Source organism: Micromonospora sp. CPM1, from assembly GCF_023896895.1.
In the GTDB taxonomy this organism is placed as follows: Bacteria; Actinomycetota; Actinomycetes; order Mycobacteriales; family Micromonosporaceae; genus Micromonospora; species Micromonospora tulbaghiae.
Window position 1 is genome coordinate 56344 of record NZ_JAMHIU010000021.1, and the last position, 57053, is coordinate 113396.

Below are 57053 nucleotides of genomic sequence, written 5' to 3' on the forward strand. Positions count from 1 at the left end.
GGCCGGCGACGGCGGCGCTGGTGCCCTGTTCGTCGCGGAGCAGGGGGACGACCGGGCCGAACCCGTAGAGGAAGAAGCCCCAGAGACCGAGCTGGGCGTAGGTCAGCCAGGTGATCCGGTCACGGGTGAGGCGGGGCACCGGCCCACGCTACGCGCGTGACACCGGTGCCCCCTGCCTGCTGAGAGGTACGTCTCCCCTGCTCAGCGGACGCTGCGGGCGAACTGGCGGGCGGCCCAGAAGACACCCGCGGCGGCGAGCACCGCGATGATGCCGAGGCCCTGCCAGACGCGGTCGTTGCCGAGGTCGCCGTTGAACAGCGCGCGGGTGCCCTCGACCGCCCAGGAGAACGGGTTCCACTTGGCCACGCCCTGGAGCCAGCCGGGGGCGAAGGTGAGCGGCAGCAGGATGCCGGAGAGCAGCAGCACCGGCTGCGCGACGGTGTTCATCAGCGGGGCGAGCGCGTCCTCGCTCTTGACCTTGAGCGCGATGCCGTAGGAGACGGCCGAGGTCATCAGCGCGATGAGGGCGAGCATCAGGTACGCCAGGAGCAGGTTGCCGATGAACACGCGCAGGTCGAACGCGAGCGCCAGCAGCGTGATGATGATCGCCTGCGCGATCAGGGAGACCACGTCGCGCAGCGAGCGGCCGAGCAGCAGGGCGAGCCGGCTGACCGGGGTGACCCGGGAGCGTTCGATCACGCCGGCGCGCAGCTCGGCGATCAGGCCGAAGCCCTGGAAGAGGCCGCCGAAGATGGCCAGCAGCACGAGCAGGCCGGGCACGAAGATCTTGTACGCGGCGGCCTGGGTGGGCGCGTTCAGCGCCGGCTTGAGCAGCGGGGCGAACAGGAGCAGGTACATCACCGGCTGGAAGACGCCGACGAAGATCCACACCGGGTTGCGCAGCAGCAGTTGCGTCTGGCGCTGGAAGATCAGCCAGGTGTCGCGGGCGAGTTTCATGACAGCTTCTCCGGGGGTCAGGACTCGCGCAGCGAGCGGCCGGTCTTGGTGAGGAAGACGTCGTCGAGGCTGGGGCGGTGCAGCTCGATCGAGCGCAGGTCCAGCCCGGCGTGGTCGAGGCGGCGCAGCACCTGCGGGATGGCGGTGGCGCCCTCGTCGACGTAGAGGCGCAGGCCGCCCTCGTCGACGGTCTCCAGTTTGCTCACGTACGCCTCGGTGTCGAGCAGCTCGGCGGCGCGCGGGGTGCTCGGCGCGTCCAGGCCGACGATCACCACCTCACCGGAGATCTCCCGCTTCAGCTCGGCCGGTGTCCCCTCGGCGACCACCTCGCCGTGATCCATGATCGCGATGCGGTCGCAGAGCGCGTCCGCCTCGTCCAGGTAGTGCGTGGTGATGAAGACGGTCATCCCCTCGGTACGCAGCCGGCGGATCTCGTCCCACATGTGCGCACGGCTCTGCGGGTCGAGGCCGGTGGTCGGCTCGTCCAGGAAGACGATCTTCGGCTCGTGGATGATGCCGAGCGCGATCTCGACGCGCCGGCGCTGGCCGCCGGAGTAGGTCTTGCACTTGCGGTCGGCGTACTCGACGAGCTGGAACGCTTCGAGCGCGCGCTCGGCACGGCGGTGCGCGTCGGCCTTGCCGATGCCGTAGAGGCGGGCCTGGAGCACCAGCTCCTCGCGGGCGCTCGACTCGTCCCAGGTGCTGCCGCCCTGGGCCACGTACCCGATCCGGCGGCGCACCTCGGCCGGGTCCTTGCGCAGGTCGGCGTCGGCCACCGTGGCCTCGCCGCCGTCCGGCTCGATGAGCGTGGCGAGCATCCGCAGCGTGGTGGTCTTGCCGGCGCCGTTGGGCCCGAGGAAGCCGAAGATCTCCCCCGCTGCGACGTCGAGGTCGACGCCGCGGACCGCGTCCACTGTCTTCGTCTCGCGACCCGCGCGGGAGCGGTACGACTTCCGCAACCCCCTGGTCTCGATCATTTCTGCTCCTGGTCGTCCGGGCGGACCTGAGCGGCCGCCGATCGTCCGCGAGGACGCACGAATCCCCCGCGATTCACGCCGAGGCTAACGCGATATAGCTCTTTTGGTCAACGTTGATTATGTCGTGTCACCGCGATCCGTCGGACCAGCCCGACCAGCCCTCGGCCCGCTCCATCCCATCGGGCAGGTACGACACTCCCGACTCGATCCGCTCGGCGATCCGCTCGCACCAGGCCGACTCCGCCTCGGCGCGGGCCAGCCACAGCTCGAACATCCACCCGACGTGCACCGGCTTGCGGGTGCGCACCCAGTCCGAGTCCAACGAGGCGCGCGTCGACTCGACCCCGGCCCGGAGCAGGTTCGCCCGGTTGCGCAGCGCCGCGGCGGCCTCCTCGCGCGGCATCGCCGGCAGGAAGGAGAACGCCGCCACGAAGGGGTCCGGCGGCTCGTGGAGCTGCCACCACTGCGCCCGCAGCAACGTCTCGAACTCGTCCTCCCCCTTCGCTGTCACCTCGTACGTGGTGCGGGCCGGGCGGGCGCCCACCTGCTCGACCGAGACGGTCCGGAGCAGGCCCTCGTCGGTGAGTTTGCGCAGCGCGTGGTAGATCGAACCGGGCTGCACGTTGGCCCACTTGTCCGCACTCCAGCTCAGCAGTTCGCGGCGCACGTCGTAGCCGTGCACCGGCTGCATCCACCTGACCAGACCCAGAATCATCATCCGCGTTGCCGACACGGGACAAGCGTAATAACCAAGTTTGACTACAGTGCGGCATCCCACACTGAGCGATCGTTAGGCTCCGCAGCTCGGCCGCTAAACTCCCGGCAACGACCTCCCGGGAGGAGCCACAAGGTGCGCAAGGTTCTCATCGCCAACCGCGGCGAGATCGCCGTCCGCGTCATCCGCGCCTGCCGCGACGCCGGGCTGGCCAGCGTCGCCGTGTACGCGGACTCCGACCGGGACGCCCTGCACGCCACGCTCGCCGACGAGGCGTACGCCCTCGGCGGCGACACCGCCGCCGACAGCTACCTGCGCATCGACAAGCTGATCGACGTGGCGGCCCGCTCCGGCGCGGACGCGGTGCACCCCGGCTACGGCTTCCTCTCCGAGAACGCCGACTTCGCCCAGGCCGTCATCGACGCCGGGCTGACCTGGATCGGTCCCACCCCGCAGGCGATCCGCGACCTCGGCGACAAGGTGACCGCCCGGCACATCGCGCAGCGCGCCGGCGCGCCGCTGGTGCCCGGCACCCCGGACCCGGTCGGCAACGCGGACGAGGTGATGGCGTTCGCCGTCGACCACGGCCTGCCGGTCGCCATCAAGGCCGCGTTCGGCGGTGGCGGGCGCGGCCTCAAGGTCGCCCGCACCATGGAGGAGATCCCGCACCTGTTCGAGTCGGCCACCCGCGAGGCGGTCGCCGCGTTCGGGCGGGGCGAGTGCTTCGTCGAGCGCTACCTGGACAAGCCGCGCCACGTCGAGGCGCAGGTGCTGGCCGACCAGCACGGCAACGTGATCGTGGTGGGCACCCGGGACTGCTCGTTGCAGCGCCGCCACCAGAAACTGGTCGAGGAGGCGCCCGCGCCGTTCCTCACCGACGCCCAGCGGGCCCAGATCCACGACAGCGCCAAGGCCATCTGCCGGGAGGCCGGCTACCACGGCGCCGGCACCGTGGAATACCTGGTCGGCGCGGACGGCACGATCTCGTTCCTGGAGGTCAACACGCGACTGCAGGTCGAGCACCCGGTCACCGAGGAGACCGCCGGCATCGACCTGGTGCGCGAGCAGTTCCGCATCGCCGACGGGGAGAAGCTGCGCTTCATCGAGGACCCGACGCCGCGCGGGCACGCCATCGAGTTCCGGATCAACGGTGAGGACCCGGGCCGCAACTTCCTGCCCGCCCCGGGCACCGTCACCGCGCTGCGCCTGCCCTCCGGGCCGGGCGTGCGGGTCGACACCGGCATCTCGGCCGGCGACGTGATCGGCGGCAACTTCGACTCGCTGCTGGCCAAGGTGATCATCGTCGGCGAGACGCGTACCGAGGCGCTGGAGCGGGCCCGCCGCGCGCTCGACGAGATGGTGGTCGACGGCATGGCCACCGCGCTGCCCTTCCACCGCCTGGTGATCCGCGACGAGGCGTTCACCGCCGAGCCGTTCACAGTGCACACCCGGTGGATCGAGACCGAGTGGGACAACACCGTCCCGGCCTTCACCGCCGGCGCGGGCGCCGCCGACGAGCCGGCCGGGCGCGAGACCGTCGTGGTCGAGGTGGGCGGCAAGCGGCTGGAGGTCGTCCTCCCCGCCGGTCTGGGCGCGGGTACGGCGGCAGCCGCGCCCGCCGCGAAGAAGCCGGCCCGCCGGGGTGGCGGCGGCAAGGCGGGTGCCGCGGTCAGCGGTGACACGCTCACCTCCCCCATGCAGGGCACGATCGTGAAGATCGCCGTCGCGGACGGCGACGAGGTGGCCGAGGGCGACCTGGTCGTGGTGCTGGAGGCGATGAAGATGGAGCAGCCGCTGCACGCGCACAAGGCCGGCACGGTGAGCGGGCTCGCCGCCGAGGTCGGCGCGGTGATCACCGCCGGTGCGGCGATCTGCACCATCGCCTGACGACGCGAGCCGGGGGTGGTCTGAGCCACCACCGGCGGCGGGACCGCGCCCGGGCGGGAATGATGGCCGGGTGCGGTTCCTTCACGGCGCGGTCCCCGCGCACGACCTGACCTACAACGACGTCTTCATGGCGCCCAACCGTTCCGAGGTGGGCTCCCGGCTCGACGTCGACCTGGCCACCACCGACGGGACCGGCACCACGATCCCGCTGGTGGTGGCGAACATGACAGCCGTCGCGGGCCGGCGGATGGCCGAGACCGTGGCCCGGCGCGGCGCGGTGGCGGTGATCCCGCAGGACATCCCGATCGAGGTCGTCGCCAACGTGGTCGGCTGGGTCAAGCAGCGGCACCTGGTGCACGACACGGCGATCACGCTCGGCCCGACCGACACCGTCGGCGACGCCATCCACCTGCTGCCGAAGCGCTCGCACGGCGCGGTGGTCGTGGTCGACGCGGACGGGCGGCCGATGGGCGTGGTGACCGAGGCGGACACCGTCGGGGTGGACCGCTTCGCCCAGCTCCGGCACGTGATGTCGACCGAGCTGCACACCGTTCCGGCGGACGCGGACCCGCGTACCGGATTCGACCGGCTGTCGGCGGGCCGGCGGCGGCTCGCGCCGGTGGTGGACGGCGACGGCCGCCTGGTCGGGGTGCTGACCCGGCAGGGCGCGCTGCGCGCCACGCTCTACAAGCCCGCGGTGGACGACCGGGGACGGCTGCGGATCGCCGCCGCCGTGGGCATCAACGGCGACGTCACCGGCAAGGCCGCCGCGCTGCTGGAGGCCGGGGTGGACACGCTCGTCGTGGACACCGCGCACGGGCACCAGGAGCGGATGCTCCAGGCGCTGCGGGCGGTCCGCCGCCTCGACCCGCCGGTGCCGGTGGCGGCCGGGAACGTGGTGACCGCCGACGGCGTACGCGACCTGGTCGACGCGGGCGCGGACATCGTGAAGGTGGGCGTCGGTCCGGGCGCGATGTGCACCACCCGGATGATGACCGGCGTGGGCCGCCCGCAGTTCTCCGCGGTGCTCGACTGCGCCGCGGCGGCCCGTTCGCTGGGGCGGCACGTCTGGGCCGACGGCGGCGTACGGCACCCGCGGGACGTGGCGCTGGCGCTGGCCGCGGGCGCCTCGAACGTGATGATCGGCTCCTGGTTCGCCGGCACCTACGAGTCCCCCGGCGACCTCTACACCGACGCCGACGGGCGGCGCTACAAGGAGAGCTTCGGGATGGCGTCGTCCCGTGCGGTGAGCGCCCGGACGGCCGAGGACAGCGCGTTCGACAGGGCCCGGAAGGCGATCTTCGAGGAGGGCATCTCCTCGGCCCGGATGTATCTGGACCCGAACCGGCCCGGCGTCGAGGACCTGATCGACGAGATCATCTCGGGGGTACGCAGCGCGTTCACGTACGCGGGCGCGCGCAGCCTGGAGGAGTTCCACGAGCGGGCGCTCGTCGGCGTGCAGAGCGCCGCCGGGTACACCGAGGGGATGCCGCTGCCGACGAGCTGGTGACGCCCCGGCCGGCCCGCCGGCTCAGTCGAACAACCGCCTGATCACGGTACGGGCGGCGGCCTCCGGGGCGTCGCCCACCCGGGGCGGCAGCGCGCCGGAGAGCCAGAGCGTGGCGAAGCCGTGCACGATCGACCAGGCGGCCAGCGCGTCCGTGTCCGGCTCCCGCCCGGTGTGCCGGGCCACGCCGCCGCGCAGCAGTGCCCCCGACCGCGCGCGGGCGGCGACCAGTTCCGGGTCGTCGGCCCGGTACAGCTCGGGCCGGAACATGACGTCGAAGTGCGCCCGGTGCCGCACCGCGAACCCGACGTAGGCCACGCCGGTGTCGAGCAGGTCGTCCCCGGCCTGCCGCAGCGCGTCGGCGAGCAGGTCGAAGCCCTGCGTGGCGAGCGCGGTGAGCAGCCCGGCCTTGTCGCCGAAGTGGTGTGCGGGCGCGGCGTGCGAGACGCCGGCGCGGCGGGCCAGCTCACGCAGGCTCAGCGCGGCCGGCCCGGACTCGGCGATCGCCTCGGCCGCGGTGCTCAGCAGGACGCGGCGGAGGTCGCCGTGGTGATACGAGGCCATGCCGTCACCCTAACTTGTCATTGACAAGATGACACCTGTCGCGCAATCTTGTCATCGACAAGATGCTCGTCGGAGGGATCGACAAATGGCACCCCTGATCGCACTCCTCGCCGGCACCGCGCTGGCCCGGATCGCCGGCCTGCTCGGCGTGGACGCCCTGGACGGGTGGCACCCCGCGCTGCGGGTCGGGCTGGCGCTGATGTTCGTGCTGACCGGCGTGGCCCACTTCGCGTCCCGCCGGGCAGACCTGATCGCGATGGTCCCGCCGTCGCTGCCCCGGCCCGACCTGCTGGTCACCGTGACCGGCGTGCTGGAACTGGCCGGCGCGCTCGCGCTGCTGTTCCCGGCCACGGCGCGCCCGGCGGCGGCCGGGCTGGTGCTGCTGATGCTCGCCATGTTCCCCGCGAACGTGTCCGCCGCGCGGCGTCGCCTCACGCTCGCCGGCCGTCCGGTGACCCCGCTCGGCGTCCGTACCGTGCTCCAGGTCGTCTTCGTGGCCGCCGCGCTGGCGGTGGCCGTCGGCGGATGACCCGCCGCCCACCCGGGCCGCCCGGGCCGACCCGGTGGCCCGCCGGGACGAGGGCCGGCGGGGCGCCGGCTCAGGCCCGGGCCGGCTCCGTCTCGGCCGGTGGGGAGTCCCCGGTCTCGTCGGCGCGGACCGTCGGCAGGCGCAGGCAGGCGATCAGGCCGATCAGCAGGAACCCGGCTCCGGCGAAGGCCGCGTACCGGGTGGCGTCGGAGAAAGCCGCCTTCGCCTCCGCGGCGATCGGGGCGGTACGCGGGTCCGCCTCCAGACCGCCGATCGCCGCACCGGCGCTCTCCTTCACCGCGCTCACCACCTGGTCCCGCTGAGCGGGGGTGAGTCCGGGCTGGTCGGCGAGGCGGTCGCCGAGCAGCCCGCCGAGACCGGCGAAGAGCACGGTGCCGAGCACCGCGATGCCGAGCGCGGAGCCGACCTGCCGAGCGGTGCTCTGCAGGCCCGAACCCTGGCCGCTGCGACGTACCGGCACCTGCGACAGGGAGACGCCGGTGAGCTGGGCGGTGGCCAGGCCGACGCCGACGCCGTACACGAACAGGAAGCCCAGCGGCGCCCACCAGCTGGTGTCCGGCGCGACCACGAACCCGAGCCCGGCGACGCCGACCAGCTCGGCGGCGACGCCGAGCTGGACCACCCGGGCCGCGCCCCAGCGCTGGGTCAGCGGCGCGCCGATGCCGCTGGCCAGGAAGCTGCCGACGGCGAGCGGCAGCAGCGCCAGACCGGTGCGGAAGGCGCTGTAGCCGAGCACGTTCTGGAACCAAAGTGGCAGCGCGAACAGCAGGCCGAACTCGCCGAGGCTGACGATCGCGGCGGCCAGGATGCCGTTGCGGAACGAGCCGATGCCGAACAGCGACAGGTCGAGCAGTGCCGGACGGCCGGCCCGGTTGCGGCGTACCTGCTGGGCCAGGAAGATCCCGAGTGCGACGAGGCCGACCAGCGCGGCCACCGGCACCGGCGAGATCGACGCGGTCCAGTCGAGCCCGAACAGGCGCAACGGCCGCTCCCGCTCCCACCAGCCGTAGGTGCGGCCCTCGATCAGCGCGAAGACCACGCCGGTCATGCCGATCACCGAGAGCAGCGCGCCGAGCAGGTCCAGGCCGCGCTCGGCCCGCTCGTCGCGGGACTCGGCCACCAGCACGAGCGTCGCCACGATCACGGCCAGGCTGACCGGGACGTTGATGCCGAAGGCCCACCGCCAGGAGTACGTGGTGGTGAGCCAGCCGCCGAGCAGCGGTCCGAGCGCCGCCGCGCCACCGATCGTGGAGCCCCAGACGGCGAACGCGATGCCCTTCTCCCGGCCGGTGAAGTTGGCGTTGAGCAGGGAGAGCGAGGTGGGGAGCATCATCGCCCCGCCGACGCCCTGGAGCACCCGGGAGGCGATCAGTGTCTCGCCGGAGCCGGCGAGCGCCGCGAGCACGCTCGCGACCACGAACACGGTGACGCCGACGAGGAACATCCGCCGCCGCCCGGACCGGTCGGCGAAGCGGCCGGCGACCAGCAGCAACGCGGCGAAGACCAGGGTGTACGCCTCCTGCACCCACTGCGCGTCGGTGGAGGTGATGTCGAGGTCCCGGATGATCTGCGGCACCGCGACGTTCACGATCGTGGCGTCCACGATGATCATCGCTACGCCGAGGCTGATGGCCAGCAGCCCGAACCAGCGTCCGCGCCCGTCGCCGCGCATTGCGCCCTCCCTTTAGCTAGATTTTCTAGCTACCTGAGATGCTAGCTTTATCCCATGGAGGGGGTGCCGTCAACCGGAGAGCCCGCGCCGGGTCCGCCGCCGAGCAGCGAGGCCTCCCGCGCGCTGCGCGACGTGCTGCGGATCGCCGGGGACACCCGGGCCGCGCTGGCCCGCCGCCTGGGCATCAACGCGACCGACGCCGCGGCGATCGACCACCTGGTCTCCAGCCCGGAGCCGCTGGGCCCGGTCGAGCTGGGCAACCGGCTCGGCATCCGGTCCGCCTCCGCGACCACGCTCGTCGACCGGCTCGTGCAGGCCGGCCACGTCGCCCGGACCCCGCACCCGCACGACCGGCGGCGGCTCAGCCTCCAGGTGACCGAGAGCGCCGTGGGTGAGGTGCTGGAGGCGCTGCGCCCGATGCTCGTCGGGGTCGACCGGGCGGTCGCCCGGCTCACCCCCGAGCAGGCCGAGGCCACCTCGGCGTTCCTGCGCGAGGTCGCGGACGTCATGCGGGAGTACGTCGCCACCGCCCCGGACGAGCCGCCGCGCGCCCGCGCGGACCGCGGCTGAGGAGATTCTCAGAAATAGTTTGGGCCCTGATGGTTCGGGAGCTAATCTGACGCTCGTGAACATGGGCCCGCTCGTCCGCTTCCCCGACGCGTTGCACCACGCGCCACTCGGCCGGCTGATCTCGATCGCCGGTCACGTCGTCGAGCAGCACTGGGGGCGTTACCTGGCCGAACACCACGGGCTCACGTCCGCCGGCATGCGGGTCCTGATGATCCTCCTCCGCTCCGGCGACGTTAGCCACCGAGAAATGGCCGAGCTGTGCTTCGTCCGGCCCGCCACGCTCACCGGCATCGTGGACACCCTTGAACGCGACGGCTTCGTCAACCGCCGTCGCGCTCCGGAGGACCGCCGCACGGTCCGGCTCGCCCTGACCGACAAGGGCGGCGAGCACGCCCGCGCCATCATCGACATGATCCACAGCGACCGGCCGTTGACGTCGGTCGACGCCGACCCGGCGAACCGGGCGGTGATCCGCCAGTTCCTGATCGAAATCATCACCGGCATGTCCGACGGGGACCTCCGTCGGTTGAACCGGGACAGCGAGTCCGACACCGAGCCGCCAACGGGGAGCCATCCGTGTTGATCCGCCTGCTCCGCACACATCTGCGCCCGTACCGACGATGGCTGGCCGCCGTGGTGGCGTTCCAGTTCGTCGGCACCATCGCCTCGCTCTACCTGCCGAGCCTGAACGCCGACATCATCGACCGGGGCGTCGCGGTCGGCGACACCGACCAGATCATGCGTACGGGCGGGTGGATGCTGCTGGTCAGCCTGCTCCAGATCGCCTGCTCGATCGCCGCCGTCTACTTCGGCGCCAAGACCGCGATGGCCTTCGGCCGCGACGTACGCGGCTCGATCTTCCGGCGCGTCAACAGCTTCTCCGCCCGCGAGGTCGCCCGGTTCGGGGCGCCGTCCCTGATCACCCGTAACACCAACGACGTCCAGCAGGTGCAGATGCTGGTGCTGCTGAGCTGCACCATGCTGGTGGCCGCACCGATCATGAGCGTCGGTGGCGTGGTGATGGCGCTGCGCGAGGACGTCGGGCTCTCCTGGCTGATGCTGGTCTGCGTACCGGTGCTCGCGGTCGCGCTGGGCCTGATCATCCGCCGGATGGTGCCGGGCTTCCGGCTCATGCAGACCCGGATCGACACCGTCAACCGGGTGCTGCGCGAGCAGATCACCGGCATCCGGGTGGTCCGGGCGTTCGTCCGCGAGCCGTACGAGACCGACCGGTTCCGGGTCGCGAACACCGACCTGACCACCACCGCGCTGCGGATCGGGCGGCTCCAGGCGCTGATCTTCCCGATCGTGATGCTGGTGCTGAACGTCTCCAGCGTCGCGGTGCTCTGGTTCGGCGCGGCACGGGTCGACTCCGGTCAGATCCAGGTCGGCGCGCTCACCGCGTTCCTGCAGTACCTGATGCAGATCCTGATGGCGGTCATGATGGCCACCTTCATGCTGATGATGGTGCCCCGGGCGGCGGTCTGCGCCGAGCGCATCGAGGAGGTGCTGGACACCGACTCGTCGGTGGTGCCGGCGGCCGACCCGGTCACCGAGGTCACCGGCCGGGGCGAGCTGGAGTTGCGCGGCGCCGGATTCCAGTACCCGGGCGCGAGCGCCCCGGTGCTGCACGACATCTCGTTCCGCGCCGAACCGGGCCGGACCACAGCGATCATCGGCTCCACCGGCGCCGGCAAGACCACGCTGCTGACGCTCATCCCCCGGCTCGTCGACCCGACCGCCGGCGCGGTCCTGGTGGACGGCGTGGACGTACGGGACCTGGCCCCGGACGAACTGTGGCGGCGGATCGGGCTGGTGCCCCAGCGGCCGTACCTGTTCACCGGCACGGTCGCCAGCAACCTGCGCTACGGCAACCCGGACGCCACCGACGCCGACCTGTGGGCCGCGCTGGAGATCGCCCAGGCGCGCGACTTCGTCGCCGAGATGCCGGGCGGGCTGGAGGCGCCGATCGCGCAGGGCGGCACGAACGTCTCCGGCGGCCAGCGGCAACGCCTGGCCATCGCCCGCGCGCTCGTCCGCAAACCGGAGATCTATCTCTTCGACGACTCCTTCTCCGCGCTCGACCTCGGCACGGACGCCCGGCTGCGGGCCGCCCTCAAGCCGGTCACCGCGGACGCGGCGGTGGTGATCGTGGCCCAGCGGGTCTCCACGATCGTCGACGCCGACCAGATCATCGTGCTCGAGGACGGGGGTGTCGTCGGGATGGGACGACATGAGGAACTGCTGGAGAGCTGCCCCACGTACGCCGAGATCGTCGCGTCGCAGCAGACGGCGGAGGTGGCCGCGTGAGTGGGGGGAACGGCGGCACGCCGCCGGTACCGCAGCAGAAGAACGAGCCGACGCGGCTGCCTCCGGCCGGGCGGCGTCCCGGCGGCGGCCCGCCGCACATGAGCATGGGCATGCCGGCCGAGAAGGCGATGAACTTCGGGCCGTCGGCACGCCGGCTGCTGGGGCGGCTGCGGCCGTACCGGCTCCAGCTCACCGGCGTGCTCGCGCTGGCCCTGGCCAGCGTCGGGCTCAGCGTCATCGGGCCGAAGGTGCTCGGCCACGCCACCGACATCATCTTCAGCGGGGTGATCGGGCGGCAGCTTCCGCCCGGCACCACCACCGAGGCGGCGGCGGAGGCGGCCCGCGCCGAGGGCAACGGCAACTTCGCCGACATGCTGGCCCGGATGGACGTGATCCCCGGCGCCGGCATCGACTTCGACGCGCTGGGCCGGGTGCTGGCGTTCGCCGTCGTGCTCTACGTCGGCGCGAGCATGCTCCAGTGGGCGCAGGGCTGGGTGCTCAACGGCGTGGTGCAGCGCACCGTGCTGACGCTGCGCGCCGACGTGGAGGACAAGCTCAACCGGCTGCCGCTGCCCTACTTCGACAAGCAGCCCCGCGGTGAGCTGCTCAGCCGGGTCACCAACGACATCGACAACGTGTCGCAGACGCTCCAGCAGACGCTGAGCCAGTTACTCACGTCGCTGCTCACCGTGGTCGGCGTACTCGCGATGATGTTCTGGATCTCGCCGTTGCTGGCTGTCGTCGCGCTCGTCGCGGTGCCGCTGTCGGTGGTGGTCACCGGCCAGATCGCCAAGCGGTCCCAGGGCAAGTTCATCGCCCAGTGGAAGCACACCGGCGAGCTGAACGGCCAGATCGAGGAGGCGTACACCGGGCACGAGCTGGTCAAGGTCTTCGGCCGGCAGAAGGAGGTCGAGGCCGCCTTCCACGCCAAGAACGAGGAGCTGTTCCGGGCCGGCTTCGGCGCGCAGTTCGTCTCCGGGCTGATCATGCCGGCGATGTTCTTCATCGGGAACCTCAGCTACGTCGCGATCGCCGTGGTCGGCGGTTTGCGGGTGGCGTCGGGCTCGATGAGCCTCGGTGACGTGCAGGCGTTCATCCAGTACTCGCGGCAGTTCACCCAGCCGCTCACCCAGGTCGCGTCGATGGCCAACCTGCTGCAGTCCGGCGTGGCCTCGGCCGAGCGCGTCTTCGCGGTGCTCGACGCCGGCGAGCAGAGCCCGGACCCGGCCGAGCCGGCCCGGGTCGCCGACCCGCACGGGCGGGTCGAGTTCGAGCACGTCTCCTTCCGGTACGACCCGGAGAAGCCGCTCATCGACGACCTGTCGCTGGTCGCCGAGCCGGGTCACACGGTTGCCATCGTCGGCCCCACCGGCGCCGGCAAGACCACGCTGGTCAACCTGGTCATGCGGTTCTACGAACTGGACGCCGGGCGGATCACGCTGGACGGGGTGGACATCTCCACGATGCGCCGCGACGACCTGCGCGGCCGGATCGGCATGGTGCTCCAGGACACCTGGCTGTTCGGCGGGACCATCCGGGACAACATCGCCTACGGCCGGCCGGACGCCACCGAGGACGAGATCCTCGCCGCTGCCCGGGCGACGTTCGTGGACCGGTTCGTCCGCAGCCTGCCGGACGGCTACGACACGGTGATCGACGAGGAGGGCAGCAACGTCAGCGCCGGGGAGAAGCAGCTCATCACCATCGCCCGGGCGTTCCTGGCCGAGCCGTCGCTGCTGATCCTGGACGAGGCGACCAGCTCGGTGGACACCCGGACCGAGGTGCTGCTCCAGCGCGCCATGGCGGCGCTGCGCTCGGACCGGACGAGCTTCGTCATCGCGCACCGGCTGTCCACCATCCGCGACGCCGACCTGATCCTGATGATGGAGCAGGGCCGGATCGTCGAGCAGGGCACCCACGACCAGCTCGTCGCCGCCGGTGGCGCGTACGCCCGGCTCTACCGGGCGCAGTTCAGTGGTGCGGTGATCGAAGACGAGGTGCCGGCGCCCGCCCCGGCCGGCCCGCCGGGAATGCGTGCCGGCGCCGGCACGCCGGTCGGGAACTGACATGGACCCGGCCACAGGTCCGGCACCGGCCGCCGTCCGGGTGCCTTCGCGGCACCGGGACGGGCCGGGGTCAGGCCGGCGGGAGCAGCCCCGCCGACCGGCTCGCGACCACCGCGCCGACCAGGCCCAGCGCCTGCGCGGCGGGCATCGGGTCGAGCACCCGGCCGTCGCGCAGGCGCAGCGAGACCGACCCGTCGGCCGCCTCCCGGGGGCCGACCACCCCGGTGTACGGGACGCGGCGGCGGGACGCGTCCCGGATCCGGGCACCGAGCGAACCGGCGTGGTCCACCTCGACCCGCAGCCCGGCCGCCTCGGCCCGGCGGGCCAGCCCGACGGCCGCGTCGGCCTGCGCCGCGTCCACCGGGAGCAGCAGCAACTGCACCGGGGCGTACCAGGCGGGGAAGGCGCCCTCGTGCACCTCGATCAGGTACGCGAACAGCCGCTCCATGCTGCCGACCAGGCTGCGGTGCACCATCACCGGCCGTTTCCGGCGGCCGTCCGAGTCGGTGTACGACAGGTCGAACCGCTCCGGCTTGTCGAAGTCGAGCTGGACGGTGGAGATGGTCGACTCCCGGCCGGCCGCGTCCACGATCTGAATGTCGATCTTCGGGCCGTAGAACGCGGCCTCGCCCGGCGCCTCGACGACGTCCACCCCGTCGAGCGCGGCGCGGAGCAGTTCCTCGGCCCGCGCCCAGCCGGCGTCGTCGCCCACGTACCGCCGGCCCGGCCCGCGCAGCGACATCCGAAACCCGGCGGGACGGACGCCGAGCGCGGCGTGCGCCTCGCCGATCAGCCGCAGGATCTCGCGGACCTCGTCGCCGACCTGCTCCAGCGCGCAGAAGTTGTGCGCGTCGTTGAGCGAGATGGCGCGCACCCGGGACAGCCCGCCGAGCACCCCGGAACGCTCCGCCCGGTACATCCCGCCCAGCTCGGCGACCCGCAGCGGCAGTTCCCGGTAGGAGCGGCCGCGGGCGCGGAACACCAGCGCGTGGTGCGGGCAGAGCGCCGGGCGCAGCACGAACTCGTCGTCGGCGCTCAGCCGCATCGGCGGGAACATGTCGTCGGCGAAGTAGCCCAGGTGCCCGGACAGCTCGAACAGCTCCCGCTTGCCCAGCGGTGGGGAGTAGACGTGCCGGTAGCCGGCCCGGCGCTCCAGCTCCCGGACGTACTCCTCGACGGCGTGCCGGGCGGCGGCGCCGGCCGGCAGCCAGATCGGCAGCCCGGCGCCCGCGAGTGGGTCGGAGACGAACAGCTCCAGGTCCCGGCCGAGCCTGCGATGGTCGATCATGTCGCTCTCCTTGATCGGGTACGACCCGGAGGCGAGCAGGCCCGGAACGCCGCGAGGCCCCGGAGCGGATCGCCCCGGGGCCTCGTCGACGGAAACGTCAGTGCGGCGCGCCGGGAACACCCGGCGTCGTGGTCACTACCGCGCTGCGCATGCCCGAACGATAGGCACGCGGACATCGACGGCGCACCTGAGTTTCGGAGAGTGGGTGCGGGTCGCCGGCACGGGACCTGCCGGCGACCCGCGGCGGCCCGGTCGTCAGGAACGGGGGACCCGACGACTCCGGTGCCGCGTCCGACCAACGGTACGCCGGGAATCGACGATGCGCCGCCCCGCCCCGGCGCGTATGCCCGGGTGACCCGTCACTCGCGGGCAGGTCGCCTCGTTTCCCATCTACGGCCTGCCGGTGTCGGCTGTCACCGTGCGGTGGGGCCGGTGGTGGTGACGCCGGACACGGCGTCAGGCTCGATCCGGTCGAACGGAGAACCCCGGCGAGGTGGCGGTCGTGGCCGAACTCATCTCTGACGTCGCGTCGCCCATGTGGGCGTACGCGCTGCTGCTGATCCTGCTGATCGCCGACGCCTTCGTCCCGGTGGTGCCGACCCAGCTCGTGATGATCACCAGCGGGGCGCTGACCGTGTACGGCGGGCTCAGCCTGCCGCTGACCATCGCGGTCGGCGCGGCCGGTGTGTTCATCGGTGACCTGGCCTGCTACCTGATCGGCCGCAGCACGCCGACCCGCCGCGCGGCACGCGCCACGCCACCCGGACGGGCACGCCGGGCGGTCACCCGGGTCACCCGTGGGCTGCGCGAACCGGGGCCGCTGGTGATCCTGCTCTGCCGATTCGTGCCCGGTGGCCGGATGGCGGCGTGCTTCTCGGCCGGACGCAGCCGCTACCCGTACCGCCTGTTCCTGCCCTACGAGGCGGCGGCGGCGCTCGCCTGGTCCAGTTACGGCACGCTCGTCGGCCACCTGGGTGGTACGGCGCTGACCCACTCGGCGTGGCGGCTGCTGTTGATCGGCGGCGTGGCCGCGGCCGGGTTCGCGCTGGCCGGGTGGGCGATGACCTGGATCAGCAGCACCCGGCAGACCCGCCCCAAGGCCACCGCCGACTCCACCGGCACCTGACCCGGTTCTCCGGGGTCGGCTAGGGGACGACCCGGGGACCGAAGTGGGTGGTGGTCCCGGATCCGTCTGGGGCGGTTGCGGCGACAGGCTGACCGTATGCCTGGAACGCGGAGCAGCGGCCTGTTGGCCCTCGGCGGGATCGTCCTGGCGGCGGTGCTCGCGATGGTCGGTCATCTAGAGGTGAGCGACGACCTGGATCCCTGGTCGCTGACCGTCAGCGACTTCGCCGTCTCCGATCGGGGCGGCGTCATCGACACCGCGATGGCGGTGCTCGCGGCGGCCAGTGTCGTGCTGCTGCCGGCGCTGCGCCGGGCCGGTGCGGGCCGGGTGCCGCTCGCGCTGCTGACCGCCTGGTCGGCCGGGTTGCTGGCCGCCGCCGTGGTGCCCACGAACGAGCCGGGTACGCCCATGGACATGGCCGCGTACGTGCACCGGTACGCCTCGGTGCTGTCGTTCCTGGCCCTGCCGGTGGCCGGCTGGCTGCTCGCCCGGCACCCGGTCGCCGGAGCCGCCGCCTGGCTGCGCGGGCTGACCCTGGCCAGCCTGGTGCTGGCGGCCGCGATGATCTGGTCCGCCTACCCCGGCGACCGGGCCCTGCTGGGCCTGATCGAGCGCCTGCTCATCCTGACCGAGACGGCCCTGCTGGCCACCCTGGCCCTGCACCTCACCCTGACCAGGGTCGTCGATCATGCAGTTGTGGCCCCGCACAGACCGGGCATTCCGGTCGGATCGGGGGCCGCAACTCCATGATCGACGAAAGAAGGCGCGGGACCCGACTACTCCAGCTCGTGGAGCATGAGCTGGCGGGCGGCCTCGGTGATGGAGCCGGACAGGCTCGGGTAGATGGTGATGGTGTGGGCCAGCTCGTTGACGGTGAGGTTGTTCTCCACCGCCATCGTGATCGGCAGGATCAGCTCGCTCGCCTTCGGCGCCACCACCACCCCGCCGATCACCTGGCCGCTCGCCGGCCGGCAGAACAGCTTGACGAAGCCGTCGGCCAGGTCGTCCATCTTCGCCCGGGCGTTGCCGGACAGCGGCAGCATCACCTGGCGGGCCGGGGTCTTGCCGGCGTCCACCTCGTCCTGGGAGACGCCGACGGTGGCCAGCTCCGGGTCGGTGAAGACGTTCGCCGCGACGGTACGCAGCCGCAGCGGCCGCACCGCCTCACCCAGCGCGTGCCACATGGCGATCCGGCCCTGCATGGCCGCGACGCTCGCGAGCGGCAGCACGCCGGTGCAGTCACCGGCCGCGTAGATGCCTGGCACGTTGGTACGGGAGACCCGGTCCACCGTCACGTAACCGCCCCGGGCCAGCTCCACGCCGTACTCGGCCAGGCCCAGGTCGCCGGTGTTCGGGATCGAGCCGACCGCGATCAGCGCGTGTGATCCGGTGACCTGCCGGCCGTCGGAGAGCACCACCTCGACGCCGTCACCGACGCGGCGGACCGCCTCGGCGCGGGAGTTGTTCAGGATGCTCATGCCCCGGTTGCGGAACACCCGCTCGATCGCCATCGCGGCGTCGGCGTCCTCGTGCGGCATGACCCGGTCGCGGCTGGACACGAGCGTGACCTTGACGCCCATGGCCAGGTACGCGCTGGCGAACTCGGCGCCGGTGACGCCGGAGCCGACCACGATCAGGTGCTCGGGCAGGTCGGGCAGGTCGTACACCTGACGCCAGGTCAGGATGCGCTCACCGTCCGGTACGGCGGTGGGCAACTGGCGGGGGGTCGCGCCGGTCGCGACGAGCACCGTCGACGCGGCGATCGAGTATTCCGCGCCGCCGTCGGCCGGGGTGACGATCACGCGGTGGGTGTGGCCGAGCGTGTCCTCGCCGAGCCGGGCCGTGCCGGCGACGAACTCGACCCCGGCCTTGACCAGCTTGGTGTGGATGTCGGCGGACTGGGCCAGCGCGAGCCGCTTGACCCGCTCGTGCACCGCCCGGGCGTCGACGGTGACCGCCTCCAGGCCGTCGGAGTGCACCCCGAACTCCTCGGTGTCCCGGTAGCCGGTGACCACCTCGGAGCTGGCGATGAACGTCTTGGAGGGCACGCAGTCGGAGAGCACGCAGGCGCCGCCGGCACCCTCCGCCTCGACCACTGTGACATCGGCGTCCAACTGCGCGGCGACCAGAGCCGCCTCGTACCCGGCCGGCCCGCCGCCGATGATCACGATCTGGCTCACAGAGCCATCCCTTCGTTCGCGACTGCGGGGCTCCGCTCCGCTGCACTCCTCGCGCTCACAGCAGTCGCCCCTCGTCTGTGCTCACAGTGACTTTCTTCTCCCCGTCGGGTTCGACACGCACTGTCGTATTCTCCCCCACCCGCCAGCCGGGCTATCGTCGTCGCCGTGCGTCTCTACGCTGCTTACGGCTCGAACCTGGACCCCGCCCGCATGCGCGCCTACTGCCCGCATTCGCCGATGGTGGGCACCGGCTGGCTTGAGGGGTGGCGGCTCACCTTCGCCGGCGAGGACGTCATCGGGTGGGAGGGCTCGGTCAGCACCGTTGTCGAGTCCCCCGGTGACCGGGTGTTCGTGGCGCTCTACGACATCCACCCGTACGACGCCGCGCAGCTCGACGAGATCGAGGGCGTGACCGCCGAGACGTACCGCAGGCTGACCGTCCGCGTCTCGACGCTCGACGGCGACGTGACCGCGTGGGTCTACGTGTTCGACGGGTACGAGGGCGGGCTGCCCACAGCCTGGTACCTCTCGGAGATCGCCAACGCCGCGGAGAAGGCGGGCGCGCCGGACGACTACGTCACCGAGCTGCGGTCCCGCCCCACCGGCACCGCGTCCGCGTAGCGCGTCTCCCACACCCACAGTGTGCGCCGCGCGGCCTGCCGGTCGCTCGTCGACCCCGCTACGGGGGTGCCGGGTCACACCCGCGCGGCGGGCACACTCCGCTCGTACATGTCGGTCCAGCGCTCCTCCACCAGCCCGACGGAGCGGTAGAGCGTGACCGGCGCGGTCGGGTTGGCCAGGTCGACGCCGAGTCCGGCCCCGGTGCGGCCCTTCGCCGCGTAGACCGCGAAGGCCCGGCGCAGCAGCGCCGCGCCCACCCCGCGACGCCGGTACGCGGGCAGCACCGACAGCGTCCGCACCCACCCCCGGTCCTGGTCGAGCGCCTGGTCGGAGGACTGGAGCGCGCCGGCCGGCTCGCCGTCGACCTCGGCCAGGAACCACTCGTCCCAGACCTTGCCGTACGACGGCAGCAGGTCCCGCCACTGCGCGAAGTCGAGCGGGTCGTGGTCGGGGGTGTCCCGGAACGCGGTGTCGTAGATCCGGTGGAACAGCCGCAGGTCGCTCTCGTCGTCGGCGCGCAGCGGCCGCACCGTCACCCCGGGCGGGGGCGCCGGCTCGGCGGGCAGGTCGGCGAGCGAGCGGCTCATCCGGATGTAGCGCTTGATCCGGGTGAACCCGGCCTCGGTCAGCTCACCGGCCCAGCGGGTCTCCGGCGCGTACACGCCGGTGCGCGCGGTCAGCGCGGGCAGGCCGCGCTCGGCGGCCCGTTCGGCGACCCGCTCCAGCAGCCGCGCCAGCAGCGGCGCGCGCAGGTCGGCGCCGCGGTCGGGGTCGACGAGGACGTCCACCCACTCCCGGCCCACCCCGCTCGGGTTGGCCAGGATCGACCAGGCGACCGCCGTACCGTCCGGGTCGGTGACCAGCCAGGAGTCCCGGGCCGGGTCGACGTGGGGCGCGGTCAGCGCGGACCGCACGTCCTCGTCGTCGAAGTCGGGATAGCCCACGGCGAACGTGTCGGCGGCGTGCACCACCGCCAGGATCGCGGGCACGTCGTCGAGGGTCGGGCGGCGGGCCGACCAGCCGGCGGGGAGCGTCACGGGCCAGATCCTGGCAGCCGGACCGGCCGCGTCGCCTCCCATTTATCCGCCGCGGGCGCGCTGCCGCGCGGCGCCGAGCAGACTCAGCAGCTCAGCGCCCTCGGCGGTGTTCAACGCACGGAACGCCGCCGACGCCAGCCGGTCGGTCACCGCCTCGGCCCACAGCCGGCGCCGCACCAGTGGCCCGACCGGCGGGTACGGGGGCACCCAGCCGCACGCGGCCGCGCCCGTCTCGCCCTCCGGCCCGGCCAGCACCGCCTCCAGCGGCGTCAGCCCGGCCGCGCGCACCGCCAGCAGGTACGCCCCGGCGAAGTGCTCACGCAGCAGCAGCATGCCCACAGCCGCCCGCGCACCGGGCGACGGATCGGGCACCGGCATGGCCCGCCAGGCGGCGAACAGCGGCATGCCGCTGCCGTCCGCCGCGTCGACCGCCCGGCCCATCAGCGCGGCGAGCCGGGACGACTCGGCGCCGTCGCCCAGCCGGGCGGTGCCCCACCGGCAGCACTCGGCCAGGTTGGCGGCGGCCACCTCCAGCGGCGGGACGGTCCGCGCGGCGGCGTCCCAGCCGTCGGTGACCGCGTCCGGCGCGATGAAGCCGAGCGCCGCAGCGACCGTCTCGGCGCGGACGTCACCGAGCGCCCCGGCCCGCCCGGTGATGTAGAAGGCCCACCCGGAGATGCCGAGCAGCCGCGCCCGGCGCAGCGTCGACGGGCAGCGGGCGAACGCCTCCCCGAGTTCGAGCACGAGCGGTTTGCAGGCGGCGGCGAGTTGTTCCGGGGTCATCGGCCGCCCGTCGCCGTCACTCCACCGTTGCCATTCATCACGCTCAGTCTGCCGCGTGGTCACCGGTGTCGGCATCCCCCTCTTCGGCGTCCAGCGCCTCCAACACGGCCTCCACCTCACCGGCCCGGCGCCGGGCCGCGGTGACCGCCCGTTCCGCGCCCCGGCGGGCCAGCCGGGCCCGGCTCAGATCCTGCTCGGCCACGGCCCGGCGACGTTCCAACTCGGCCAGTTCGGTCTCGATCCGGTCCAGCGTCGCGGCGCCGTCCCGCTCGGCCGCGTCGGCCGTGGCCAGCTCCTTCTCGGCCCGGTCGAGGTCCGCGCGGGCCCGGGTCAGTTCCCGGGTCGCGGTCCGCCGCCGCCCGGCCCGTTCGGCCCGCGCCGCGCGCTCGTCGCGGGCCCGGCGCGCGTCGGCCCGCTCGGCCGCCCGATCCGGTACGACCGGCGTCTCCTCGCCCCCTGTCACGAGCCGCAGTTGAGGGCGGGGCACCTCGCCGAACCCGGCGTAGTGGCTGGCCCGCAGCAGGCGTCCGGCGCGCACCTGTCCGGCCACCTCGGTGTCGGACAGCGCGGCGTTGAGTGTCGCCTCCACCTCGCCCAGCGGCAGCTTCCCGGCCGGGGGCGCGGCGGGTTCGGCGGCGGCGAGCCGGCGTACCTCCGCCACCAGCGCGCCCACGACGGCGCGCCGCTGCGCGGACAGTTCCCGGAGCTTGCCGCCGCGCAGGTCGCGCTGTGCGGCGCGCAGCGACTCGGCGAGCTGGCTCAGGTCGGCGACCAGCTCGGGCCGGCGGATCGCCAGCAGGTTGACCAGCCAGGCCGCCACTGTGGGGCGGCGCAGCTTGCCGATCTCCCGGGCGGTACGCGGATCGCCGGACTGCCGCGCCTGCGCGACGGCGGCGTCCCGGGCCGCGACGAACCGGTCCGGCGGCGTGGCGTAGAGCTGCCGGATCACCTCCGCGGGCACCTCGGCCATGTTCAGGCGTCGATCCGGGTGCCCGGCTCCAGACGGCGGTAGTCGGTGTTGGACATCGCCGTGTACTGCCGGTCCAGCACGCCGAAGCCGTTGTCGTTGAGCAGCCCGTCGTGCAGCGCGTACGCCCGGCGCGGCGCGACCGCGCGGATGAAGTCGACCACCTCGGAGAACTTCGACCAGGGCGCGTGGATCGGGGCGAACAGCGTGTCCACCTGCACGTCGTCGGGCACGAACAACGCGTCACCCGGGTGGTACACCACGTCGGCGAAGAGGTAGCCGATGTTCTGGATCACCGGGATGTCCGGGTGGATGACCGCGTGCTGCCCGCCGTACGACCGCACCGGCACCCCGGCGACTGTGAACGACTGTCCGGGCTCGACCGTCACCAGCGCCTCGGCGGCGTCGCCGAGCACCCCGGCCAGCGAGGCGGGGCCGTGCACCGGCACCGGCCGCCGCTCCAGCGCCCGGGTCAGCGCGCCGACGTCCACATGGTCCGGGTGTTCGTGGGTGACCAGCACCGCGTCCGCCCCGTCCAGCGCGGCCGGATCGCTGAAGACACCCGGGTCGACGACGAGCACCGCACCGTCGTGCTCCAGCCGGAGACAGGAGTGGGCGTACTTGGTGACCTGCATCGTGACTCCTCGATTATCGAATCGTGATGTCCTCAGCGCAGTCTGCCGGAACCGGCGCGACCACGCGTCACGTCCGAGGTATCGGTCCCGGTGGGCGGGGCCGTCGACGATCGGAGTACGGGGTATGGGTGGACGACGACTCCGGGGCGTGGCCCTGGTGGCTGTGGGTCTGATAGCGGCGCTGGGTGTGGGCGCCTGCGGCGCGGGCGGTGACGGTGGCAGCGACTCGGCCGCGGACTCGGGCGCGGGACGCGAGCAGGCCGCCGAGGGCGGCGCGGACGGCGGTGGCGCGGACCGCGACCAGGCCGCCCCCGGCGGCACCGGCGGCGCGGACCTGCGGGTCGACCAGCGGTCCATCATCTACACCGGGACCATGCAGGTCCGGGTGGACGATGTGGAGGCCGCCGCGCGGGAGGCGACCACGGCTGTGACAGCGGCCGGCGGGTTCGTCGGCGCGGACCGGCGGTCGAGCCGGGCCGCCGAGGCGCGGGCCGCGCTGACACTGCGCGTGCCGGCGGACCGGTTCAGCGCGGTGATCGACCGGCTCGCCGGCCTCGGCCGGCAGGAGCGCCGGGAGATCCGCACCGAGGACGTCACCGAGCAGGTGGTGGACCTGGACGCCCGGATCGCCACCCAGCGGGCGCGGGTGGAGAGCGCCCGGAAGCTGCTCGCCCGGGCCACCTCGGTGGACGAGTTGGTGCGGCTGGAGAACGAGGTGGGCACCCGGCAGGCGGATCTGGCCTCGCTGGAGGCCCGCAAGCGCCGGCTGGCGGACCTGACCTCGCTCTCCACCATCACCGTGACGTTCCTCGGTCAGGACGCCAGCACCGCCGAGGAGGAGTCCGACCTGGGCTTCCTGGCCGGGCTGGGCGGCGGCTGGACGGCGTTCCTGGCCTCGGCCCGGGTCCTGCTCACAGTGCTCGGCGCGGTGCTGCCCTTCGCGGTCGTGATCGGCGTACCGCTGTGGTTGCTGCTCCTGTGGCGGCGCCGGGTGCGGGCCCGGCGGACGCCGCCGGGCCCCGAACTGGTGCCGATGCCGGCGGGGCTGGCCGGCGGTCCGGTCAGCGCGCCGCCGCCAGTGCCCGCAGCGCGGTCTGGACCATGAGGCGTACGCCCGCCTCGATGGCGCGCTCGTCCACGTCGAACGAGGCCCGGTGCAGGTCCACGTTGGGCCCGCTGCGGCCGACGCCGAGGCGGGCGAGCGCGCCCGGCACGTGCTCCAGGTACCAGGAGAAGTCCTCGCCGCCCATGCTCTGCGGCGTCTCGGCGATGCCGTCGGGGCCGAGCGCCGCGGCGGTGGCCGCGGTGAGCACACCGATGGCACCGGCGTCGTTGGTCACCGGGGGCCGGCCACGCAGGTATTCCAGGTCGACCGTGGCGCCGGTGGGGGCGAGCACGTCCCGCACCACCTGAGCCACGATCTTGGGCGCCTGGTCCCAGGTGTCGCGGTCCATCACCCGCAGGGTGCCGGCCGCGCACGCCTCGGACGGGATGACGTTGTAACGGGTGCCGGCCGACGCGTGGCCGAACACCAGCAGCAGTCCGCTGTTGGCCGGCACCCGGCGGCTGATCAGCGTCGGCACCTCGGTGACCAGGCGGCCGAGCGCGTCCACCAGGTCGACGGTCAGGTGCGGGCGGGCGGTGTGCCCGCCCGGCCCGGTGAGCCGGACGGTGACGTTGTCGGCGGCGGCGGTGATCGGGCCGACCCGCAGGCCGACCTTGCCCACCGGCAGGTTCGGGTCGCAGTGCAACGCGAAGATCTGCACCACGTCGTCCAGGCCGCCGGCCTCGATGACCTCCAGCGAGCCGCAGGGCAGGATCTCCTCGGCGGGCTGGAAGATCAGCCGGACCCGGCCGTCGAGCCGGCCCGTGTCCGCGAGCTGGGCGAGCAGCATGCCCACGCCGAGCATCACCGACGTGTGCACGTCGTGGCCGCAGGCGTGGCAGACGCCCTCCACCGTCGAGCGGTACGGCACGTCCTTCGGGTCGCTCAGCGGCAGCGCGTCGATGTCAGCGCGGAGCGCGATCACCGGGCCGTCCGGGCGTCCGTCGATGTCGCAGATGACGCCGTTGCCCTTGGGCAGCAGGCGCGGCTTCAGCCCGGCGAGGGACAGTTCGCGGTGTACCAGGGCGGCCGTCTCGAACTCCTCGCCGGACAGCTCCGGGTGGGAGTGGATGTGACGGCGGGTGGCGATGAGGCCGGGTACGCGCAGCGCGAGCAGATGGTCGAGCTCGAAGGGCAGGGGCTGGTAACCGGTCGGCGCCTCGGGCCGGGACGACGACAGCAGGCCGCCGGAAGGCAGCGTCAACGCACTCGTCACGTCGAATTCTCGATCACTAGAAGTGGATGGATCTTCGGGTCGGACAGCAGACAGCCTAGACCTCCGACGGTGACGCTGCGCAACATCTTTCGCGTAGCGGTCGGACCGCGCAGCGTCACGAATGCCCTGGTGAGAGGGCTCGAATATCTGCGGGACAGCAGGTAGATCGCGGTCGAACGCCGTCATCCGCCTCCCACCTCCTACAACGCGTAACCGTTTCAACGGCCACAAATACCGACCCGTCGTTCCGAATTGTCGCATTAGTCGCGGCAATTAACTGCCGCTCCGACAATTGCACGACAACTGTCGGCTGCCGGAAGACTCCCGACGGTGACACGAGCGCCCGACCGCCGACCGCACACGCTGTCCGTCCCGTTCACCCGTTCCGGTTACCCGAATCGCCGAATCGCACACGCGAAGGCGGCCCGCGCCGCGCACTCAGGGTGCGCGGCGGGGCCGCCGCCGGACGAATCAGAACCGGTCGCTGGGCCGGTAGATCCCCCACACCTCGCGCAGCGTTCCGCAGACCTCGCCGACCGTGGCGCGGGCGCGCAGCGCCTCCTTCATCGGGTAGAGCACGTTGGTGTCCCCCTCGGCGGCGGCACGCAGCTCGGCCAGAGCCCGCTCGACCGCGCCCGAGTCCCGCTCGGCACGCAGCCGGGCCAGCCGCTCGCCCTGCGCCGCCTCGATCGACGGGTCGACCCGCAGCGGCTCGTACGGCTCCTCCTCGTCGATCTGGAACCGGTTGAGTCCGACCACCACCCGCTCGCCCGAGTCGATCTCCTGGGCGATCCGGTACGCGGACTGCTCGATCTCCCGCTTCTGGAACCCGGCCTCGATCGCGTCCACCGCCGAACCGTGGTCGAAGACCCGGTCCATCAGCTCGGTGGCGGCCGCCTCCACCTCGGCGGTCATCGCCTCCACCACGTACGACCCGGCGAACGGGTCGACGGTGGCGGTCAGGTCCGTCTCGTACGCCAGCACCTGCTGGGTCCGCAGCGCCAGCCGGGCCGCCTTCTCGGTGGGCAGCGCGATGGCCTCGTCGAAGCTGTTGGTGTGCAGCGACTGGGTGCCGCCGAGCACCGCGCCGAGGCCCTGCACCGCCACCCGGACCAGGTTCACCTCCGGCTGCTGGGCGGTGAGCTGCACGCCCGCGGTCTGGGTGTGGAACCGCAGCATCATCGACTTCGGGTTCTTCGCGCCGAACTCGTCGCGCATCAGCCGGGCCCAGATCCGCCGGGCCGCGCGGAACTTCGCGACCTCCTCCAGCAGCGTGGTGCGGGCCACGAAGAAGAACGACAGGCGGGGCGCGAAGTCGTCCACGGCCAGCCCGGCGGCGAGCGCCGCGCGGACGTACTCCACGCCGTTGGCGAGCGTGAACGCGACCTCCTGCGCGGGCGAGGCGCCGGCCTCGGCCATGTGGTAGCCGGAGATGGAGATGGTGTTCCACTTCGGCACCTCGGCCCGGCAGTAGGCGAAGGTGTCCGCGACCAGCCGCAGCGAGGGCTTCGGCGGGTAGATGTACGTCCCCCGGGCGATGTACTCCTTGAGGATGTCGTTCTGGATCGTGCCGTTGAGCGCCGCCCCGGGCACGCCGTTCTCCTCGGCCACGAGCTGGTAGAGCAGCAGCAGCACCGAGCCGGGCGCGTTGATGGTCATCGAGGTGGAGACCTTGTCCAGCGGGATGCCGCCGAACAGCGTGCGCATGTCCTCGATGGAGTCGATGGCGACGCCGACCTTGCCCACCTCGCCGTGCGCGATCGGGTCGTCCGAGTCGTACCCCATCTGGGTGGGCAGGTCGAACGCGACCGACAGGCCCATGGTGCCGGCGCGCAGCAGCTGGTGGTAGCGCGCGTTGCTCTCGGTCGCCGTGCCGAACCCGGCGTACTGTCGCATGGTCCAGGGCCGGGACGTGTACATCGTCGGGTAGACCCCGCGGGTGTACGGGAACTCGCCCGGCTCGCCCAGCCGGGCGTCCAGGTCCGCCGGAAGGTCTGCCGCCGTGTAGACGCCCTGGATCGGGAAACCCGACTCGCTTGACCGCGCATCGCTCATTACCGGATGGTAGGACGCGCAGACCGCCAGGTGGGTGAGGGATACCGCACACCTCCCGGCGGCGACCCACCGGAGGTGAGCGGCCGACCACATACCGTCGAGTAGGTAAACGCCCGCCGCGTCGGGTTTCGCATCGGGCGTCGGAACCAGCAAGATAGAGGGGTTGTGTCCCAGCCCCCTCGATATCCCCCGGTGGCTTTTCTGTGACTCAGATTCCGACGTGGAGCGGCGGACCGGCCAGTCCCCCCACTGGACGCGCGGCACCCGGCACCACCATCGGTGGTCGCTACTCGCTGCGCTCCCCCGTGGGCAACGGAGGCATGGGCACGGTCTGGCGGGCCACAGACACGTTGCTGCGCCGCGATGTGGCGGTCAAGGAGGTCGTCCTCCCGCCGGGGCTCGCCCCGAGCGACCGGGACGCGCTCTACGAACGGACGCTGCGGGAGGCCCGTGCCGCCGCCGCGATCCAGCACCCGGCAGTGGTGCAGGTCTACGACGTGGTCACCGAGGGTGGCCGCCCGTGGATCGTGATGGAGCTGCTGGACGCCCGCAGCCTGGCCGACATGGTGATCGAGGACGGGCCGGTCGCGCCGCGCGCCGTCGCCAAGATCGGGATCGCGCTGCTCGGCGCGCTGGAGGTGGCGCACGCGATCGGCGTGCTGCACCGCGACGTCAAGCCGGCGAACGTGCTGATCTGCACCGACGGCCGCTGCGTGCTGACCGACTTCGGCGTCGCCCGGATGCCCACCGACGTGCAGCTCACCACGCCCGGCATGGTGCTCGGCTCGCCGCACTTCATCTCGCCCGAGCGGGCCATGGGCCAGGAGTTCGGGCCGCCGAGCGACCTGTTCTCGCTCGGCGTGACGCTCTACACGGCGGTCGAGGGCCGGCCCCCGTTCGACAAGGGCGACCCGATCGAGACCATGCACGCCGTGGTCGAGGACCCGCCCGCCACGCCGCAGCGCAGCGGCCCGCTGACCGGCGTGCTGATGGGGCTGCTGGAGAAGGACCCGGCCCGCCGGATGGACGTGCACCGGGCCCGGGCCAACCTGCGCGAGCTGCTCGCCGGTCCGCTGACCAGCACCGCCACCGCCGTCAACTCGGTCACCGACCCGTACGCGGTGGTGCCGGTGCCGCGACCGACCACGCCGCCGGCGATCGCGGCGGAGCCGAAGCCGAGCGGGCAGATCGGCGGCCGGGCGATGATCGGCCCCGACGAGTCGCTCACCGACCGGCTCGCCGCGCTGCGCCGCGGCGAGCGGCCCCAGGCCGACAAGGCCCCGGCGGGAGCCGCCGCGCTCGACGAGACCAGCGCCGACGCGCTGGCCGGCCCGCTGCACACCCCCACCGGCGCGATGTCCGGGCCGGGCACGCCGGAGGCCACCCAGCGCATCTCGCCGGACGCCACGGTCCGGCTCGGCCAGGGCGCCGGAGCGGACGCGACCCAGGCGGTGCCCACCGCTTACGGCCGTACCGTCGACGCCACCCAGCCGGTCTACGGCGGCGGCAACCAGTGGTCGGTGCCCGGCACCGGCCAGGCGTGGACCACCCCGGCCACCGCGCCGGCCGCCGCCGGTGGTGGCGGGGCGCTCGGCAGCGCCAAGGGCCTGCTCGGCCGGGTGAAGGCGTGGCCGCGCAAGGTCCAGCTCGCCGCCGCCGGTGGCCTCGCCGTGGTGCTGCTGGTGAGCGTGATCGCGCTGACCAGCGGCGGCGACGACGCTCCCCCGCCGATCGTGGGCACGCTGCCCACCACCTCGGCGGCGGCCGCGCCGGAGATGCAGGAGCGGACCGTCAAGGGCGTCACCATCCAGGTCCCGAAGGGCTGGCAGCAGCAGACCGGCGGCCTCTACGTCGACTACGTCGACCCGGAGGACGAGGGCCGCAAGGTGCGGGTCATCGCCGAGAAGTGGGGCGGCACCTCGATCAGCTGGGCCGAGTTCGCCTCGCGGAACCTGAAGAGCAAGACCGCGAACAGCAAGACCTGCCCGGCCCCCTACACCGAGTTGTCAGTCTCCGAGCAGCCACTCGCCGGCCAGACCGCGGGCCAGCTCGAATACACCTGCGGCGAGGGCGAGGCCATGCGGCACGGCATCTGGCGGGGCCTGGTCAAGGACGGCAAGGTCTACTCGTTCTACCTCTCCACGACCGACGCACGATTCGCCGAGAGCAAGCCGATCTTCGACGCGATGGTCGACTCGTTCCAGCTCACGGCGGCCAACTGAGTCGAGGCCGACGGCCAGTGGTGATCCGCCGCCGTGCTTTCATGAGGCAATGGCGGCGGAAACCACTGACCTTGACGACCTTCGCGTACGCGCCGAGCGCTGGCTCGCCGACGACCCGGACCCGGACGACCGCGTCGAGCTGCGCGCGGTCCTCGACGGGCTGCCCGGCACGGCGGCCGACCTGGCCGACCGGTTCGCCGGTCCGCTGACCTTCGGCACCGCCGGGCTACGCGGTCCGCTGCGGGCCGGGCCGAACGGCATGAACCTCGCCGTGGTCACCCAGGCCGCCGCCGGGCTGGTCGGGTGGCTCGCCGCCCAGGACGGCGAGGGCCCGCTGGTGATCGGGTACGACGCCCGGCGCGGCTCCCGTGCGTTCGCCGAGCGCACCGCCCAGGTGGCCACCGGCGCTGGTCGCCCGGCTCTGCTGCTGCCCCGGCCGCTGCCCACGCCGGTGCTGGCGTTCGCGGTCCGGCAGCTCGGCGCGGTCGCCGGGGTGATGGTCACCGCCAGCCACAACCCGCCGCAGGACAACGGCTACAAGGTCTACCTGGGCGCGCAGCTCGGCGGGGAGCTGGGCGCGGGCGCGCAGATCGTGCCGCCCGCCGACGCCGGCATCGAGGCGGCCATCCGGGCGGTCGGCCCGCTCGCGGCGGTACCGCTCGGCCCGGCCGGTCAGGTGCTCGGCGACGACCTGGTGACCGCGTACGTCGAGCAGGCCGCCGCCGTGGTGGACCCGGCCGGACCACGGGACCTGAAGGTGGCGTACACGCCGCTGCACGGGGTGGGCGCCGCGGTGCTGACCGCCGCGTTCGCGCGCGCCGGTTTCGGCGTTCCCGGCGTGGTGCCCGAGCAGGCCGAGCCGGATCCGGCGTTCCCGACCGTCAGCTTCCCCAACCCGGAGGAGCCGGGCGCGGTGGACCTGCTGGTCGCGCTCGCCGACCGCACCGGCGCGGACCTCGCCATCGCCAACGACCCGGACGCGGACCGCTGCGCGGTGGCCGTACGCGACGCCGGATCCTGGCGGATGCTGCGCGGCGACGAGGTGGGCGCGCTGCTGGCCGACCACCTGATGCGGCGCGGGGTGACCGGCCTGTACGCCACCACGATCGTGTCCTCGGCGCTGCTGCGGGCCATGGCGGCGGCCCGGGGCCTGCCCTACGACGAGACGCTCACCGGGTTCAAGTGGATCGTCCGGGCCGGCGGGGGCCGGGAGCCGCTGGTGTACGGCTACGAGGAGGCGCTGGGCTACTGCGTCGCGCCGGGTCACGTCCGCGACAAGGACGGCATCACCGCGGCGCTGACGGTCGCCGAGCTGGCCGCCGGTCTCAAGGCCGAGGGCCGTACGCTCCTCGACCGGCTGGACGAGCTCGCCGCCGAGTTCGGCGTGCACCACACCGAGCAGCTCTCGGTCCGGGTGGAGGACCTGCGGGTGATCGCGGACTCGATGGCCCGGATCCGGGCGGCCACCCCGACCGCGTTGCTCGGGCAGCCGGTGACCGAGGCGTCCGACCTGCTGCCCGACGCGGACGTGGTGATCCTGCGCACCGGCGCGGCCCGGGTGGTGATCCGGCCGTCCGGCACCGAGCCGAAGCTCAAGGCGTACCTGGAGGTGGTGGAGCCGGTGGGCGGCGGCGACGTGCCGGCGGCCCGGCAGCGCGCGCGGGCCGCCGTGGCCGAGCTGCGCAACGAGATCGCCGCCGCCCTGGGGCTCTGACGGCCCGGTGCGTCCGCCGTCGCTGCGGCGGCGACGGACGCACCGGTCAACGGCCTCAGCTCGCGGCGGGCCGCTTGCCGAGGGCGGCGTCCACGGCCTGGCCCAGCGCGGCGATGACCAGGCTGATCGACGGGCGAACCACGCTGTCGTCCAGGCTGACGGTGCCGGAGAACCCGGCGCCGGCGGCGATCTCCTCCAGGCGCCGGCCGGCGTCCTCGGCGGCCGGGCCGGTCAGCCCCAGCGCGGGTTCCATCCGCAGCACCGCGACGAGCGTGGCCAGCGCGGCGGTCCGCTCGTCCGGGAGCTGCCCGCTGGTCAGCGCTTCGGCCAGCCGCTGCCGGATGTCCGCCTCGACCGAGGCGTCGGCCACCGGGTAGCGGTGCACGTGGATGAAGCCCAGCTCGGTCTCGTCCACGTCGCGCACCACGCCCCGGCCGCAGAGGTCGGAGAGGATCCGGTCGCGCAGCCCGTGCCGCAGCCGCTGCACCCACGACGACGGCGTGTGCGGGGTGTCCGCGGCGATCTTGGCGAGGACGGCGTCCGCGATCGGCTCGCCGGTCGGGGCCGGGTCGACCACCGCCAGGTTCCCGTCCGCGTACGCGACCCGTCCGGCCAGGGCCAGCTCGACCAGCACGGCGGCGGCCATGCCCAGGTCAAGGCTGATCCGCGGCATGGTGGCCTTGCCGGTTTCGTCGTCATACGCGAGGAGCAGCAGCTCCTCGGCGAGCGCAACACCAGTCATGGCCCGGAACGCTAGCGCCTCCCCGCACCCCCGCGCATCGACTCGCCGGGGCCGCCCGATTCACGCCGAGAGGGCCCCTTCCACGCGGGAAGGGGCCCTCTCCACCGAATCGCCGGATCCCGGGGTCAACGGGTCGAACCTGCTCCCCGGACGGCCGGATCAGAAGCGGGGCATGCCGCCGAACTGGCGGTCGCCGGCGTCGCCCAGGCCGGGGACGATGAACTTCGAGTCGTTCAGGCCCTCGTCGATCGAGGCGGTGACCAGGCGCAGCGGCAGGCCGGAGCGCTCCAGCCGCTCGATGCCGACCGGCGCGGCCAGCACGCACAGCACCGTGATGTCGGTGCAGCCGCGGTCGGCGAGCAGCCGGCAGCAGTGCTCCAGCGAGCCGCCGGTGGCGAGCATCGGGTCGAGCACCAGCACCGGCAGGCCGGCGAGGTCACGCGGCAGCGACTCCATGTACGCGCGAGGCTCGTACGTCTCCTCGTCGCGGGCCAGGCCGACGAAGCCCATCGACGACTCGGGCAGCAGGCCGAGCGCGGCGTCGGCCATGCCGAGACCGGCCCGCAGCACCGGCACCAGCAGCGGCGGGTTCGCCAGCCGGCTGCCCTCGGTGGCGGTGACCGGGGTCTGGATCGAGTACTTCTCGACCGGGAAGGAGCGCGCGGCCTCGTACACCAGCATGGTGGTGAGTTCGCGCAGCGCGGCCCGGAACGACGACGAGTCGGTCCGGGCGTCCCGCATGGCGGTCAGCCGCGTCTGGGCGAGCGGATGGTCAATGACGGTTACGTCCACGATCGCTCAACCTACCGTTCGCCGGCCGGGCGCAGGGCGGGTGCGGTACGACCAGCGACACCGCTCACGTATGACGCTCACGACCGGTCGACCGTGAGCAAGATCACTCGACTCGCGGGTGCGTACTATTCGGGGCATGACGGCGACAACGACGTCGGCCCGGTCGGACCTCACCGAGCTGGGACGATCCGAGACCACTCTGCGGACCTTCCTGCACGGCCTGCCCGGCGTGGACCAGGTCGGCGCGGAGCAGCGGGCGGCGCAACTCGGCACCCGCTCCATCAAGACCACGGCCAAGGCCGAGGCGATCGACCTGGCGATCCGGATGGTCGACCTGACCACCCTGGAAGGGGCGGACACCCCGGGCAAGGTGCGGGCGCTGGCCGCCAAGGCGCTGCGCCCCGACCCGGCCGACCCGAGCTGCCCGCACGTCGGCGCCGTCTGCGTCTACCCGTCGATGGTTCCGTACGTGGCCGAGGTGCTGCGCGGCAGCGGCGTGCACCTGGCGAGCGTGGCGACCGCGTTCCCGTCCGGCCAGGCGCCGCTGGAGATCAAGCTCGCCGACGTGCGGGCAGCGGTCGAGGCGGGCGCGGACGAGATCGACATGGTGATCAACCGGGGCGCGTTCCTGGCCGGGCGCTACTCCGAGGTCTACGACGAGATCGTCGCCACCAAGGAGGCGTGCGGGGACGCACACCTCAAGGTGATCCTGGAGACCGGCGAGCTGGCCACGTACGACAACGTGCGGCGCGCGTCCTGGCTCGCCATGCTGGCCGGCGGCGACTTCATCAAGACCTCCACCGGCAAGGTCCCGGTCGCGGCGACCCTGCCGGTGACGCTGGTCATGCTGGAGGCGGTGCGCGACTTCCGCGCCGCCACCGGGCGTCAGGTCGGCGTGAAGCCGGCCGGTGGCATCAAGACCACCAAGGACGCGATCAAGTACCTGGTCATGGTCAACGAGACGGTCGGCGCCGACTGGCTGAGCCCGGACTGGTTCCGGTTCGGCGCGTCGAGCCTGCTCAACGACCTGCTCATGCAGCGCACCAAGCTGACGACCGGCGTCTACGCCGGCCCCGACTACTTCACCCTGGACTGAACGCGATGTTCGAATACGCTCCCGCCCCCGAGTCCCGCTCGGTGGTGGACATCAAGCCCTCGTACGGGCTCTTCGTCGACGGCGCGTTCGTCGACCCGGCCTCCGGCGGCAGCTTCAAGTCGGTGAACCCGGCCTCCGAGGAGGTGCTGGCCGAGGTCGCCGAGGCCGGCGAGGAGGACGTGGACCGCGCGGTCCGCGCCGCCCGGACCGCGTACGAGAAGGTCTGGGGTCCGATGCCGGGCCGGGACCGGGCCAAGTACCTGTTCCGGATCGCCCGGATCATCCAGGAGCGCTCGCGCGAGCTGGCGGTGCTGGAGTCGCTGGACAACGGCAAGCCGATCAAGGAGTCCCGCGACGTCGACCTGCCGCTGGTCGCCGCGCACTTCTTCTACTACGCCGGCTGGGCGGACAAGCTTCCGCACGCGGGTTTCGGCCCCGACCCGAAGCCGCTGGGCGTGGCCGCGCAGGTAATCCCGTGGAACTTCCCGCTGCTCATGCTGGCGTGGAAGATCGCCCCGGCGCTCGCCGCCGGCAACACGGTGGTGCTCAAGCCCGCCGAGACCACCCCGCTCACCGCGCTGCTGTTCGCCGAGATCTGCCAGCAGGCCGACCTGCCGGCCGGCGTGGTGAACATCGTCACCGGCGCCGGCGACACCGGCCGGGCGCTGGTCGAGCACCCGGGCGTGGACAAGGTCGCGTTCACCGGCTCCACCGAGGTCGGCCGCGCCATCGCCCGCTCGGTCGCCGGCACCCGCAAGAAGCTCACGCTGGAGCTGGGCGGCAAGGCCGCGAACATCGTCTTCGACGACGCCCCGATCGACCAAGCCGTCGAGGGCATCGTCAACGGCATCTTCTTCAACCAGGGGCACGTCTGCTGCGCCGGTTCCCGGCTGCTGGTCCAGGAGTCGGTGGCCGACCGGGTGCTGGAGTCGCTGAAGCGCCGGATGGCCCAGCTCCGGGTCGGTGACCCGCTGGACAAGAACACCGACATCGGCGCGATCAACTCGGCCGAGCAGCTCGCCCGGATCCGGGAGCTGTCCGACGCCGGGTCCGCCGAGGGCGCCGAGCGCTGGTCGCCGCCGTGCGAGCTGCCCGAGCGCGGCTTCTGGTTCGCGCCGACCATCTTCACCGGCGTCACCCAGGCGCACCGGATCGCCCGCGAGGAGATCTTCGGCCCGGTGCTGTCCGTGCTGACGTTCCGCACCCCGGCGGAGGCCGTCGAGAAGGCCAACAACACGCCGTACGGGCTGTCGGCCGGGATCTGGACCGACAAGGGCTCCCGGATCCTGTGGCTGGCCGACCGGCTGCGCGCCGGCGTGGTGTGGGCCAACACGTTCAACAAGTTCGACCCGACCTCGCCGTTCGGCGGCTACAAGGAGTCGGGCTACGGTCGCGAGGGCGGCCGGCACGGGCTGGAGGGGTACCTCAATGTCTGAGCGGGTCGCGGTACGCAAGACGTACAAGCTCTTCATCGGCGGGAAGTTCCCGCGCAGCGAGTCGGGACGGTCGTATCTCGTGCAATCCGCGAACGTGTCTCTTGCCTCCCGGAAGGACGCGCGGGACGCGGTCGTGGCCGCCCGCGCCGCGGTGAAGGGCTGGGCCGGGGCGACCGCGTACAACAGAGGTCAGATCCTCTACCGGGTCGCCGAGATGCTGGAGGGCCGGCGCGAGCAGTTCGTCGCCCTGGGCGTCCCGGCCGACGAGGTGGACGCGGCGATCGACCGCTGGGTCTGGTACGCGGGCTGGTCCGACAAGCTGTCCCAGGTGTACGGCGGCGCTAACCCGGTGGCCGGCCCGTACTTCAACCTGTCCGCGCCGGAGCCGACGGGCGTGGTGGCGGCGGTGGCCCCGGAGGAGCCCGCGCTGCTCGGCCTGGTGAGCGTGATCGCCCCGGCGATCGTCACCGGCAACACGGTGGTGGTGGCCGCCTCCCCGGCGGCGCCGCTGGCGGCGGTGACACTGGCCGAGGTGCTCGCGACCTCCGACCTGCCCGGCGGGGTGGTCAACATCCTCACCGGCCGGCTGACCGAGACCGTGCCGACGCTCGCCGCGCACATGGACGTCAACGCGATCGACCTGACCGGCGTCGCCGACGCCGAGCTGGCCGCCGACCTGGAGATCAAGGCCGCGGAGAACCTCAAGCGGGTGCTGCGGCCGGCCCCGGCCGACCACGACTGGTACGCCGACCCCGGCATCACCCGGATGACCACGCTGCTGGAGACCAAGACGGTCTGGCACCCGAAGGGCGTCTGACCGACGCAGTCCGCTCCGGCCTCGTCCCCACCGTCCACCCTCGACCACCGAGATCAACACCAGCTCCGCGAAGTGGCCACATCGACCAGCCCAGGACAGCACCACCTCCCCGAGCCGGTGTTGATCTCACCCGGTGCGCCCACACGGAATGGGCAAGATCAACACCAGTACGCGGAAGTGACTGCATCGAGCGACGCAGGACAGCACCACCTCCCCGAACTGGCGTGGATCTTGCCGATGGGCACCCACCCGACCACGGCGTGGTCGACACCGGATTCCCGGGAAGTAGCCGGGACTCTCCGTCGCAAGATCGACGCGAGCACGCCGAGGTGGCTGCATCGACCAGCCCGGGACGGCACCACCTCGCCGAGCCGGTGTTGATCTCACAGAGCGCGCACGCTTGGGACGGACAAGATCGGCACCAGCACCCCGAGGTGGCTGCATCGATCCGCCCCGGACCGCACCACTTCCCCGAGCTGGCGTTGATCTTCGGGAGGGGGAACGGGGACCGGGGCGGCGGAAGGGGTCTACTACCGGGGGTAGGATTGACGGGTGACTCGGCTGGGGGACCTTGAGCGTGCGGTGATGGACGTGCTGTGGGACGCGGCGCCCGCCTCGTCGGGTGGCGTGACGGTGCGCGAGGTCGCCGACGCCCTGGACGGCCGCGAACTCGCCTACACCACGGTCATGACCGTGCTCGACCGGCTCGCCGGCAAGGGCATGGTGCAGCGCGAGCGGGAGGGGCGCGCCTGGCGTTACCGCCCGGCCGCCACCCGCGAGGCGCACATCGCCCAGCTCATGCTCGAAGCCCTCGACCTCGGCGGCAGCCGGGACGCCGCACTCGTGCGCTTCGCCCGTTCGGTGACCGGCACGGAGGCGGACGTGCTCCGCGCCGCGCTCGGCGCCGAGGCCGGGGCGACGGTGGAGGACGGACCGGCCGGCCGGGTCGAGAACCCCCGGCCCGTTCGGCCGGCGCTCGACGAGGCGACGGACCGGTAGGGCGGCTGCCGTGGCGTACGCCCTGCACTTCGCCGCGATCATCCTGGCCTGCTGGCTGACCGCGCAGGTCCTCGCCGCCGCGCGCTGGACGTGGCGGGCGCCCCGGGTGGCGATCCTCTGCTGGCAGGCGGTCGGGCTGGCACTCGGCCTGTCCGCCATGGGGCTGCCGATGGCACTGGGGCTCGACGCGTACGACCGGGCGACCGGGTACGCGCTCCTGGCCCTGGCCGACGACCTGGCCCACGGCACGCTGCCCGCCGGGGTGGGCGCGGTGCACCTCAGCCTGGTCGGCGTCGGTCTCGGCATCGGCGTGGTGCTGCTCACCACGACGGTACGCAGCCTGCACGGGGCGGTCCGAGCCCAGCGCCGGCACCGGGAGCTGCTGCACCTGGTGGCCCGGCGTGACCCGACGGTGCCCGGCGCGCTGGTGCTCGACCACCCGAGCGCGGCGGCGTACTGCCTGCCCGGGGTGCGTCCCCGGGTGGTGGTGAGCGCGGGCACGCTCGACCTGCTCGACCCGGCCGAGCTGGCAGCGGTGCTGACCCACGAGCGCGCGCACGCCCAGGAGCGGCACGACCTGGTGCTGCTGCCGTTCACCGCGCTGTGCCGGGCGCTGCCCTGGTTCCAGTGGGTGCGGGACGCGCACGCGCGGGTGGCGCTGCTGGTCGAGATGCGCGCCGACGACAAGGCCCGGGAGCTGCACGCGGACGCGCCGCTGGCCGGTGCGCTGCGCCGGTTCGCCGCCGCCGAGCACCGGGTCCAGCCGGCCGGCACGCTCGGACTCGGCGACCGCGGCCTCGACGTACGCGTGCAGCGGCTGCTCGTCGCGGACCGTCCGCCGCGGGTGCTGGGCGCGATGGCGCTGGCGGTCGCCGGCACGCTCGTCTCCCTGCCGTTCGCCCTGTTCCTGAGCTGACCTCGCCCCCTACGGGACTTCTCCGGGTTCGCGCGCCCCTATAGGTAGCGAGGCTACGTGTAGTTTGGCTACGACAAGAGAGCCAACCCATGGGAGGACGACAGTGGACCCGCTGCTCCTCGCCCGCCTCCAGTTCGCCACCACCACCTCGATCCACTTCCTGTTCGTGGCGGTCACACTCGGCCTGGTCACGCTGCTGGTCGGGTTGCAGACGGCCGGCTACCTGACCGGCAAGCCGGTGTACGAGCGGCTGACCCGGTTCTGGGGCCAGCTCTACGTGATCAACTACGTGCTCGGCATCGCCACCGGCATTGTGATGGAGTTCCAGTTCGGGCTGAACTGGAGCGGGCTGTCGCGCTACGTCGGGAATGTGTTCGGCGCGCCGCTGGCCATCGAGACGCTCGTGGCGTTCTTCCTGGAGTCCACGTTCCTCGGCATGTGGATCTTCGGGTGGCACCGGTTGCGGCGCGGCGTGCACCTGGCGCTGCTCTGGGGCGTGGCGATCACCGCGTACGCCTCGGCGTTCTGGATCATGGTGGCGAACGCATGGCTCCAGAACCCGGTCGGGTACGAGGTCCGCGACGGCGTCGCCCACCTCACCGACTTCGGCGCGCTGCTCACCAACCCCACGTTCGGCATGGCGTTCGGCCACGTCGTCTCGGCGAGCCTGGTCACCGGCGGCCTGCTGATGGCCGCGGTGAGCGCCTGGCACCTGCTCCGGCGCACCCCCGACTACGCGCTCTTCCGCACCTCGCTGCGGCTCGGCCTGGTCACCGCGGCGCTCTCGGTCAGCATGCTCCAGGGCTTCGGCTTCGCCCAGTTCGGCCCGGTCGCGCAGCTCCAGCCGACCAAGTTCGGCGGCGGCCCCGATCGCGACGCGCTCGTCGCCGACTGGACCGCGCGGTTCGGCCCCGGCGACTGGGAACCACCGGTGCTCTCCAACGTCGGCCTCGGCTTCATGATCCTGATCGGCTTCACGCTCGGCGCCCTCTGGCTCCTGCTGCCGCTGCTCTGGCGCGACTGGATCATCCGGCTGAAGGTGCCGCTCTGGCTGATCCTGCTCGGCCTGCCGCTGCCCTTCGTGGCGATGCTGCTCGGCTGGATCGCCCGCGAGGTCGGCCGCCAGCCCTGGGCCGCGTACGGGCTGCTGCCCACCGCGCAGGCCGTCTCGCCGGTCTCACCCGGGCTGATGCTCACCTCGCTGATCGGGTTCAGCCTGCTGCTCGGCGCGCTCGCGGTGACCAACTGGGTGCTGCTGGCCCGGCACGCCGCCCGCGGGGCGCACGACCCGGCGCTCGGCCGGCCGCCCGCGCCCGACACCGACGCCCACCACCAGCCCGTGTTCGTCTGAGGGAGCCCGCCGTGGAACTCGCCTGGTACGCCCTGCTCGGCCTCTTCTTCGCCACCTACCTCGTGCTCGGCGGCTACGACTACGGCGTCGGCCTGCTGCTGGCCCGGCGTGGCCCGGCACCGGGCAGCCGGGCCACGCTCACCGCGCTCGGGCCGTTCTTCCTCGGCAACGAGGTCTGGCTGGTGGCCGCCGTCGGCATCCTGTTCGGCGCGTTCCCCCGGCTGGAGGGCGAGCTGCTCTCCGGCTTCTACCCGGCCGTGCTCGCCGCGCTGGCCGGGGTGGTGCTGGTGACCGCCGGGGTGCAGTTGCGCAGCCGCCCGGCCTCCGCCACCGCTCGTGCCCGCTGGGACCGGGTGGTGGTGGTCGGCTGTCTGCTCGCGGCGCTCGGCTGGGGCGCGCTGCTCGCCGGGCTGCTCCAGGGCGTGCCGTTGAGCGCGGACGGCCACGTGGTCGGTGTCGGTCACCTCGCCACCCCGTTCGTCGCCGCCACCGGGCTGGCGCTGCTGGCGCTGGTGGCGGTGCACGGTGCGACGTTCCTCACGCTCCGGCTGCCCGCCGCCGAGGCACCGGCGCTCGCCCGGCTGGCGAGCGGCCTGGTGCCCGCCGCGCTCGTCGCCGTCGCCTCGGCCACCGTCCTGGGTCTGCTCTCCGATCGGGTACGCGCCGCGGTGGCGCGCCCGGCTGCGGCCGTACTCCTGCCGTTGGTGCTCGTGGCGGCGCTGCTGGCGGCCCGCGCGGCGCTGGGGCGGGGGCGGGCCGGGATCGCCTTCGCGGCGACCGCGACGGCGCTGGCGCTTCCGGCGCCGCTGATCGGAGCCGCGCTCTGGCCCCGGATCCTGGTCTCCACCACCGACCCGGCGGCGTCGCTGACAGTGGCCGAGGCGGCCGCCAGCCGCCCGACGCTGGCCCTGTTGGGATGGCTCGCGTTACCGCTCCTGCCGGCCCTACTAGGCTTTCAGGCGATGTGCTGGTGGGTTTTCCGGGGACGGATCGACGGCAGGGCACCGGTGTACTGGTGAACCGCCGCCCGTTCGACCCGCGTCTGCTGCGTCGGGTCCCCGCGGCCCGGCGCGACCTCGCCGTGCTCGCGGTGCTGGGCGGGCTCACCGCGCTGCTGGTGATCGCTCAGGCCACCGCGCTGGCGACGCTGCTGGCCACGGCGTTCGACGGGCGGCTGCACCGGCCGGCGCTGGCCGGTTTCGTGGCCGCTGTCGCCGGGCGGGCGCTGGTGAGCTGGGCGCAGGGCACCGTGGCGGCGCGGGCCGCCGCGACGGTCAAGGCGGCGCTGCGCGCCGACCTGCTCGGCGCGGTCGGCCGGCACGGGCCCACCTGGGTCGCCGGGCAGCGGGCCGGGCAGCTCGCCACCCTGGCCGGGCGCGGGCTGGACGCGCTCGACCCCTACTTCACCGGCTACCTGCCGCAGCTCGTCCTGAGCGTCACCGTGCCGGTGGCGGTGCTGGCCCGGATCGTGTTCGCCGACTGGAGCTCGGCGCTGATCATCGCGCTCACCATCCCGCTCATCCCGATCTTCGGCGCGCTGCTCGGCTGGCAGGCGCAGGCCGCCACCGAACGGCAGTGGCGCCGGCTGTCGCTGCTCGGCGGGCACTTCCTCGACATGGTGGCCGGGCTGCCCACGCTGCGCGCGTTCGGCCGGTCCAAGGGGCAGGTCGACGTGGTACGCCGGATGGCCGACGGCCACCGCCAGGCCACCATGAAGACGCTGCGCATCGCGTTCCTGTCCGCGCTGGTGCTGGAACTGGTCGCGACGCTGTCCGTCGCGCTGGTCGCGGTGCCGGTCGGCATCCGGCTGCTCGGCGGCGGCCTCACGCTCTCCACCGCGCTGCTGGTGCTGCTGCTCACCCCGGAGGCGTACCTGCCGCTGCGCGCCGCGGGCAGCCGGTTCCACGCCAGCATGGAAGGGCTCACCGCGCTGGACGAGGCGCTCACGCTCTCCGCCACCGACGCACCCGCCACCACCGCCGAGCCCCGCCGGCCCGCGCCGGGCGGCCGGGGCGAGATCCGGTTCGAGGGCGTCACAGTCGCGTACGACCGGACCACCGCGCTGCGCGACGTCACGCTGACCATCCGGCCCGGCGACCGGGTGGCGATCATCGGGCCCAGCGGCGCGGGCAAGAGCACGCTGCTCAACCTGCTGCTCGGCTTCGTCGCACCGACCTTCGGGCGGGTCACCGTCGACGGGGTGGACCTGGCCGGCGTCGACCTCGACACCTGGCGGCGCGAGCTGGCCTGGGTGCCGCAGCGGGCGCACCTGTTCGCCGGGTCGCTCGCCGACAACATCCGCCTCGGCGCACCGGACACCCCGGATGCCGCGCTCGCCGCGGCGGTCACCGGCGCCGCGCTGGACGAGGTGGTCGACGCCCTGCCCGACGGCCTGGACACCCGCCTCGGCGAGCGCGGCCACGGCCTGTCCAGCGGGCAGCGGCAACGCGTCGCGCTGGCTCGCGCGTTCCTCCGGGACGCCCCGGTCGTGCTCCTCGACGAGCCGACCGCGCGGCTGGACAGCGCCAGCGAGGCGGTGGTGCTGGACGCGACCCGGCGGCTGGTCGCCGGACGTACCGCGCTGCTCGTCGCGCACCGACCCGCGCTGCTCGCCGACGCCGACCGGATCCTGCGCGTCGAGGACGGCCGGGTCACCGAACTGCACACGACCGCCGCCGGCCCGGGAGTGTCCCGATGAACCCCGTCTCCCCCGCCTGCCCGGCGGTGGCCCGGTGACCGCCGGCGACGGCGTGACGCCGGTGGGCCGCGAGCCGGCCGGGCCGACCGGGGTTCCGGTCGCGCCCTCCGGCGCACCGGAACCGCCCGCGCCCGCCCGCCCCGGCGCCGAGCGGGCGGTGCTGCGACTGGCCCGCCCGTACCTGAGCCGGCTGCTCGGCGCCGGGCTGCTCGCCGCCGCGACCGAGTTCGCCGGCCTGGCGCTGATGGCCACCGCCACCTGGCTGCTGATGAGCGCCGCCGGCCGGCCCCCGCTGGACCGGCTGACGGTGGCCATCGTCGCGGTCCGGGCACTGGCGGTCAGCCGGGGAGTGTTCCGGTACACCGAACGGCTCGCCGGGCACGACGCGGTCCTGCGCATGATCACCGACGTGCGGGCCCGCGTCTTCGCCACGCTCGCCGCCCGCCGCGAGACCGGCCGGCGTACCGGGGACGCGCTGAGCCGCCTGGTCTCCGACGTGGAGGCCGCCCAGGACCTGCTCCTGCGGGTCCTCGTGCCCGGCGCGGCGGCGGCACTGGTCAGCGTGCTCGCGGTCGGCGTCGCCGCGCTGATCTCACCACCGGCCGCCGGTGTGCTCGCGATCGGCCTGCTCGTGGCCGGCGTGGCGCTGCCCGCGCTCGCCACCCGGATCACCCGCCGCGCCGCCGACGAGGTGGCCCCGCTGCGGGGCGCGCTCGCCGTGGACGCGGTCGACCTCACCCACGGCGCCGCCGACCTGGCCGCGTTCGGGGCGACCGGCGCCGCGCTCGCCGCCGCCGACGAGCGGGCCGGACGGCTGGCCCGGCTGGAACGCCGGCTCGCCGCGACCGGCTTCGCGGTGGACGCGCTCGGCGTCCTCGTCGGTGGCCTCACCGCCGCCGCCGTGGTGGTCGTGGCGCTGCGGGCCGAGGTCGGCGGCGTGCTGGTCGGCGTCCTCGCGGTCGGCTCGCTCGCCGCCGTGGAGGTGGCGCTCGCGCTCGTCGCGGCGGCCCGCCAGCGCACCCAGCTACGGTCCGGGCTGGCCCGCGTCGCCGACCTGCTCACCGAACCCGCCACGGCGACGCCGCAGCCCGCGCCGGAGCCCCGGACCGACGGCCACGACGTACGGTTCTCCGACGTGACGGTCCGCTACCGGGCCGGTGCCGCCCCCGCCCTGGCCGGGTTCGACCTCGACCTGCCGGCCGGCCGCCGGGTGGCGGTGGTGGGGCCGAGCGGCGCCGGCAAGAGCACGCTCGCCGCGGTGCTCACCGGCGCGGTACGCCCCGACACCGGCCGGGTCACGGCCGGCGGCGTGCCGGTGTCCGAGATCCCGGCCGAGCACCTGCCCCGGGTGGTCGGCGGCCTGTTCGCCGAGGCGTACGTCTTCCACGCCACGGTCAGGGAGAACCTGCTCCTCGGCCGTCCGGACGCCACCGAGGCGGACCTGACCGCCGCGACCCGGGCGGCCGGCCTGCTCGACTGGGTACGCGAGCAGCCCGACGGCTGGGACACGGTGGTCGGCGAGCAGGGCGGGCAGCTCTCCGGCGGGCAGCGGCAGCGGCTCGCGCTGGCCCGGGCGCTGCTGGCCGCCCCGCCGGTGCTGGTGCTCGACGAGCCGACCGAAGGGCTCGACCCGGCGGCTGCGGACGCGGTGCTGGACTCCACGCTCGCCGCCACCCCGGCCGGGCACTCGGTGGTGCTGATCAGCCACCGGCTCAGCGGCCTGGCCGGGCTGGACGAGATCGTGGTGCTCGAAGGCGGCCGGGTCGTGCAGCGCGGCCGGCACGACGAGCTGGTGGCACGCCCCGGCTGGTACCGGGAGCAGTGGCTGCGCCAGGAGGCCGCCGAGCGCGGCTACCTGGCGATCACGCCCTGACGCCCGGCCGATCGGGGTTTTCCCTGACGCGGGTGTCGCCCGTCGGTGGCAGGCTTGGCCGCATGCTGGTGCATGAGGAGGCAGTGGTCGACCGCCGGCTGCACGAACTGTCCGCGCGGTTGCACGGGCCGAACCGGCTCAAGGCCGACCTGCTGGCCGAGGCGCGGCACGCGCTGGAGGACGCCGTCGAGGCGTACCGGGACGGTGGCCTGCCGCGGGCGGAGGCGCAGCGGCGGGCGGTCGCCGAGTTCGGCAGCGACGCCCAGCTCGTGCCGGGTTTCCAGGCCGAGCTGGCCGTCGGCGCGCTACGCGGGCTGGCGCTGCGCACGCTCGTGGTGGCGGTGGTGCTCATCGCCGCCGGTGACCTGACCTGGCAGGGGTCGAGCTGGAGCGGCGGTCCGCCGCCACCGCAGAGCTACCTGCTGCTCTCCGCCTCGCTGAACGGCATCTGGGGCCTGGTCGCCGCGTTGGCGCTGATCGCGCTGCTGGTGGGCCCGCTCGCCGCCAGGTGGGGAACACCGTGGCTCGTCCGCTCGGCGCGGCTGATCGGTTTCGGTCTGACCGGCAGTCTGCTGCTCGGCGCGGTCGCCGGGGGCGCGCTGTTCGGCTGGTCGATCGGGCTGTGGGACGCCGCGCTCACCTGGCCTCCCCTGATCATCGGGATGGTGGTGGTCTCGGCGGCCTGGTTCGCCCTGGCCCGGGCGGCCCGCTGCTGGGTGCTCGCCGACCGCCGGCTGGCAAGCTGAGCGACCCGCCGCCGGCCGGCCCTCGGGCGACCCCCGGGGCGGCCGCCGGGCGCGGTCAGGCCGGCGCGGTGGGCGGCTCGTCCGCGCCGAGGAACCGCCCGACGGTGGCGCTGAACTCGTGCCAGCCGGCCCGCTCCCCGGCCAGCGCCCGGCCGCCGGCATCGGTCAGCTCGTAGGTGCGGCGCTCCCTGCCGTTCACGGTGCTCCAGGTGCTCGCCACCAGCCCGGCCCGCTCCAGCCGGCGCAGCGCCGGATAGATGGTGCCGGTGGGCAGATCCAGCGTGCCGCCGCTGCGGGCACGCAACGCCTCGATGATCGCGTAGCCGTGCAGCGCGCCCCGTTCCAGCACGGCGAGCAGCAGCGCGTCCAGGTGTCCGTGCAGCGCCTGCGCCTTCATGCGTAGCAACGCTACTTGTCGCGCGGCCGGGACGCCAAGGGGTGCGACTCCCGGTCGGAACCGTCGCCCACTAGGGTATGTGCGCAGAGTCACTCGGCGGCGCGACGCCGTCGGGTGGGCAACCCGAACGCACACGGAGGTCAGCGTGGCCCGCCAGTCGCCCCAACGGCCCGACGCCGACGAGCCCGAGCTCGACGACACCGACGCCGCCGCCGCGGCCGACGAGGTCGAGGAGGACCGCCCGCCGGCCGACCGCGCGCTCTGGGAAGAAGTGCGGATCGACCCGGTGGAGATCGCCCTGCCCTCCGGCACCGGATTCACGCTGCGGGCGTACCGGCAGGCGCGCGAGCTGACCCCGACCGACGTCGCCGAGCGCGACCAGGACGACCCGTTCCTGGCCCGTCGCCAGGTCGTCGAGACCGAGGACGACGAGGAGGTGGTGATCCTCGACGAGGAGTTCGCCGCCCTCTCCGCCGAGGAGGACGACGAGGACGAGGAGAAGGACGCCAAGGCCCGCCGCAAGGACAAGGCCGGCGCCTCGGACGACGAGAAGGCCGAGGCCGAGGCCGAGACCGAGGACGACGCCGAGGACGAGGACGAGGACGACGAGGCGGGCGACGAGGAGGTGCCGGTCTTCCTCACCCACAAGGGCCGGCTCCTGCTGTTCAAGACCCCGGAGTCATTGGTCACTTTCATCCGTTCCGGTGCGCCCAACGATCTGTCCCAGCTGGACAGTTGGAATGAACTGTCCGAACGGCTGGAGCCGGCCGACATCGCCCCGCTGGACGAGGACACGTACGAGCTCGACCTGGTGGTGGAGAACCTGCGCGGCGGCCACGACGCGTGGGACCACGAGCTGCTCATCGAAGCCGGTGAGATCGCCCGTGACCTGGCGTACGCCCTGCGGCTACCCGCCGTGCTGGACATGCTCTCCTCCGGCTCCAGCCTGGACGACCTGGACGAGGCGCTGCGCGCTTCCGTCAACGGCGGCGTCGGTGGTTTCCTGGGTCGTCGCCGGCTGAAGAAAATCGGGGCACAAACCGCAAGCTTGGGTTGGCGCACCATTGTCGGCAAGATCTCTGCGGTTGTGGACTGGCGCGACTGACCCGAAGCGGGGAGCATCAGTCTCTGGCAGAGCAAGACCTGTGTCCCGGGAGGAGGACGACGCCGTGGCGCTCGTGCGCGTGTACTGCGGTCTGGCCTCGGCAGATCCGGCCGACCGAACGGCTTCGGCCGGAACGACGCTGACGTCCGCTGTGGTCGACGACGCAGGCCGTCTGCTGCACGTCTGCGAGATCGGTGACGATCCCGCCGGTTACGCCCGGCTGGTCGCGCTGCTGGTGGAACGGTCCGGCGGTCCGAGCGGCGCGGCCATCGCCGCGGACAGCGACGACCACATCGTCACCTCGCTGCTCAGCGCCGCCGGCCGGCCGCTGGCGATCGCGGACGACGACTCGGTCGACGACTTCGCCGAGCGCTTCGCCGACGACGACTCCCTGGAGGAGATGAACTCCCCGCCGGCCGAGCGCCGCGCGGTCGGGCTGGCCCGCGCGCTCCAGGCCGGCGCGCTCTCCGCGGTGACCCTCCCGGCGCCGCGTGAACTCGCCGGATACACGCAGGTCCTGGCCGCGCACGCGGCGCTGGCGAGCGGCCGGCACTCGGCCGCGGTGACGCTGCGCGAGGTACTCCGCGAGCTCTACCCGGCCGCGCTGCGGGCCTACCCGGATCCTGCCGACCGGGTCGCCCTGGCCGTCCTCGACGCGCTGCCCGAGCCGGGGATGCTCACCGGCCCCGCGGGCCGTGGTGGCCGGGACGGCGCGCTGGCCGCCGACGCGGTCGTCGCGCAACTGGCCGGCGAGGGCGTGGCCGACGCCGACGACGTCTCCGACGCGGTGACCGCGCTGCGCGTCGCCATCTCCGAGACGCCCCGGCGGGCCACCGTCAACCGCACGCTCACCGCGGCCGTCGCCGAGACCGTGCGCCAGGCCGTCGCCTCGGTCCGGACCTGCGACGCCGGCTGCGACGCGCTCGTCGGCGCGCTCGCCGAACGCACCGCTCCCGCCCCCGCGACCGGCCGCCGGGCCGCCGCCCGACGGGGAGAGCAGGTCGACGAGCTGGCTTCGACGTCGGCGACCGACCTGCGTCCGGTGCGTTCGATCCCACCGGAGCCGATCGCCGAGCCCCACCGTGGACGTCCCGAACCGGCCGGCGCACCCGAGCCGGCCGGCCGTCGCGGCCGCCCCGAGCCGGTCCCCGGTGGGCGGCGCAGCCGTCCGGAGCCGCTGTCCGGTGCGGCCGCCACGACGACGCCCCGGCCGCTCGGCCCGCCACCGGTCGCACCCGCGCCGGTGACGCCGCCGCCGGTCGCCCCGGCCCCGGTCACGCCCGTCGCCCCGGCTGCCGCACTGGGCCGGCCGTCCTCGGCTCCCCCGGCGCGGCCCGAGCCGACCGGCGCGCCACTGCCGTCGCGGGTGGACGGCCCCACCAACCGGCCGATCTCCGCGCCGCCCCCGCCGCCTCCCGGGATCACGCCGATCGCCCCGTCCCCACGCGGCGCCGTGCCGCCGGCCGAGGCCGGCGAGCCGTTCCGCCCGACGCTCACCACCGCGGCGATCAACAAGGCGCGGGCCGAGCGGCAGCGCACCGTCATCCCGCCCCGGCCCAAGACGAACCAGACCCCGGAACCGCCGACCGGTGGGTTCAGCGCCACCGACCTCAGCATCCCGGTGCCGGCCCCGCGTCCGCCCGCGCCGGAGGCGCCGCCGGGCTCCCGGGCGAACTGGCCGCTGGTGAACAACGAGGACGACACCGCGCGGGAGCGGGAGGGCACCACCTACTCGTACGGGCGGGGCGTGGACGCGCCGAGCGACCCCGGCCGGGTCACGCCGCCGTGGCTCGCCGACGACCTGCCGCAGGAGCCGCCGATGCTGCGGCTGGTGGAGCCGCCGCCGCTCGCCGACCGCGCGCTGCGCGACGAGATGGGCCGGCCGGCCGACCCCGGTCTGGAGGCGCCCCCGCTGCGTCTGGTCGACCAGGGCGACCCGGGTCGCGTCCCGCTTCCCGCCGAGCCCGAGCGGCGTCCCGCCCCGAAGGAGCACCGGCCGCCGCCGGTCTCCGACGAGGGTGACGGCGACCTGCTGATCTTCGCGCAGGCCAAGTCCGCCTGGTTCGTCGGGCACGGCGACGAGGCCGACCTGGAGTGGTCGAGCACCGCCGACACCGGCTGGCAGGCGGCCGAGCAGGCGGCCCGCCCGGCCGTCGGCGCGGAGACCAAGGCCGGGCTGCCGAAGCGCGTGCCGCAGGCCAACCTGGTGCCGGGCTCCCCGCTGCGCGAGGAGCGTCCGCTGCGGATCGTCCGGAACGCGGCGAGCCTCGCCGAGAACACCACCGGATACTTCCGGGGCTGGCGGCGCGGCCAGGAGATCGGCGGCTTCGCCGTGGGCGGCCGTCCGGGCCGTGAGGCGGCGGGCGGCTGGGACTTCACGCGCGACACCGGTGACCGCGACGACGACCGGGAGTACGAGTACCGCTCGGCGGGCTACCGCTCCTGACCGGGCCCACCGGGGTGTTTCATCCCACACCGGGGCGATTTGACGCTGGGCTGGACCGGCCGGGAACATACCCGGCGGACCAGCGGCGGCGCCTGTTCGCCGGGGTGGGAAGGCGATTCCATTGGCGACACCGGCGTTCGACTCCACTGTGCTCACCCGGCGGGGCGTTCTCGCCGCCGCCGGGAGCCTGCTGCTCGCCGGCTGCGCGCCTCAGGGCCAGCGGCCGGAGGACGGCCCGTCCAGCAGCGCGCCGAGCGACCAGGACCTGATCGTCGGCGCGAGTCTGGAGCTGACCGGCGCCGGGGCGCTGCTCGGCGTCGCCCAGCGGCAGGCCCTGCAGCTCACCGCCGACTCGCTGAACCGCACCGGCTTACCGGTCGGGAACCTGGTCCGGTCGGTCCGGCTCCAGATCCTGGACAACGGCAGCAATCCCGAGGTCGCCGCACGCCACGCCGCCGACCTCACCCGGATCGGGGCCCAGGCGCTCATCGGCGGCGTGCTCGGCGAGACCTCGATGGCCCTCGCGGCGGCCGCCCAGCGGGTCAAGACGCCCTTCCTGTCGCTCGGCTACGGTGACCGCATCGCGCTGCCGCTGGAGGAGCGCACGTTCACCTACAAGCTCACCCCGGACGCCGTCGACATGGCGCGCCGCCTGGTGGAGCTGCTCGAGTCCAAGCGGATCCGGCGGGTGTCAGTGCTCGCCGCCGACGGGCTGCACGGCGACTCGGGTGTGCGGGCGATGCGGGAGGTGCTCGCCGACAGCAGCACCGACCTGGCCCGCACGGTCCGCCTGCCGGTGTCCGGCCGCCGCTTCCGTGCCGCCGCCGAGCGCGTCGCCGGCAGCCAGCGGGACGGCGTGGTGGTCTGGGGTACCGCACCCGACTCCGGTGTCGCGGCGCGGGAACTGCGCGCCGCCGGCCACCGCGGCCCGATCTTCTTCGACGCCGGCGCGGTCGCCGACGACACCGTCCAGGGGGCGAACGCCGCCGCCGTGGAGGGCGCGTACGCGGTGCACCCGGCCTGCCTGGACGTCTCCGCGGCCACCGCCACCACGACGGCGCAGCTGGCCCGCCGGGACTTCGTCAACCGCTATACGCAGCGACACGGCGTCAGCCCGGACTTCGCCCCGTACGCCTCGGACGCGCTCCAGCTCGTCGCCACGTCGGCGCGGATGGCGACGAGCCTCGACCGGGGCCGGCTGCGGGCCCTCCTCCAGGCGCAGACGGTCGAGGGAATCGCCGGCGGGTACGCGTTCCGCGCCGACCGGCACGGCGGCATGGAGCCCGACTCGCTCTCCGTGTACCAGGTGTTCCGGGGCACCTGGACCCGCTACGCCTGACCTCGCACGACAGCCGGTGACCCTCCCGCGAGGAGGGTCACCGGCTGATCGCGTACCGTGTCCGACCCCGGACGGCAGGAAGCGCCCGGTGGCCCTGAGGCCGCCGGGCGCTTCCGCGTCGGTCAGGCGGGCGCGACGGCCCGCGAGCGCCGCATGGTGAGCACGTACTCGACCAGCGAGATCAGCACGTGCTTCGTGGACTCCCGGTTACGGGCGTCGCACGGCACCACCGGCACGTCGCGGGAGATCGCCAGCGCGTCCCGGACGTCCTGCGGATCGTGGTACTGCATGCCGTCGAAGCAGTTGATGGCCACCAGGTACGGCAGCCGCCGGTGCTCGAAGAAGTCGATGGCGGCGAAGCAGTCGGCGAGCCGCCGGGTGTCGACGAGCACCACCGCGCCGATCGCACCCCGGACCAACTCGTCCCACATGAACCAGAACCGCGTCTGACCCGGCGTACCGAACAGGTACAGGATCAGATCCCGGTCGATCGAGATACGACCGAAGTCCATCGCCACCGTGGTCGTCGTCTTGCCCGGCACCTGCCGGGTGTCGTCGACGCCGACACCGGCGGAGGTCATGATCGCCTCGGTGGTCAGCGGCGTGATCTCGGAGACCGAGCCGACCAGCGTCGTCTTGCCGACGCCGAACCCACCGGCGATAACGATCTTCGCCGACGTCACTCGGCCGCTCGGGGCCGGCGGCCGGTGCGACATGTCAGAGCCTGCGAAGTCCACTCAGCACCCTCTCCAGCAGTTCAGTGCCCACCGCGTCGTCGGAGTCGTCCAAAATGGTCGGCTCGTGGACCGCGACCAGGCCGTCCGTCGCCATGTCGGCGATGAGCACCCGGGCCACGCCGAGCGGAAGCTGCATCCGCGCCGCGATCTCGGCGAGCGACTGCACACGTCCGTCACACAACGCGGCGATGTACTGGTGTTCACGACCGTGGCCACCATTGCCAGTGGCAACCGCTCGGCCGCGCACCGTCGTCTCGACGAGTGCCTCCAGGGCGATGTCGAGCCGGGGACGGGTACGACCGCGGGTGACGGCGTACGGCCGGACCAACGCGCCGGTCGGCTCGTCACGATCCATGTCGCCGCTCACCTCCCTCGTACCCGGCACCGGCTCGCCCCGGTGACATCCGTCGCTGTCGTTGTTGTTCCCGCACCTGACCCACCGGCCAGCGCGTCATTCAGCCCATCATCCCCACAGCCGTGCGCGGCTGCGGCGTCAGGGCATCGCCCACCCGGTCCACGAGCAGGGCCATCTCGTACCCGACCTGACCCACGTCACAGCTCCGCGCCGCCAGCACCGCGAACGACGATCCGTCCGAGATGGACATCAGGAACAGGAAGCCGTTGTCCATCTCGACGACTGTCTGCAACACCGCCCCGCCCTCGAAGCAGCGGGCCGCGCCCTGGGTGAGGCTGACCAGACCGGACGCGATCGCGGCGAGCTGGTCGGCGCGGTCCCGCGGAAGGTCACGGGACGAGGCGAGAAGCAGGCCGTCGGCCGAGACCGCGACCGCGTGCGCCACACCGGGCACCCGGTCGGCGAAGTTGGCGAGCAGCCATCCGAGATCCTGCGTAGTAGTCATCCTTGTTGCTCCTTCTGCCCGCTCCCGGCCACCGGGCCTGAGTCAGACTGCGAGGACTGCTGCCCGCCCGGAGTGCCCTCCGGGCCGGTCGTGTTGCTGTCGGTGTTACGCCCGCGCTGTACGCCCCGATGGTAGGCCGAGAGCAGACCCCGGACCCCCTCCGGTGTACGTCGCTGCACCGACGCGGAAGGCTTGTCGATGCTGCCCGGCACGAGCTGCGCCATCGGCGTCCGCTTCGGCAGGCCCTTCTGGGTGGTCTCCGCGACCGGCACCTCGGTGGCCGCCGAGGCGGCACGCCAGCCGTCGTCGGCCGCGGTCTGCCACGGGGAGGAGCCCTGCGGCGACGCGGACGGCTGCCGGGTGGGCAACCCGCCGGTGTACGCGGGACGGGTGTTCCCGTTCGCCGCGCCGTTGTCACGCGGTGCTCCGCCGGCCGTCGGAGTGTGTGCCATCGGTGTGTTACCTGTCGTTGCGGGTGTCGGCTGCGGCACAGGCCGGCCGGCCGTGTCCACCTTGGCGAACTGCTGGGTGGCGGCGCCGCCGTTCGTCGTCGCGGCCGGTGCCGCCGGCTCCTCGTTGGGCCCGGGCCGGCGGGTGCGGAACCACGCCGACTCCAGCTCCCGGAAGATCGGCAGCTCCATCGTCTCGTCCGCGTACCGCTGGCGGTTGCCCGCCTGCTGCGGCGTGGCCGGCCGCGACGCCGGTGCCGCCGGGGTGGCGGGCCGGGTCTCGGACGGCCGGCTCGCGGCCGGAGCGGCGGACGGCTGGCCGACCGCCGGCCGCGGGGTGGCCGGCATCTCCGTGCGCGGCACCCGGGGCAGCTCGGTGGTCATGTCCATGCCGCTCGTCGGCCGTTCCGGCGCCGGCGCGGGCGTCGGCGCGACCGGGGGCCAGACCGGCGGTGCGCTGACACCCGGCGCGGGCATCGGGCGCGTCTGCGGCTGGTTCGCCGGCGGCGCGGAGGCCGGGTGACCGGCGGCGGGCTGCCCGGAGATCGGAGCGGCCGAGACCGGACGGTACGGCAGCGGGTCGCCGGAGACCGGCGCCGCGGAGACCGGACGGCCCGAGAACGGGTCGCCGGAGACCGGTGCGGCCGAGACCGGGCGGTACGGGTTGCCGGAGACCGGTGCGCCGGAGACCGGGGGCAGCGGCGGCGCGGACACCGGCGGGACCGGCGGCGCGGAGACCGGCGGCGGGCTGTAGGGCCGCGCCTCCGGGCTGCTCGGCAGCTGGCGCGGGATCGCCGGCTGCTGGCCGCTGGTGCCCGGGTCGCCCTCGCCCGGGTTGCGCCGCTGCGGCAGCGGCTCGAATCCCTGGCCGTTCGAGGGCCGGGAGCCGAAACCGCCGTCCCCACCGGACGGGTTGGCGCCGGTCAGGTCGGACCAGGCCGGCATGGCGCGGCCGCCACCGGCGTTCGCCGGGGTGCCCGAGCCGTTGCGCGGCGCCGGGTCGAAGGCGCGGCCGCCGAGCGTGACCTGGTTGCCCGAGGAGCCCGGGTGCGGCGCCGGGGGCAGGCCCGGCGGGTTGTTGTTGCCGAAGGCGGCCAGGGCGCCGAAGGCCGGCGTCGGTCCGCTCTGCTGCGGGGCGGCGGGCGGCAGGGCCGGCGCGCCCGGACCACGGCCGGCCAGGGCACGCGGCACCAGGACCGAGGTCGGCATCGTCACGTCGGCGACGGTGCCCCGGTCGGCACCCGGTCGCAGCTCGACCCGGACCCCGTGCCGGGCGGCCAGCCGCGCGACCACGACCAGGCCCATCATCCGGGAGACCGCGACGTCCACCTGCGGCGGCGTGGCCAGCCGCTCGTTGAGGTCACGGAGCTGCTCCGGGCTGATGCCGATGCCCCGGTCCTCCACGTAGAGCGAGGCGCGGTCACCGACCCGCCGGGCCTCCACCATGACCTGCGAGTCCGGCGGGGAGAAGGCGGTGGCGTTGTCGAACAGCTCGGCGACCAGGTGCACCAGGTCGTTGACCGCGTGGGCGGCGACCTCGATGTCCCGGTCGATCACGCCGAACTCGATCCGGGTGTAGTGCTCGACCTCGGACTGGGCGGCGCGGAGCACGTCGATCAGGGCGGCGGGCTCGCGCTGCACACGGGTGGAGTCCGCGCCGGCGAGGACCAGCAGGTTCTCGTCGTTGCGGCGCATCCGGGTGGCCAGGTGGTCGAGCTGGAACAGCTCGGCCAGGCGGTCCGGGTCCTCCTCGCCGCGCTCCAGCCGGTCGAGGTGGCCGATCAGCCGGTCGACCAGGATCTGCGAACGGCGGGCCAGGTTGACGAACATGGTCGCGACCGACGCCCGCAGGGCGGCCTGCTCGGCGGCGGTCCGGACGGCCTCCAGGTGGACGGCGTTGAACGCCTCGGTCACCTGGCCGAACTCGTCCTTGCTGCGCACCGGCAGCGGCTCGGCGATCTGGTTCGCCAGTTGCACCGGGGAGAGCTGGCCGGTCACCTGCGGGTCGCGCAGCCGGGCGACCGCCTGCGGCAGCCCGTACTGGGCCACCGCCAGGGCGCCCTGACGCAGGTCGCGCAGCGAGCGGGCCATCGAGCGGGCCACCAGGTACGCGAACAGGATGGCCAGCAGCAGCATGGTGAGCAGCAGGCCGGTCTCCAGGAACACCTGGCGCTGGGTGTCCGAACGCAGTGCGTCGGCCTGCCGGACCACGTTGCCGTCGAGCCGGGCCTCCACGGTCCGGATCAGCTCGGCGTTGGCGACCATGGTCTGGTCCCACTGGTCCGACCCGAACGGGGCGTTCTCCATCGAGCCGCTGTTGTTGCCCGAGATGAAACTGGTGAAGCGGTCGGCCTTGCGCAGGTCGGGCCCGGAGACGGTCTGCTCGTAGAACAGCTTGTCGGGCTCGGTGGCGACGGCCTGGAAGGTCGCCAGCGACTGCGACTGGCCGGTGCCGCTGGCGATGAACTGCTCGCGCAGCGCGGCGGTGTACTGGTTCTGGGTGAGCGCCTGGTGGACCACGACCCGGCGCTGGGTCAGGTATTCCTTCTGCCGGGCCACGGCGGCCGCCGCGCGCATCCGGTCGCTCAGGTCGTTGTCGCCGGCGAGCTGGGTGGCCGAGTCGCGGATCGCCAGCAGGTCCTCGATCAGCTGCCGGTACGCCTGGTCGGCGTCATTGATCTTGAGCTTGCCGTTCAGCACCTGGCTGCGGGTCGCCGGCAGGTCCTTGAGCTGGGTGTCGATCGTGTCCAGCAGCCCGACGAAGTTGCGGGGCAGGTCGTCGATCTCGCCACGCTGCCGCAGGTAGGACGACTTCCTCTGGTCCACCCGCTGGTTGGCGCGGTTGTAACCCTCCTGGTACTGCGCCCGGGTCTGGAACTCCTTCGCGCCGAGGAAGAGCACGGCACCGACCCGCTCGTCCTGCACGCTGTCGACCAGGTCACCCGAGTAGCCGATCAGATTGGCCAGATCCCCCGCCCGGTTGGCATTGTTGAGCGTCTCCAGGTGGTCGACGAGACCACTGGTGCCCACCACGACCGTGGCGATGGTCGGCACGATCATGATCAGACCGAGCTTGGACCAGATCGGCATGTCGCGCAGCCGACTCATCGGCCGGCGCAGCCGCGACAGGAAGGAGCCCGCCGTCGTTGGCCGTTTGCTCACGTCACCGCCCTCGCATTACCGCGCCCCGCGCCACCCTGAGGGCAACGCCGAGCGACCGACCCGGCGGGTCGGACCTCCGAGATTCCATCACGCCGCTCCGCAAAGAGAAAGACCAGGTTGTCCCTCACCGGAGGTGTGATGAGATGTTGATGCAATTTGATAGCAATCCGTCTGGCCGGAGTCACTGAAGGTAATGGAACACCCGCACCGCGTCGTCTTGCTCGCCGGCCCCTCCGGGTCGGGAAAGTCATACATAGCCCAGCGAACCGGACTTCCGGTGCTCTGCCTGGACGACTTCTACAAGGACGGCGATGACCCTACGTGTCCGCGTCGAAACGGACAGGTGGATTGGGAGTCCCCCTTGTCCTGGGATGCGGACACGGCGGTGCAAACAATCGCCCGACTGGCTCGTGAGGGCAAGGCCGAAGTGCCGGTTTATGCGATCGGCGCAGACCGTCGGGTAGCCACCCGGCCATTCGATGTCGACGGATCGCCAATCTTCGTCGCCGAGGGGATCTTCGCGGCCGAGATCGTGGCGGAGTGCCGGCGACTCGGGCTGCTCGCCGGGGCGTACGCGTTGCGCCGCCCGCGCGGGGCGACGTTCCTGCGCCGCCTCGCCCGGGATCTCGCCGAGCAGCGCAAGGCGCCCCGGGTGCTGCTCCGGCGCGGGGTCGCGCTGCTGCGCGCCGAACCGGCCGTGCTGCGCCGGCAGACCGGGCTGGGCGCCGAGGCGGCCCGGGCCGGGCAGGTGCTGCGCGGGGTGGCCGCGCTGCTCTCCGGCCACCCCCGCCAGTCGTGATCAGCCGATCATCTCGGCGTACGCCGGCTTGATCACCTCGTCGATGATCCGCAGCCGCTCGTCGAACGGGATGAACGCGCTCTTCATCGCGTTGATGGTGAACCACTGGAGTTCCTTCCAGCCGTAGCCGAAGGCCTCCACCAGCAGCGCCATCTCCCGCGACATCGAGGTGCCGCTCATCAGCCGGTTGTCGGTGTTCACCGTCACCCGGAACCGCAGGTCGCGCAGCAGCCCGATCGGGTGGTCGGCGATCGAGGCCGCGGCACCGGTCTGTACGTTCGACGACGGGCACAGCTCCAGCGGGATGCGCTTGTCCCGCACGTACGCGGCCAGCCGGCCCAGCACCGGCGGGTTGCCCGGGGTGATGTCGTCGACGATGCGTACGCCGTGGCCGAGCCGGTCGGCGCCGCACCACTGGATCGCCTGCCAGATGGACGGCAGGCCGAACGCCTCACCGGCGTGGATGGTGAAGTGGAAGTTCTCCCGCTGGAGGTACTCGAACGCGTCCAGGTGCCGGGTGGGCGGGAAGCCCGCCTCGGCGCCGGCGATGTCGAAGCCGACCACCCCGGTGTCGCGGTGCCGTACGGCCAGCTCGGCGATCTCCTGCGAGCGGGCCGCGTGCCGCATCGCGGTCAGCAGCGTGCCGATCCGGATCGGGGTGCCCGCCTCGGCCGCCAGCGCGCTGCCCTCCCGGAACCCGGTGACCACCGCGTCGACCACCTCGTCCAGGGTCAGGTTCTGCTCCAGGTGCTGCTCCGGCGCGAACCGCACCTCGGCGTAGACCACGCCGTCGGCGGCCAGGTCCAGCGCGCACTCGCGGGCGACCCGACGCAGCGCGGCGGGGGTCTGCATGACCGCCACCGTGTGCGCGAACGTCTCCAGGTAGCGCTCCAGCGAGCCGGAGTTCGCCGCCTCGGTGAACCAGACGCCGAGCGCCGCCGGGTCGGTGGTGGGCAGTTCGTGGCCGACCTCGGCGGCCAGTTCGACGATCGTCGCGGGCCGCAGGCCGCCGTCGAGGTGATCGTGCAGCAGCGCCTTCGGGACCTTGACGATGTCCTCGTACGAGATTGCGACCATGCTCAGACCCTAGTCACCCCCGGTACGGGCGCGGCGGTGGACCGGGCCGGTCAGGGCCGCCAGCCGTACACCCGCTCCACCGCGAGCCGCAGCACCACCCGCCCGTCGGCCACCATGGCGGCCCGGTAGTCGGCCCAGTCCGGGTGCTCGCCGCGGATCCGCCGGTACACCTCGACCAGTTCGTCGACTGTCGCGTCGTCGGTGGCGGCGGCCGGCGGGGTGAGCGTCACGGTGCCCTCGGCGACCGCGTACGCCCCGCCGTCGGCGGTGGTCACGTGGAAGCTGGCCCGGGGGTCGCGGCGCAGGTTACGCACCTTCGCCCGGTCGCCCGTGGTGGAGCAGCGGATCAGGCCCGGCTCGGCCAGGTAGTCGAGGTTGGATAGCTGGGGACGGCCGTCCCGGCGCAGCGTGACGAGCACCCCGCGCCCGCGCTCGCCGAACAGCTCCCAGAGCCGGGCACTCACGGCGTTCACGCGTTCACCCGCAGCGGCG

General features: G+C 73.5%; 51 protein-coding genes (2 of these 51 only partly in view). 27 read left to right on the top strand and 24 right to left on the bottom strand.

Features of this window, described 5'->3' with window-relative positions; genetic code table 11:
- The 4 genes from M8C11_RS23520 to M8C11_RS23535 all read right to left on the bottom strand — a co-directional run.
- Window positions 1-139, bottom strand: partial view of a sugar MFS transporter gene (locus M8C11_RS23520; protein WP_252453157.1) — the 5' end (the start) only. Its footprint begins 1280 nt before the window's first position; 139 of the gene's 1419 nt are visible here — the first part of the coding sequence; it begins with the start codon at window positions 137-139; its stop codon lies beyond the left edge, outside the window.
- A 62-nt stretch (window positions 140-201) separates the two neighbouring features.
- On the bottom strand, window positions 202-957 hold the full coding sequence (locus tag M8C11_RS23525; RefSeq protein ID WP_013284036.1) for an ABC transporter permease: 756 nt from the start codon (window positions 955-957) through the stop codon (window positions 202-204).
- A 17-nt stretch (window positions 958-974) separates the two neighbouring features.
- The gene (locus M8C11_RS23530; protein ID WP_252453159.1) at window positions 975-1934 is read right to left on the bottom strand and encodes an ATP-binding cassette domain-containing protein; all 960 of its coding nucleotides are present in this window, start codon (window positions 1932-1934) and stop codon (window positions 975-977) included.
- 127 nt (window positions 1935-2061) lie between these two features.
- Window positions 2062-2652: a PadR family transcriptional regulator gene (locus tag M8C11_RS23535; RefSeq protein WP_120571651.1), complete on the bottom strand. Its 591-nt coding sequence runs from the start codon at window positions 2650-2652 to the stop codon at window positions 2062-2064.
- Window positions 2653-2784: 132 nt separating this feature from the next.
- Here M8C11_RS23535 and M8C11_RS23540 point away from each other — a divergent pair, with 132 nt between their 5' ends.
- Both M8C11_RS23540 and M8C11_RS23545 read left to right on the top strand, forming a co-directional pair.
- A complete protein-coding gene (locus M8C11_RS23540) occupies window positions 2785-4536 on the top strand; it encodes a biotin carboxylase N-terminal domain-containing protein (RefSeq protein WP_252453161.1) in 1752 nt (583 codons plus the stop codon).
- A gap of 70 nt (window positions 4537-4606) precedes the next feature.
- Entirely contained in the window at window positions 4607-6046 is a 1440-nt protein-coding gene (locus M8C11_RS23545; protein WP_252453163.1) for a GuaB1 family IMP dehydrogenase-related protein, read from the top strand.
- A gap of 21 nt (window positions 6047-6067) precedes the next feature.
- Here the strand turns inward: M8C11_RS23545 and M8C11_RS23550 are convergent, their stop codons facing one another.
- Window positions 6068-6607, bottom strand: coding sequence for a TetR/AcrR family transcriptional regulator (locus M8C11_RS23550; RefSeq protein WP_252453165.1), 540 nt, complete (start codon window positions 6605-6607; stop codon window positions 6068-6070).
- Between the two features lie 85 nt (window positions 6608-6692).
- Here M8C11_RS23550 and M8C11_RS23555 point away from each other — a divergent pair, with 85 nt between their 5' ends.
- Entirely contained in the window at window positions 6693-7136 is a 444-nt protein-coding gene (locus M8C11_RS23555) for a DoxX family membrane protein (RefSeq protein WP_120571655.1), read from the top strand.
- 70 nt (window positions 7137-7206) lie between these two features.
- On the opposite strand, the gene M8C11_RS23560 is transcribed toward M8C11_RS23555, so the two are convergent.
- On the bottom strand, window positions 7207-8829 hold the full coding sequence (locus tag M8C11_RS23560) for a DHA2 family efflux MFS transporter permease subunit (RefSeq protein ID WP_252453168.1): 1623 nt from the start codon (window positions 8827-8829) through the stop codon (window positions 7207-7209).
- Window positions 8830-8883: 54 nt separating this feature from the next.
- Between M8C11_RS23560 and M8C11_RS23565 the strand changes: the two genes are divergently transcribed.
- The 4 genes from M8C11_RS23565 to M8C11_RS23580 all read left to right on the top strand — a co-directional run bounded on the left by M8C11_RS23565 (window position 8884) and on the right by M8C11_RS23580 (window position 13775).
- Window positions 8884-9399: a MarR family winged helix-turn-helix transcriptional regulator gene (locus M8C11_RS23565; protein WP_252453171.1), complete on the top strand. Its 516-nt coding sequence runs from the start codon at window positions 8884-8886 to the stop codon at window positions 9397-9399.
- 61 nt (window positions 9400-9460) lie between these two features.
- On the top strand, window positions 9461-9982 hold the full coding sequence (locus tag M8C11_RS23570; RefSeq protein ID WP_252453174.1) for a MarR family winged helix-turn-helix transcriptional regulator: 522 nt from the start codon (window positions 9461-9463) through the stop codon (window positions 9980-9982).
- Window positions 9976-11709 (top strand): ABC transporter ATP-binding protein, encoded by a 1734-nt coding sequence (locus M8C11_RS23575; protein ID WP_120571656.1) that lies wholly within the window; start codon window positions 9976-9978, stop codon window positions 11707-11709. Before M8C11_RS23570 ends, M8C11_RS23575 begins: the two co-directional genes overlap by 7 nt.
- A gap of 110 nt (window positions 11710-11819) precedes the next feature.
- Window positions 11820-13775, top strand: a complete 1956-nt coding sequence (locus M8C11_RS23580) for an ABC transporter ATP-binding protein (RefSeq protein ID WP_374669007.1) — start codon at window positions 11820-11822, stop codon at window positions 13773-13775.
- Between the two features lie 70 nt (window positions 13776-13845).
- Here M8C11_RS23580 and thrS read toward each other — a convergent pair whose 3' ends face one another.
- Window positions 13846-15063 carry a threonine--tRNA ligase gene (gene thrS / locus M8C11_RS23585; protein ID WP_252453176.1) on the bottom strand — a complete coding sequence of 406 codons (1218 nt, stop codon included), beginning with the start codon at window positions 15061-15063 and terminating at the stop codon, window positions 13846-13848.
- A 502-nt stretch (window positions 15064-15565) separates the two neighbouring features.
- On the opposite strand from thrS, the gene M8C11_RS23590 reads away from it, so the two are divergent.
- Complete coding sequence (locus M8C11_RS23590; protein ID WP_252453179.1) at window positions 15566-16189, top strand: DedA family protein; 624 nt, start codon at window positions 15566-15568, stop codon at window positions 16187-16189.
- Window positions 16190-16285: 96 nt separating this feature from the next.
- Window positions 16286-16939 (top strand): DUF998 domain-containing protein, encoded by a 654-nt coding sequence (locus M8C11_RS23595; protein ID WP_252453182.1) that lies wholly within the window; start codon window positions 16286-16288, stop codon window positions 16937-16939.
- Between the two features lie 26 nt (window positions 16940-16965).
- Here M8C11_RS23595 and M8C11_RS23600 read toward each other — a convergent pair whose 3' ends face one another.
- The gene (locus tag M8C11_RS23600) at window positions 16966-18369 is read right to left on the bottom strand and encodes an NAD(P)H-quinone dehydrogenase (RefSeq protein ID WP_252453185.1); all 1404 of its coding nucleotides are present in this window, start codon (window positions 18367-18369) and stop codon (window positions 16966-16968) included.
- A gap of 165 nt (window positions 18370-18534) precedes the next feature.
- Here M8C11_RS23600 and M8C11_RS23605 point away from each other — a divergent pair, with 165 nt between their 5' ends.
- Window positions 18535-18990 carry a gamma-glutamylcyclotransferase gene (locus M8C11_RS23605; protein WP_013284020.1) on the top strand — a complete coding sequence of 152 codons (456 nt, stop codon included), beginning with the start codon at window positions 18535-18537 and terminating at the stop codon, window positions 18988-18990.
- A 74-nt stretch (window positions 18991-19064) separates the two neighbouring features.
- On the opposite strand, the gene M8C11_RS23610 is transcribed toward M8C11_RS23605, so the two are convergent.
- Genes M8C11_RS23610 through M8C11_RS23625 form a run of 4 tightly spaced genes read right to left on the bottom strand, consistent with a single transcriptional unit; the run spans window position 19065 to window position 22412 of the window.
- On the bottom strand, window positions 19065-20027 hold the full coding sequence (locus M8C11_RS23610) for a GNAT family N-acetyltransferase (protein WP_252453188.1): 963 nt from the start codon (window positions 20025-20027) through the stop codon (window positions 19065-19067).
- 42 nt (window positions 20028-20069) lie between these two features.
- Window positions 20070-20810 carry a hypothetical protein gene (locus M8C11_RS23615; RefSeq protein ID WP_252453190.1) on the bottom strand — a complete coding sequence of 247 codons (741 nt, stop codon included), beginning with the start codon at window positions 20808-20810 and terminating at the stop codon, window positions 20070-20072.
- A gap of 43 nt (window positions 20811-20853) precedes the next feature.
- The gene (locus tag M8C11_RS23620; RefSeq protein WP_120571664.1) at window positions 20854-21780 is read right to left on the bottom strand and encodes a hypothetical protein; all 927 of its coding nucleotides are present in this window, start codon (window positions 21778-21780) and stop codon (window positions 20854-20856) included.
- 2 nt (window positions 21781-21782) lie between these two features.
- Window positions 21783-22412, bottom strand: coding sequence for an MBL fold metallo-hydrolase (locus tag M8C11_RS23625; RefSeq protein ID WP_252453192.1), 630 nt, complete (start codon window positions 22410-22412; stop codon window positions 21783-21785).
- A gap of 124 nt (window positions 22413-22536) precedes the next feature.
- On the opposite strand from M8C11_RS23625, the gene M8C11_RS23630 reads away from it, so the two are divergent.
- On the top strand, window positions 22537-23517 hold the full coding sequence (locus M8C11_RS23630; protein ID WP_252453194.1) for a DUF4349 domain-containing protein: 981 nt from the start codon (window positions 22537-22539) through the stop codon (window positions 23515-23517).
- Here M8C11_RS23630 and M8C11_RS23635 read toward each other — a convergent pair.
- Window positions 23474-24733 (bottom strand): amidohydrolase, encoded by a 1260-nt coding sequence (locus M8C11_RS23635; protein WP_120571667.1) that lies wholly within the window; start codon window positions 24731-24733, stop codon window positions 23474-23476. The genes M8C11_RS23630 and M8C11_RS23635 overlap by 44 nt on opposite strands.
- Before the next feature lie 471 nt (window positions 24734-25204).
- Complete coding sequence (locus M8C11_RS23640; protein ID WP_252453196.1) at window positions 25205-26788, bottom strand: methylmalonyl-CoA mutase; 1584 nt, start codon at window positions 26786-26788, stop codon at window positions 25205-25207.
- 203 nt (window positions 26789-26991) lie between these two features.
- On the opposite strand from M8C11_RS23640, the gene M8C11_RS23645 reads away from it, so the two are divergent.
- Both M8C11_RS23645 and M8C11_RS23650 read left to right on the top strand, forming a co-directional pair.
- A complete protein-coding gene (locus M8C11_RS23645; protein ID WP_252453198.1) occupies window positions 26992-29010 on the top strand; it encodes a serine/threonine-protein kinase in 2019 nt (672 codons plus the stop codon).
- A 49-nt stretch (window positions 29011-29059) separates the two neighbouring features.
- Window positions 29060-30724: a phospho-sugar mutase gene (locus M8C11_RS23650; RefSeq protein WP_252453200.1), complete on the top strand. Its 1665-nt coding sequence runs from the start codon at window positions 29060-29062 to the stop codon at window positions 30722-30724.
- A gap of 55 nt (window positions 30725-30779) precedes the next feature.
- Here M8C11_RS23650 and M8C11_RS23655 read toward each other — a convergent pair whose 3' ends face one another.
- Window positions 30780-31466: a GPP34 family phosphoprotein gene (locus tag M8C11_RS23655; protein WP_252453202.1), complete on the bottom strand. Its 687-nt coding sequence runs from the start codon at window positions 31464-31466 to the stop codon at window positions 30780-30782.
- A 159-nt stretch (window positions 31467-31625) separates the two neighbouring features.
- On the bottom strand, window positions 31626-32258 hold the full coding sequence (gene upp / locus M8C11_RS23660; RefSeq protein WP_120571672.1) for a uracil phosphoribosyltransferase: 633 nt from the start codon (window positions 32256-32258) through the stop codon (window positions 31626-31628).
- 136 nt (window positions 32259-32394) lie between these two features.
- On the opposite strand from upp, the gene deoC reads away from it, so the two are divergent.
- From deoC to M8C11_RS23710, 10 genes are all read left to right on the top strand, one after another.
- Entirely contained in the window at window positions 32395-33354 is a 960-nt protein-coding gene (gene deoC / locus M8C11_RS23665) for a deoxyribose-phosphate aldolase (protein WP_252453204.1), read from the top strand.
- Window positions 33355-33359: 5 nt separating this feature from the next.
- A complete protein-coding gene (locus M8C11_RS23670) occupies window positions 33360-34790 on the top strand; it encodes an aldehyde dehydrogenase family protein (protein WP_252453205.1) in 1431 nt (476 codons plus the stop codon).
- Window positions 34783-35607: an aldehyde dehydrogenase family protein gene (locus M8C11_RS23675; RefSeq protein WP_252453206.1), complete on the top strand. Its 825-nt coding sequence runs from the start codon at window positions 34783-34785 to the stop codon at window positions 35605-35607. The genes M8C11_RS23670 and M8C11_RS23675 overlap by 8 nt, the downstream gene beginning before the upstream one ends.
- A gap of 552 nt (window positions 35608-36159) precedes the next feature.
- The gene (locus M8C11_RS23680) at window positions 36160-36606 is read left to right on the top strand and encodes a BlaI/MecI/CopY family transcriptional regulator (protein WP_120571673.1); all 447 of its coding nucleotides are present in this window, start codon (window positions 36160-36162) and stop codon (window positions 36604-36606) included.
- Between the two features lie 10 nt (window positions 36607-36616).
- The gene (locus M8C11_RS23685; protein WP_252453207.1) at window positions 36617-37522 is read left to right on the top strand and encodes a M56 family metallopeptidase; all 906 of its coding nucleotides are present in this window, start codon (window positions 36617-36619) and stop codon (window positions 37520-37522) included.
- A gap of 103 nt (window positions 37523-37625) precedes the next feature.
- Complete coding sequence (locus M8C11_RS23690) at window positions 37626-38873, top strand: cytochrome ubiquinol oxidase subunit I (RefSeq protein ID WP_252453209.1); 1248 nt, start codon at window positions 37626-37628, stop codon at window positions 38871-38873.
- A gap of 11 nt (window positions 38874-38884) precedes the next feature.
- On the top strand, window positions 38885-39892 hold the full coding sequence (locus tag M8C11_RS23695; protein ID WP_252453211.1) for a cytochrome d ubiquinol oxidase subunit II: 1008 nt from the start codon (window positions 38885-38887) through the stop codon (window positions 39890-39892).
- Window positions 39889-41571: a thiol reductant ABC exporter subunit CydD gene (gene cydD, locus M8C11_RS23700; protein ID WP_252453213.1), complete on the top strand. Its 1683-nt coding sequence runs from the start codon at window positions 39889-39891 to the stop codon at window positions 41569-41571. Before M8C11_RS23695 ends, cydD begins: the two co-directional genes overlap by 4 nt.
- Before the next feature lie 34 nt (window positions 41572-41605).
- Window positions 41606-43444, top strand: coding sequence for a thiol reductant ABC exporter subunit CydC (gene cydC / locus M8C11_RS23705; protein ID WP_252453215.1), 1839 nt, complete (start codon window positions 41606-41608; stop codon window positions 43442-43444).
- A 62-nt stretch (window positions 43445-43506) separates the two neighbouring features.
- Complete coding sequence (locus M8C11_RS23710) at window positions 43507-44190, top strand: permease prefix domain 1-containing protein (RefSeq protein ID WP_252453218.1); 684 nt, start codon at window positions 43507-43509, stop codon at window positions 44188-44190.
- A gap of 55 nt (window positions 44191-44245) precedes the next feature.
- Here the strand turns inward: M8C11_RS23710 and M8C11_RS23715 are convergent, their stop codons facing one another.
- Window positions 44246-44587 (bottom strand): PadR family transcriptional regulator, encoded by a 342-nt coding sequence (locus M8C11_RS23715; RefSeq protein ID WP_120571680.1) that lies wholly within the window; start codon window positions 44585-44587, stop codon window positions 44246-44248.
- 145 nt (window positions 44588-44732) lie between these two features.
- On the opposite strand from M8C11_RS23715, the gene M8C11_RS23720 reads away from it, so the two are divergent.
- From M8C11_RS23720 to M8C11_RS23730, 3 genes are all read left to right on the top strand, one after another.
- On the top strand, window positions 44733-45692 hold the full coding sequence (locus M8C11_RS23720) for a DNA primase (RefSeq protein WP_252453221.1): 960 nt from the start codon (window positions 44733-44735) through the stop codon (window positions 45690-45692).
- Between the two features lie 40 nt (window positions 45693-45732).
- Window positions 45733-48138, top strand: a complete 2406-nt coding sequence (locus tag M8C11_RS23725) for a transposase (protein ID WP_252453224.1) — start codon at window positions 45733-45735, stop codon at window positions 48136-48138.
- Between the two features lie 121 nt (window positions 48139-48259).
- Window positions 48260-49477 carry an ABC transporter substrate-binding protein gene (locus M8C11_RS23730; RefSeq protein ID WP_252453226.1) on the top strand — a complete coding sequence of 406 codons (1218 nt, stop codon included), beginning with the start codon at window positions 48260-48262 and terminating at the stop codon, window positions 49475-49477.
- Window positions 49478-49599: 122 nt separating this feature from the next.
- Here M8C11_RS23730 and M8C11_RS23735 read toward each other — a convergent pair whose 3' ends face one another.
- The 4 genes from M8C11_RS23735 to M8C11_RS23750 all read right to left on the bottom strand — a co-directional run bounded on the left by M8C11_RS23735 (window position 49600) and on the right by M8C11_RS23750 (window position 54685).
- Window positions 49600-50193 carry an ATP/GTP-binding protein gene (locus M8C11_RS23735; protein WP_030501201.1) on the bottom strand — a complete coding sequence of 198 codons (594 nt, stop codon included), beginning with the start codon at window positions 50191-50193 and terminating at the stop codon, window positions 49600-49602.
- A gap of 1 nt (window position 50194) precedes the next feature.
- The gene (locus M8C11_RS23740; RefSeq protein ID WP_073827018.1) at window positions 50195-50569 is read right to left on the bottom strand and encodes a DUF742 domain-containing protein; all 375 of its coding nucleotides are present in this window, start codon (window positions 50567-50569) and stop codon (window positions 50195-50197) included.
- A 100-nt stretch (window positions 50570-50669) separates the two neighbouring features.
- Window positions 50670-51074: a roadblock/LC7 domain-containing protein gene (locus tag M8C11_RS23745; protein WP_013283992.1), complete on the bottom strand. Its 405-nt coding sequence runs from the start codon at window positions 51072-51074 to the stop codon at window positions 50670-50672.
- A complete protein-coding gene (locus tag M8C11_RS23750; protein WP_252453228.1) occupies window positions 51071-54685 on the bottom strand; it encodes a nitrate- and nitrite sensing domain-containing protein in 3615 nt (1204 codons plus the stop codon). The genes M8C11_RS23745 and M8C11_RS23750 overlap by 4 nt, the downstream gene beginning before the upstream one ends.
- Before the next feature lie 532 nt (window positions 54686-55217).
- On the opposite strand from M8C11_RS23750, the gene M8C11_RS23755 reads away from it, so the two are divergent.
- Window positions 55218-55484, top strand: coding sequence for a hypothetical protein (locus M8C11_RS23755; RefSeq protein ID WP_228531240.1), 267 nt, complete (start codon window positions 55218-55220; stop codon window positions 55482-55484).
- Here M8C11_RS23755 and M8C11_RS23760 read toward each other — a convergent pair whose 3' ends face one another.
- The 3 genes in view from M8C11_RS23760 to M8C11_RS23770 are tightly spaced (at most 50 nt apart) and all read right to left on the bottom strand, a layout consistent with a single transcriptional unit that may run on beyond the window.
- Window positions 55485-56561 (bottom strand): adenosine deaminase, encoded by a 1077-nt coding sequence (locus M8C11_RS23760; protein ID WP_252453230.1) that lies wholly within the window; start codon window positions 56559-56561, stop codon window positions 55485-55487.
- 50 nt (window positions 56562-56611) lie between these two features.
- Window positions 56612-57034, bottom strand: coding sequence for a PPOX class F420-dependent oxidoreductase (locus M8C11_RS23765; RefSeq protein ID WP_252453232.1), 423 nt, complete (start codon window positions 57032-57034; stop codon window positions 56612-56614).
- Window positions 57031-57053, bottom strand: partial view of an NADPH-dependent FMN reductase gene (locus tag M8C11_RS23770; RefSeq protein ID WP_252453234.1) — the 3' end only. 547 nt of this gene lie beyond the right edge of the window; 23 of the gene's 570 nt are visible here — the last part of the coding sequence; its start codon lies beyond the right edge, outside the window; its stop codon occupies window positions 57031-57033. Before M8C11_RS23770 ends, M8C11_RS23765 begins: the two co-directional genes overlap by 4 nt.

Excerpts from the sequence above, each read along its gene's own strand:
- M8C11_RS23615 (WP_252453190.1), bottom strand. The coding sequence starts at position 20,810 with ATGACCCCGGAACAACTCGCCGCCGCCTGCAAACCGCTCGTGCTCGAA.
- deoC (WP_252453204.1), top strand. The coding sequence starts at position 32,395 with ATGACGGCGACAACGACGTCGGCCCGGTCGGACCTCACCGAGCTGGGA.
- M8C11_RS23675 (WP_252453206.1), top strand. The coding sequence starts at position 34,783 with ATGTCTGAGCGGGTCGCGGTACGCAAGACGTACAAGCTCTTCATCGGC.
- M8C11_RS23570 (WP_252453174.1), top strand. The coding sequence starts at position 9,461 with ATGGGCCCGCTCGTCCGCTTCCCCGACGCGTTGCACCACGCGCCACTC.
- M8C11_RS23525 (WP_013284036.1), bottom strand. The coding sequence starts at position 957 with ATGAAACTCGCCCGCGACACCTGGCTGATCTTCCAGCGCCAGACGCAA.
- M8C11_RS23740 (WP_073827018.1), bottom strand. The coding sequence starts at position 50,569 with ATGGATCGTGACGAGCCGACCGGCGCGTTGGTCCGGCCGTACGCCGTC.
- M8C11_RS23595 (WP_252453182.1), top strand. The coding sequence starts at position 16,286 with ATGCCTGGAACGCGGAGCAGCGGCCTGTTGGCCCTCGGCGGGATCGTC.
- M8C11_RS23670 (WP_252453205.1), top strand. The coding sequence starts at position 33,360 with ATGTTCGAATACGCTCCCGCCCCCGAGTCCCGCTCGGTGGTGGACATC.
- M8C11_RS23735 (WP_030501201.1), bottom strand. The coding sequence starts at position 50,193 with ATGTCGCACCGGCCGCCGGCCCCGAGCGGCCGAGTGACGTCGGCGAAG.
- M8C11_RS23555 (WP_120571655.1), top strand. The coding sequence starts at position 6,693 with ATGGCACCCCTGATCGCACTCCTCGCCGGCACCGCGCTGGCCCGGATC.
- M8C11_RS23620 (WP_120571664.1), bottom strand. The coding sequence starts at position 21,780 with ATGGCCGAGGTGCCCGCGGAGGTGATCCGGCAGCTCTACGCCACGCCG.
- M8C11_RS23625 (WP_252453192.1), bottom strand. The coding sequence starts at position 22,412 with ATGCAGGTCACCAAGTACGCCCACTCCTGTCTCCGGCTGGAGCACGAC.
- M8C11_RS23640 (WP_252453196.1), bottom strand. The coding sequence starts at position 26,788 with ATGAGCGATGCGCGGTCAAGCGAGTCGGGTTTCCCGATCCAGGGCGTC.
- M8C11_RS23715 (WP_120571680.1), bottom strand. The coding sequence starts at position 44,587 with ATGAAGGCGCAGGCGCTGCACGGACACCTGGACGCGCTGCTGCTCGCC.
- M8C11_RS23655 (WP_252453202.1), bottom strand. The coding sequence starts at position 31,466 with ATGACTGGTGTTGCGCTCGCCGAGGAGCTGCTGCTCCTCGCGTATGAC.
- M8C11_RS23560 (WP_252453168.1), bottom strand. The coding sequence starts at position 8,829 with ATGCGCGGCGACGGGCGCGGACGCTGGTTCGGGCTGCTGGCCATCAGC.
- thrS (WP_252453176.1), bottom strand. The coding sequence starts at position 15,063 with ATGATCGACCATCGCAGGCTCGGCCGGGACCTGGAGCTGTTCGTCTCC.
- M8C11_RS23760 (WP_252453230.1), bottom strand. The coding sequence starts at position 56,561 with ATGGTCGCAATCTCGTACGAGGACATCGTCAAGGTCCCGAAGGCGCTG.
- M8C11_RS23745 (WP_013283992.1), bottom strand. The coding sequence starts at position 51,074 with ATGACTACTACGCAGGATCTCGGATGGCTGCTCGCCAACTTCGCCGAC.
- M8C11_RS23530 (WP_252453159.1), bottom strand. The coding sequence starts at position 1,934 with ATGATCGAGACCAGGGGGTTGCGGAAGTCGTACCGCTCCCGCGCGGGT.
- M8C11_RS23630 (WP_252453194.1), top strand. The coding sequence starts at position 22,537 with ATGGGTGGACGACGACTCCGGGGCGTGGCCCTGGTGGCTGTGGGTCTG.
- M8C11_RS23650 (WP_252453200.1), top strand. The coding sequence starts at position 29,060 with ATGGCGGCGGAAACCACTGACCTTGACGACCTTCGCGTACGCGCCGAG.
- M8C11_RS23565 (WP_252453171.1), top strand. The coding sequence starts at position 8,884 with ATGGAGGGGGTGCCGTCAACCGGAGAGCCCGCGCCGGGTCCGCCGCCG.
- M8C11_RS23710 (WP_252453218.1), top strand. The coding sequence starts at position 43,507 with ATGCTGGTGCATGAGGAGGCAGTGGTCGACCGCCGGCTGCACGAACTG.
- M8C11_RS23550 (WP_252453165.1), bottom strand. The coding sequence starts at position 6,607 with ATGGCCTCGTATCACCACGGCGACCTCCGCCGCGTCCTGCTGAGCACC.
- M8C11_RS23580 (WP_374669007.1), top strand. The coding sequence starts at position 11,820 with ATGCCGGCCGAGAAGGCGATGAACTTCGGGCCGTCGGCACGCCGGCTG.
- M8C11_RS23535 (WP_120571651.1), bottom strand. The coding sequence starts at position 2,652 with ATGATGATTCTGGGTCTGGTCAGGTGGATGCAGCCGGTGCACGGCTAC.